Origin of the sequence: Saccharopolyspora sp. NPDC050389 (assembly GCF_040655595.1) — a bacterium.
In the GTDB taxonomy this organism is placed as follows: domain Bacteria; phylum Actinomycetota; class Actinomycetes; order Mycobacteriales; family Pseudonocardiaceae; genus Saccharopolyspora.
Window position 1 is genome coordinate 1 of the sequence record NZ_JBFAKG010000075.1, and the last position, 53,838, is coordinate 53,838.

Genomic DNA, 53,838 nt, shown 5'->3' on the forward strand with positions numbered 1-53,838 from the left:
ACGCAGCAAGTCATGCAACGCCTCGGTCGTGCCATCGGCCTCCCACTTGGCGTAATAGTCATAGACCGTCTTGTAGGGCGGGAAGTCGTGCGGCAAGTACTCCCAAGCGATCCCGGTTCGGCACACATACAGGAGCGCGTTCACGATCTCCCGCAAGTCATGTACCCGCGCCGCGGTCCCCGGCCCACGCCGTGCGGCACGCCATGCCGTCAAGGTCGGCTCGATCAACGCCCACTGGCCATCGGACAGGTCACTGCGATACGCACGCCGGGGACTCACAAGTTGATCAAGATATCACCGCCACCTGAAACGGATAGATCACCACGAACCAAGATCAGATGCCCTCTTAGAGGCGGGGAGTCATTCGGGGGCGAAGGCGTCTCGGCTACCTCAAGGATCACTCAGTGCGGTGTCCCTCCTGCGGCAGGTCGGCACAGGGCGAGCCAGGTGAGGATCGGCGTGGCGAATCAGGTAGATCGTCCGCGCGGACGCGGGGGTTGATCATGCCCGCCCCTTGGCAAGGTGCGCTGCCCAGGTTCGCAGCACGAAGCATTTTCGGAGTGCTACGGGGCGATGTGTTGGAGGACTGGTCTCACGTTGCCTCACCATCTCGACCCCGAGTCTCGTGGCGTACAGGCGGGCAGTTTCGACGCTAGCGATGGGAGGAAAGCGGGAGGATTGTGCTGGCATGGACCGCGTTGTACTGCGCTGAACGGTAGCGATCCGCGCCGGCTTGTCCTGCAGTTTCTGGGTTTTCGCTGGTGAGTGTCTCTTGTGGACATGTCTGGGGGTCAAGGGGTCGCAGGTTCAAATCCTGTCAGCCCGACCGTGAAGAGAGCCCGCTGATCTGGCGAGCGTCTTCCTCCAGCAGCGGGGACCGCGCAGTCGATACATCGGGGGAGGCAGGTCGTGGACGCGGTACGCAGTGTTGTCACACGGGATCACCTGGAAGGCGTCGCGCGTGCGGCTCTGGGCACCGAACACCGCCTCGTCGGCGTCTCGCGGCTCCGAGGTGGAAGCAAGAAGGGCGTATATCGCCTCACCATCGACGATGGCTCCACCGCGATCGTCTACATCTGGGACGACGCCGAGAACTACTGGCCCACCACACAGGCCGACGACGCCGACAACCACACGGACCCGCTCTCGCCTGCCTCCGGCATCGAGCTCTTCGAAGCCGCCCACCGGCATCTGGACACCCTTGGAATCCGCACGCCCCGGATCCATCTGGCCGACCGGAGCGGGAGCCACTACCCGGCAGACGTCGCGGTGGTCGAGGACGTGCCCGGCGACAACTTGGAAGCACTGCTCCACCAGAACCCGCGCAGCGTGGAAGCGACCATGGCGCGACTCGCCGAGGCGCTCGGTGCGATGCAGAGGCACCAGGGTCCCTGCTTCGGGAAAGTCGCCCTGATCGACAGGGGCGGCACCTCCGAGGGCAGCTCCTGCGAGCAGGTCGTCCTGAGCCGCGCCCTCGATGATCTCACCGAAGCCGCCTCTCGCGACACGCGGATCACACGTTCCCACGACCAGCTGGAGACTGTAGTTCGCAAACTGGCTGCGGCTGTGCGCCCACGATCGCAGTACGGGCTCATCCACGGTGAGCTCGGGCCGGACCACGTGCTGGTGGACCGGCATGGGCAGCCGGTCCTCATCGACATCGAGGGATTGATGTTCTTCGATGTCGAGTGGGAGCACGCGTTCTTGCGACTGCGCTTCGGCGAGCACTACCGGTGGCTGGACCACCGTGGCCTCGACGAGCAGCGTCTGACGTTCTACACGCTGGCGATGCGCCTGTCTCTCGTCGCCGGACCACTGCGGCTCCTCGACGGCGACTTCCCCGACCGCGACTCCATGAGGGGAATCGCCGAGCACAACCTCCGAGAGGCGCTCGCCTTCCTGCTCATGGACGACCGCTGAACCCCTTGGAATAGATCATCTAGCCCGATCCGCAGGTGGCGCAGGTGCAGCACGCGCTGTACATCGTGCTCGAGAGGCTGCTTGATGCTGCCGATGGGCGAGCGCATGGAGCCGGTCCTGAGCGACGATCGTGATGATCGCACTCACGCTGATCTCCTATCCTGACAAGGGGTGTGCTTCACGATCCGGCCCTCCTTCGCCACGAGGACAACGTGGGCAGGGTCGGCGAGGACGTCGATGCAGGCCAGGGGGTCGCCGTCGCAGACGACGAGGTCGGCGAGCTTGCCTGCCTCGAGCGTGCCCAGCTCGGCGCCGAGGCCCATCAGGTCGGCAGCATGCCGTGTGCCCGCCTCAACGGCGTGCATCGGGGTCATCCCGAGCGTGACCATGTGCGCGAGCTCCCGCAGGTTGGCGCCGTGCGGCGCGGCGCCGGCGTCGGTGCCGAGCGCGACCTTCACCCCGCGGGAGAACGCGTGCGCAAGCCGTTTCTGGGCCACCTCCGACCAGCGCACCCACTTCTCGTAAAGGTAGTCGGGCACGGTGCCGCGCTCGGGGGAGTGCATGGCGGCCGACAGTGTCGGGACGAGCACAGTACCGCGGGCGAGCATCTCGTCGATGCACTCGTCATCGATGCCGTAACCGTGCTCGATGCTGGTGACGCCGCCGCGGATCGCGTTGAGGACGCCCGCGGTGCCCTGGGCGTGCGCTGCGACCGGCCTGCCCCCGTGGCGGTTGGCCTCGTCCACGACGGCAGTGATCTCCTCCAGTGACAGGCCCTCGTCGTCCGGCTGGTCAGACATGGAGAACAAGACCGTCATCACCGACCTCAGCTGACCACCGAAAGCCGAGGTGGCGTCGCAACACCAGCGACGCCACCTCGCGCCACTCGTTCCTGCGGGAATACCGCAGCACAAACGGTCCCAGCTAGCGCTGGGTCGGGATCGGGGGGATGCGCAGTACGTGGAGGCGGTTGACCAGGCGTACGTAGCGACTGCCGCGCCCGTCGCGGGGCATGACCAGGGTGGGGCGGGGCAGGAGTTCGTTGTTGTAGCGCGTGGCCAGCAGTGCGCCGCAGGAGCCGAACTCCGGATCGAGCTCCGCCCACGACAGCAGCACCTCGTAGCCGTCTTCCCCGTGGGCGAGTACGACGAAGGTGAGCTGGTCCATCTTCGGTGCCTCGTGCAGCGCCAAGCCGATGTCGGTCAGCAGGTTGTGCAGCAGCACGCCATGAACCGCGTCAAGGCGGCGGCACCGGTTGGTGGCGTAGTGGACGTGGACGGGGCCCTGGGCGGAGCTGTTCAACTCCGCGGTCGACAGCACGGTCCCCGGGCTGCGGACGGCACCGGTCACGACGAACTCATCGACCCGAAGTGGGATCTCTGCTGGTGGAAGCACTTCTCTGGTCGGGCCCACGAGCCTCTGATTGACCTCCGGCGGTACTGCCATGCAGACCACCATAAGTTGCACCTTCTTCCGCACAATCCGCCGAAAGAGGCTTGATGAACCGCATCTGCGGTTCGAATGGCGCTTGGCATCCGCAGATCGAGGAGTCAGTAGACGTTGCGGACGTAGCGTTTGTCGGTGCTGAGTTGCTTGACGTAGGCGTCGGTGTCGTCGGAGCTCAGGTGGCCGTGCTGGGTGATGATCTCGCGAAGAGCGCGGTCGACGTCCTTGGCCATGCGGCTGGCGTCACCGCAGACGTAGAGGTGGGCGCCGTCCTGGAGCCAGGACCAGAGTTTGGCGCCGTGCTCACGCATCCGGTCCTGGACGTAGACCTTGGTGCGTTGGTCGCGGGAGAACGCCAGGTCGAGGTCGGTGAGGATGCCGTCATTGCGCAGGCTGGCGAGGTCGTCCTGGTAGTAGAAGTCGGTGGCCTGGTGTTGTTCCCCGAAAGCGCGCAGAACCCTTATGGAGTTGATCTGTGGAAGGACCTACTTCATATCGGGGTTCTGCGTCTTTTCATTGCACCGCAACAGCTCCGGCGCGCCACACGGCACCGCCGCACAACGTCACCGACGGTTGCGCGGAACGCCTCAGTGTCCCAAGGGTTTCCCGACTTTGCCCCACAGACGCCCCATATCGACACTCGCAGACATACCGCAGGAATACCATCCGGGCATGCCCTGAGGAGATGGCATCACCAACCCATCCCCCAGCGCGACTCCGGTTAAGTTGCCCGGAATCGCGTAGTGCGAAAGGGGATGAGGAAACCCGCATGGATGGGATTGGATGGAGTCTTCGCGTGTGCGTGAGTGCAATGCTGGGCGCTACCGCTCCCGGGAGCTCTCGTCCAGCAGGAGCTCCAGCAGTTCGTGAGGCGAGACCGTCTCGGGCCAGGGGGTGAGCGATCCGCCGGCCTGCCAGCGCAGGATGAAGGAGTTCCGTTCCTCGGGCGTGCTCCCGCCGTGCCCTCCCTCGTCCAGATGCCCGTGATCCGCCGCCACCACCAGGAGCCAGTTCTCGGCGTGTTCATCCGCCCGGGCCTGCACGGCCTGGCGGATGCGGCTGATGTGCCGGTCGACCCGGGCCAGTGCCGCCTGGTACTGCTCGCTGCGGGCGCCGTAGACGTGCCCGGCATCGTCCACATCGCAGAAGTACACGAAGGCCACATCGGGAACGCGGTGGGACGCGAGCGCCGCGAGGGTGAAATCGGTGATCTCGGCGTCGATGCTGACGAATCCGTGGGTTTCACCGTCGCGGGAGATGACGGTGTGCAGCCCGGCCTTCTGCTGTTCGAGCCGCTGGTGGATGACCGGCCCCAGCCCTTCCGGGGAGACGAGCGGCGGCCAGCCCGCGGCAGCGAAAGTCCTGGTCGAAAGGTCCTGGTAGAAGGCTCGGGAGAGCAGGTCCGGATGGCTGAAGAGCCGGTGCCCCACGAAGGAATTGTCCTTCACCCCGTGCTCGGCGTGAGTCGTTCCCGTGAGGATGGAGGACCATCCCGGGCCGGACATGGTGGGCACTTCCATCACCATGGGCTGAAGTTCGCCCTCGGCGGCCATGGCGCGCAAAGCCGGGGCGGCCGGGGAATCCGCTGCGAGGTCCCAGCGGAGCCCGTCGATGCCCAGCAGGATGATCCGGGGCCGGCCGGCGGCAGGAGGCGTAGGGCGGGTGGGGGTGTTCACTGTCGTCACCGGTTTCGTGGTCGGGGTATTCATCGCTCGGAGCCTCTTGCCTGTGCCAGGAGCGGGAGCGTGACCTCTTCGAGGGAAGTGATGATCGTGCGGCCTGGGGCGGCGTCGATCGGGACGGTGGAGGGCACGACGACGACGGGGCAGCCGGCTGCCTCCGCTGCGGCGAGGCCAACGGGTGAGTCCTCCACCACCACACACTCGGCAGGCTGGGCTCCCAGCCGTCGCGCGGCCTCCAGGTAGGGATCAGGGGCAGGCTTCGAGACGGTGGTGTCCTCGAAGGCCACGATGAGCGTGAACAGCTCACGGCCGAGCCGTTCCCGGACCAGTTCCACCACGCGGCGGGGCGAGGCCGACACGATGGCCGCTGGGATCCCCTGCCCCGAAAGGAGGTGGAGGAGATGCAGGGCTCCTGGCCTGGGCACGACCTCCTGGGCCACGAGGGCCGTGAAGGTCTCGTCGAGCCGTGCGGCGAGTGCGCTGGCAGACGGCGGGGTGGCCATCGTGGACGCAAGGTATGCGGCCGTGTGCTGGGACGGGCGTCCCACGACATCAGGCCGGTCCTCCGGCCCGAGCGTCCTGCCCAGGTTGCGGGCCACCGTCTCGACGGCGTCCCACCACAGCCGTTCGGTGTCCACGAGGGTGCCGTCCATGTCGAAGAGCACAGCTGCGGGCAGAGCGATTCCGGCGCTTTCCGGTGCTGTGTGAGCCTGCGCGCCGTCGGGCAGGGCGGTGGTGTCCTGGTGCGGCATCATGCGGCGGCCTCCTTCGCCCTGGCCTGGTCGATCAGGACGGGGCGGTTCGGGAGGCTGAGCCGGACACGTGAACCGACCGGAACGGTGGACGCCACGGCGGTGGGGACATCGGCGAGGGCTTCCTGGCCACTGTCCAGGCGCACCGTGAGGCGCGTTGTCGCTCCGAGGAAGGACGCAGCCACGACTTGTGACCGGCTTTCCGGGGCAGCGCTGACAACGAGAGCTTCGGGCCGGACGAGGACGTCGATGTCGCGGGCGTTGTGCGCGGTGGCCGCGCTGCCGCTTTGAGCGGGGAGGTGTGCCTGGACAGGGCGGGTGAGGTCCAGAACGTCCACCTGGGTGCCGTCGCTGTTGAGGCGGCCGGGCAGGCGGCTCATGGTGCCGACGAACTCGGCGACGAAGGGGGTGGCAGGTGCGTTGTACAGCTCGTCCGGTGTGGCGCAATGTTCCAGGCTGCCTGCCCGCATGACGGCCACACGGTCCGATATGGACAGTGCTTCTTCCTGGTCGTGGGTGACGAACAGAGTGGTGATGCCCAGGTCCGACTGGAGGCGGCGGATCTCGTCGCGCAGGGACTGCCGAACCTTCGCGTCGAGGGCGGAGAGTGGCTCATCCAGCAGCAGCACCCGGGGCTCCAGGGCGAGGGCACGGGCGAGGGCCACCCGTTGCTGCTGGCCGCCGGAGAGTTGCTGCGGGTAGCGGCCGGCCTGGGTGGGCAGTCCGACGAGTTCGAGGAGTTCGTGGGTCCGGGCCCGGCGCTTTGCGCTGGGGACGCCTTGCATGCGCATTCCGAAAGCGACGTTGTCGGCGACGGTGAGGTGGGGGAAGAGGCTGTAGGACTGGAACACCATGCCGACGTCACGGCGGTGTGCGGGGAGACCCGTGATGTCGCTGCCGTCCACCAGGACCTCGCCGGAGTCGGGGTGCTCGAAACCGGCGACCATGCGCAGTGCCGTGGTCTTCCCGCAGCCGGAAGGGCCGAGGAGGGCGAGCATCTCGCCGGGGTTGATCGTGAGGCTGAGTCCGTCGAGGGCCGTGGTGGCGCCGAAGGATCGGCGCAGTTCGCGGAATTCCAGGCCCGAGCTGCCGGTGGCAGCTGGGGGCCGGGAGCCGATGGTGGGCGTCATTGAGACTCCTTGGACGCTTTGGAGCGGCCGAGCTTCGCGACCGCAAGGAGGATGAGCCAGGTGCCGATCAGGCCGACCATGGAGACTGCGACGGACAGCTGGGCGTGGGCACCGCTGATCGCAACAGTCCAGACGGCGAAGGGCTGGAAGCCGAGCAGTGCGGAGACGGCGTATTCCCCGAGGACCAGGGCGATGGTCAGGAAGGCGGTGTTCAGCAAGGCCTCCCGGAGGTTCGGGAGGATCACGAGGAACAGGGCCCGGGGCCAGGACGCCCGGCAGGACCGCGCGGCCTCGACCAGGACCTTCAGGTCGATCGCGCTCAGTCCGGATTCCATGGTGACGTAGGCCAGGGGCAGGGCCATGAGCGTATAGGCAAGCACCAGGATCAACGGGAAACCGGGCTGCTGGAGGGCAGCAAGCACGGGGAACCCCGGAGTGTCGTAGAGCCAGTCGGTTCCCCAGCGCAGGACCGTGGTGATTCCGGCGCCGAGAGCCACCGCCGGGACGACGAGCGGGAGCATGCAGACGACGGCGACCACGGCTTTCGCGCGGGGAACGGAAAGGCGTACGGCGAGCAGGGCCGGGAGCAGCAGGCCGAAGACGAGCAGGATCGTGGCGGCTGCCAGGAGCAGTGTCAGGCCGAGGCTTCCAGCGAGCCCTTCGGTGGTGAAGATCGCGGTGTAGGCGTCCAGGCTGGGCGTCTGGCGAGAGTCGCCGAGCCCGAAGGTGAAGGCCAGTGCGCAGAGGATCGGGACCAGGAAGTAGACCCCGGCGGCGATGAGGGCGACGTTGGGGCCGAGTCGGGATCCCTTGGTCGGTACCGAACGTGAGCCGGTCAGGACAGCCATTTCGAACTCCTTCGCTGCAGCAGGAGCTGAATGCCCATGACGATCCCGGCCACGATGATCATGTCCATGCCGAGTGCGAGGGCGACATTGCCCTGGCCCACGAGGACGTCACCCGTCAATGCCGAGGCGATCTTCACGGTCACCAGAGGGATGGAGCTCCCCACCATGGCGGCAGCCGTCGCGTAGGCGCTGAAGGCGCTGCCGAACAGCAGAACGAAGCCGCTGAGCAGCGTCGGGAACAGGATGGGGAAGGCCACATGCCGCCAGTACTGGAAGCCGGTGGCGCGGTTGTTGTGCGCGGCCTCCCGCCATTGGGGTTTGAGGCCGTCCAGTGCCGGCGTCAAGGTGAGCACCATGAGCGGGATGAGGAAGTACAGGTAGACGATCGCCAGTCCCCAGAAGGAATACAGGCTCCAGCCTTTGTCCGAGAGGCCGAAGAATCCGGTGAGGACTCCGGCATTGCCCAGGGTGGCGACGAAGGCGAAGGCGAGGGGTACGCCGCCGAAGTTCGCGATCACACCGGAAGCCGAGAGCGCCGCCTCGCGCAACCCGCGGAAACGCGAGGTGACGATGGCATAGGCGATCGGCAGGCTGACGACGGTCGCGATGAAGGCGGAGAGCGCGGAGAGCTTGACGCTCCCCAGCAGGCTCTCCAGATACGGGCCGTCGAAGGAGGCGGCGAAGTTGGCCCCGGTGAACTCGGTGGCGCCGGTGTCAGTCGTGATGGTGACTGAGCCGACGGCCATGGCCGTCACGGGCAGGCCGAGCACGATCACGGCGAAGGCCATCAGAGGGGCGACGCCGAGCCAGCCGGGGGCAGACCTGCGGCGTCGGCACCGGGGCGCCTGGGGTTCCTGGCGCCGGGACACGCTGGGCGCATCGGCGATGACGGTGGGTGTGGCAGTCGTCATCAGGAGACGGCCTTCGCCCAGCCATTGGATACTGCGGTCTTGGCCGCCTGGCCCTGAGCCTCCGTCGGGAAGGAAACCTTGTCCTCATTGACCTGGGGCAGGCGGTCGAGCGAGCTCTTGTCCACCGTGCCGTCGGCGACCATGGCGGGCAGCAGCACGGGGCGGGCGTAGCCCTTCAGCCAGAGATTCTGCCCCTCGGTGCTGTAGAGGAATTCCTGCCACAGGCGAGCGGCGGCCGGGTGCGGCGCCCACTTGACGATCGCCTGGGAGTAGTACTGGGCGAAAACTCCGTCTTCGGGGATGGTGACCTTCCACTCAATCCCCTTGGCCTTCAGCTCATCGGAATAAGCCGCGTTGCGGTAGTCCCAGACGACGGCGATGGGCGTCTCGCCCTTTTCCATCGTCGCGGGTGTCGCCTCGACGGGGTTGAAGTTGCCGGCCTGCTTCAGCTTCGCGAAGAAGTCGATGCCGGGCTGGATGTTGTCGAAGGACCCGCCGTTCGCGAGAGAGGCGGCGAACACGGCGCCGAAAGCGGAAGCGGACTCCACCGGGTTGCCCGTGAGCGCGACCTTGCCCTTGTACTGCGGGTCCAGGAGCTCCGAGAACTTGGTGGGGCACTTCGCCACGCGACCGGCATCGCAGCCGATGGAGACGTAGCCGCCCATGTCGTTGTACCAGAGACCCGTGGCGTCCTTCTGCGAGTCCGGGATCTTGCCGAAGGACGTCACCTTGTACGGGGCGAGCAGGCCTTGTTTCGCGGCAGCGACGTCGAAATCGTGCCCGACGTCGATGACGTCCGGCGAGCGTTCCTGGCCCTTGCGGGAAGACACTGCGGTGATCTCGTCCTGACTGGAGGCATCCGGGTTCTCGACCTCAACCTTGACGCCGTACTTCTTCTCGAAGGTGGAGATGACCTCGCCGTAGTTGGCCCAGTCCTTCGGAAGCGCGATGGCGTTCAGCTTCCCTTCCTTCTTCGCAGCGGCGATCAGGGCATCCATGCCGCCGCCTTCTTCGACCGAGGTCACGGTGCGCCAGTTAGTGGCGCCATCCATTGAGTCGGAGGCGCCATTCCCGGACGAACACGCGGCCAGCCCGGACAGCAGCAGGGCCGCGGCACCGATGGCGCTGGCGCGACGGAGGGTCGCCTTCATCTAAGTCCCCTAAAGTTGGCTATACAAGTTGCGGCTACCACTGTCGCCGGGCTGGGTGTCATACCGGTGAACGGATGGGTGCGAGAGGAGGAACTGTCGGCGGGCAGTCGATGGAAAAACGTGCAGCCGCACGGCAAAGAGGCGCAACGGGGTAACTTGGGCGGATGGTCAGCGAAACAGCCGAAGGGAACGGCAAGCGGAGCGGGGCAGGTGCCGTTCGGTATCAAAAGTTGGCAGCCGACATGCGTCGCGCGATTGAGGCAGGAAGGTTCGGCAACGACGGGCGCCTGCCCAGCGAGGAGAGTCTCGCGGAACAGTACGGGGTCTCCCGTGGCACCGTTCGCAATGCCCTGGCGCTGCTTCGAGCGAATGGGCTGGTCACCTCCCGCAGGGGAACCCGGCGGGTGATCCTGGGGACCGCGCGTACTCAGAGCTTCCATGAACTGCTGAGTTTCACCAACTGGGCACGCTCCCTGGGCGAGGAGCCCAGCGCCCGGACCATCCATGCTCGCGTTCGCGCAGCGACTGCGGTTGAGGGAGAGCGCCTGCAGCTCAATCCGGGGAACGACATCACCGAAGTGCTCCGTCTCAGGTTCCTCGGACGCGTTCCGGTCATGCTTGAACGCACCGTCTACCCGGTACGGGTCGGCGAGGTCATCGAAGCCCTGGCGCCGGATTCGCTCTCGCACACCGGCGCCCTCGATGCGTCCGGCGTCGTCTTCGCAGACAGTGAGCACACCATCGACATCGTCGCTGCCGATGAGACCGACGCCCACCTGCTGGGCTGTGCCGAGGGCACCGGCCTTCTCCGCGAAGTCCGCCGGGCCACCGACCCCACCGGCGCACCCCTGTTGTGGTCGGAGGACCGTTTCCTCCCCGGAACCGTCTCCTTCACCGTCCACAACTCGGCCACGGTCAGTTCCCTCGCCCGACGCAGAGCACCACGCTGACCGTCAGCCGATAGATACCCCCGCCCTTTCGCCACCGGTCGGACCACGGACGAACTCCGGCATCGATTCCCCGCAGGACACAGGGCTACGGCAACGCAACGCGCTCATGATCGGCAGAATCCGGGCACAGAAGTCCGCCGTCTACGCAGAACGCCGCTACGTCCTGCGTGTTCTCGCTGTCCGGGGACGTACCACTGGTGAGATCCGGACAGTTCCGATCGCGGTCATCCAGCTCAACGGCCGACGGTATGTGTGTTCTCCGCATTGCCGGCGCGATTGGGTCCGCAACCTGCTGTCCGTCGGCCAGGCCGAAATCGAGCGCGATGAACATCCTGCGTATCGCGCGGTTCTCGTCGAGGGCTATGAAGCGGCCCGGGTCATCCACACCTACGTCAACGCGCTCGGGACCAGCTCAATGGCATGGCCATTCTCGCCAAGCGCCACTGTCAGTGAGAATCGCGCCCATACCGGCACGACGGCGGTCTTCCGCCTTGAATCCCACCGAGGATGATTAGTGCGGCCCCGACCTGCAGTCTTGCCCGGCCGAGCGAGCCCACAGCTCCGAAAAGCCGCCAACTACGGGGCTTGTCAACGAAACGAAAATGTTCAAACAGCGCGGAAAGGATGACGACGTGCAGCAGCTGATCAGCGCCAAGCAGGTGCTCATCGGGCCAGCTCAACAGCGAATCCAGGACGGCGCGGTCCTGGTTCAAGACGACATCATTCTGGCGGTTGGGCCTCGATACCACGTCGAGCAGCGAGCTGACACGCAAGCACGGCGCCGGGACTTTCCGAACTCCACCGTGTTGCCCGGATTGATCAACAGTCACGTTCATCTCTGCTTCGACACCAGCCCCCAATTCCTCGACACGGTGCAGCAGACCGAGGACGCGGACCTGCTTCTCGGCATGGCCGGGCGAGCACAACAAGCGCTCGCGAATGGCATCACCACCGTCCGGGACCTCGGTGACCGCGGTGGCCTGTCCATCCGCCTCCGCGATGCCATCACACGCAACGATCTGCCAGGTCCTCGCATCCTCGCAGCAGCAGCGCCGCTGACCATCCCCGATGGGCACTGCCACTTCCTCGGAGGGACGGTCTCCGGCGAAGCCGAGATCCGCCACCTGGTACAACACAACGCCGCACTGGGCGCGGACATCATCAAGGTCATGGCCTCCGGCGGCCAGATCACCCCGAGCTCGCCGCCGATGTGGGCATCGCAATTCACCGCGGAACAGCTGGCGATCATCGTGGAAGAAGCGTCCCAGCTCGGGCTGCCGGTCGCCGCCCACGCGCACGGGACCGAAGCGATCGCCGCGTCGGTCGCCGCCGGAGTCTCCACCATTGAGCACTGCTCCTGGCAGAGCGCCAACGGGCCAGATCGCCGTGACGACGTCGCGAAACAGATGGCCGACAAAGGCATCTACGCCTGCACCGCATTGAGCGGGAACTGGCGCTCGATCATGGAACGGCTAGGCCCAGAAGGAACGGAGGCAATGTACGGGCGACTGGTCTGGCTCGCGGAACTCGGCGTGCCGCTGATCATCGGTACCGACGCAGGTCTGCCAGGGTCCTGGTTCGACGACTTCGTGGGAACCATGGAACTCTTCGAATACCTCGGCTTCCCCAACGAGCGGACCATCGACATGGCAACAACCATCAGCGCCACAGCACTCGGCATCGCCGACCACGTCGGACAGCTGCAGCCCGGATACTCCGCCGACCTGATCGTGGTCGACCGCGACCCCCTCACCTCCCTCGCGCACCTCCGACACCCGCAACTCGTGCTCGCCCGAGGGCACGAGTTCTACTCCCTGAACTGACCAGCGCTGCAGCACAGGTAAGGACTGTGCGGCGAGCGGTGTTTCCGGCTCGACACGGCGGGCGGAAGTCGGGCGGGATGGGCACCGTGAGTGATGACATCGGACGCTGTGAGTCCGCGTAAAAGTGAGAAGCAGGAGGGGCGTCAGTTGTCGCCGGAGCAGGCCGCAGCGGCGGCGATGGTGACCCAGGCCCGGGAGCAGGGTCTGGAGTTGACCGGCCCGGATGGGCTGCTGAAGCTGTTCACCAAGAATGTGCTGGAAACGGCACTGAACGAGGAGATGACCGAGCACCTCGGGCATACCAAGAACCAGGCCGATCCGGAACGGGACTCGTCGAACATCCGCAACGGGACGCGGACGAAAACGGTGGTCTCGGACGCGGTCGGCGAGGTCGAGATCGCGGTACCGCGGGACCGGGAGGGCACCTTCGAGCCGCAGATCGTGAAAAAGCGGCAGCGGCACCTGGGTGATGTGGACGAGATCGTGTTGTCGCGGTACGCGAAAGGGCTGACCACGGGCGAGATTTCCGCTCACTTCGCCGACATTTACGGCGCGTCGGTGTCGAAGGAAACGGTCTCGAGAATCACCGACGCCGTCGTCGTGGAGATGGACGAATGGTCCAACCGTCCGCTGGATCCGGTCTATGCCGCGATCTTCATCGACGCCATCCATTTGAAGATCCGCGACGGGCAGGTGACCAACCGGCCCGTCTACGCCGCGATCGGGGTCACGCTGGATGGCCGCAAGGACGTGCTGGGCCTGACGATGGGCACCGGCGGTGGCGAGGGCGCGAAGTTCTGGATGAGTGTCCTGGTCGGCCTGAAAAACCGTGGCGTCAAAGACGTGTTCTTCCTCGTCTGCGATGGGTTGAAAGGCCTGCCCGAGGTCGTGGAAAACGTCTGGCCGCAAACCATCGTGCAAACCTGCATCATCCACTTGATCCGCAACTCCTTCCGCCTCGTGTCACGAAAGCACTGGGACGGGCTGAAAAAGGACCTGAAACCGATCTACACCGCCCCGAACCCGGACGCCGCGGCCCTCGCCCTGGACGAGGTGGAGGACAAGTGGGGCAAGCAGCACAGCGCGTTGATCCGCTTGTGGCGCAACGCATGGGAAGAGTTCATTCCCTTCCTCGACTACGACGTCGAGATTGCTGGACATGCTCGCGGAGCCGGTCATTCCGCGCCAGCCTCGAGACCTTCGGTCGCCGCGGAACGAACATCGGCTCGAGCCTGCGCGACCGATGCCCGGTATCCGGTCTTGCGGCGGACAGTGCCCCGTGCCAATTCTCTGCTCACTGTGGACGGTGACCGCCCCAATGCCCGGGCGATCGCACGAATCCCGTCACCCGCGGCGCGGCGACAGCTGATCTCCTCACGCTCGGCAAAAGACAGCCGTGAATACTGCGCCTCGGCACGGCCGCCGGAGCGGTTACAGGTATCACGCCGCCAGCTTCGCGGAACCACCTCCAGGCGACCGTCTTCGACACGCCGACAACGGCCTCCGCGTCGTCGAGCACAACTCCGGTCCGCATCATCGACCAAAACTGGCGCTGGAACTGCAACGGCAACGCAGGACGCCCCATCACGAACACCTCGCAGCAGACAAGGTGTTGCGCTAACCCATTGAACCCGCGCAGCGATGAAGTGCCTGTACCTTGTCACCCGCAGCCTGGACCCCACCGGGACAGGCCGCACCCGGTGGACGATGCGCTGGAAACCAGTCCTGAACGCCTTCGCCATCACCTTCAGTGACCGCTGACCGGTTGCTGAAACCTACTAACCGAACACGCCGGAAACACCAACTTGTTCAATATCGACAGGGAGCGTGGTCTGCAGCCATGATCTCCTCAGGCGGTGGCCGGGCCTGGCTCGGGAAACACCTGTCACCCTCATGGGTTGACTCGCGAACGGCTTGCAGCCCGGCCGTCGCCGCCTGGCGTGGAGTGGCTGAAGAGAGGCCTGCGTAGCCGAAAGTTGGTGTGCCCTCCTCGCTTTCATAGCGGTTCACATCGAGGAGGTTTTTCTTGGCACAGCCGGTCATGCAGGCCGAGTCCGTTGTGATCGCGATCGATCCGCACAAGGCGTCGTGGACCGCGGCCGCGGTGAACTCGGGATTACAACCGTTGGCGACAGTGCGGGTCCCAGTCAGCCGCGACGGATACCGACAGCTGCGCCGTTTTGCCCGCCGCTGGCCGGCGGTGACGTGGGCGATCGAGGGAGCGACCGGGTTAGGGGCGCCGCTGACCACCCGGCTGGGTACTGACGGCATCGACGTCGTTGACGTGCCGGCGAAACTGGCCGCCAGAGTACGAATGTTGTCGACGGGTCATGGCCGCAAGAACGACAACGCGGACGCGATCTCGGTCGGGATCGCGGCGCTGACCGCAACCGGCCTGCGGTCGACCAGCATCGACGAGGCGATCACCGCGCTGCGCGCAGTGGTCGAACACCGCGACGACCTGATCAAGCAGCGCACGCAGACGATCAACCGCCTGCATGTGCTGCTCACCAAACTCATCCCCGCGGGCGCACCACCCAACTGACGGCCCAGATCGCAGCTGAGCTGCTGCGCACAGTTCGGCCACGCGACGTCGCGGGGCGCACGCTGCGCCGTCTCGCAACCGACTTGGTAGCCGAGGTCCGTCGTCTCGACCGGCGAATCACGACCGCCGACACCGACATCGCCACCACGGTCGAGCACACCGGCACCACACTCACCCAGCTCTACGGCATCGGGACCGGGCTCGCCGGCACGATCCTGGCCCGGGTCGGCAGCGTGCACCGGTTCCGATCCGCAGCGGCGTTCGCCTCCTACACCGGCACCGCGCCGATCGAGGTGTCCTCCGGCGACGTGAAACGCCACCGGCTCTCCCGCGCTGGGGACCGCCAACTCAACCATGCCCTGCACATGATGGCGTTGAGCCAGATCCGCCACAACACCGAAGGCCGCGCCTACTATCGACGCAAGCGCGCGGGGGGAAAGAGCCATAAAGAAGCCATGCGGTGCTTGAAAAGGCGCCTCTCCGACACCGTCTACCGCCAACTTCTCCACGATGCCGACCTGACATTGGCGGCGGGCCCGGCAGGACACTCGGGGGCGGCTCTATCGTCCAGCGCGGCTGACTGACACCCCGCACATCAGCACTTCGGACAAGTCACTTACCAGGCCCGCCACCACCAACCATACAAGAGCCACTTGACACAGAGAGGCGCCGTTCCCGTTACAGACCCGACAGCAGCGTCTCGATGACCTCGGGGGGTGTCCGGGAACAAAGCGATGTCCAGGTCACCGCGGGCAGTCCACGCGGGGTGGGGACGTCGGCGGTCAACGGGCGGAGTGCGGTGGTCTCCACCCCTCCGACGTCTGACATGCCGACGCCGTGTTCATCCCCGCTGTCCGGAAAGGGCCACCTCGGTCGGTCCGCCGGTGGGTTCGGGATCATGGATCTGGCATCCGTGGCGGTGATGGGGGTTGAGGTGGCTGTGAGGACGTTGGGAAATGCCGGGCCTCGCGAGGTCGGGCCCTACCGGGTGCTCGCCGAGCTGGGGCGGGGCGGCATGGGACGGGTACTGCTTGGCAGCGGGCCGGACGGCAGGCTCGTCGCCGTGAAGCTCGTGCACGAGCAGCTCACCGAGGACGACGGGTTCCGGGCCCGGTTCCGGCGGGAGGTCGAGGCTTCCCGGGCGGTGTCCGGGGCTTACACCGCCGCCGTCGTCGACGCCGATCCGGACGCGCCGACGCCCTGGCTCGCCTCCGTTTTCGTATCCGGGCCGACGCTGCACGACACGCTCTCGTCGGTCGGGGCGTTGCCGGAGGCCGCGGTGCTGCGGCTCGCCGCTGGGCTGGCCACCGCGTTGACGCACATCCACCGGGCCGGGCTGGTGCACCGGGACCTCAAGCCGTCCAACGTGCTGGTCACCGACGACGGGCCGCGTGTCATCGACTTCGGCATCGTCCGGGCGGTCAGCGAGGGCAGGCACGACGAGCTCACCCGGACCGGCTGGCTGGTCGGGTCACCCGCGTTCATGTCGCCCGAGCAAGCAGAAGGGGTCACGGTCACCTCGGCGGCAGACGTCTTCTCGCTGGCGTCCGTCGTCGTTGCCGCCGCCACCGGGGCCAGCCCGTTCGCCGGGGCCGCCACTCTTCAGACACTGAACAACGTTGTCCGGCTCGACCCTGACTTCGCGGACGTGCCGGACGCGGTCCGGCGGTTCGCCGAACCGTGCCTGGCCAAGGATCCCGCCGCCCGGCCGACGGCGGCGGAACTGCTGTCGGCCATCGGGCAGCTCGCGCCGTCGGCCCAGCCGTGGCCGGAGCCGGTGCACCGGCTGATCGTGCGGCGGCAGGCGGAGATCGCTGAGTTCCTCGAGCCGGGGCAGGACGCTACCGTGATCGTCGAAGGGCGGGCACCCACCTCGACGATCGTGGACAGGCCCGCTGCCGTGCCCGCGACGCTGGTCGCCCGGCGAGGGTCGTCCCGTCGCTGGCTTCGGATCGTGGCGCTGGTCGTCGTTGTGGCGGTGGCCGGGGTTGTGAGCTGGGTGTCGTGGCCGTCGGAGTCGGCGACCGAGCCATCGACCGAGTCGGAGTCGTCGACCGAGCCGCCGATGGACGCACCAGCGGAGAGCAGTCCAGCCGTGCCGCCGTTCGAGCAGGTGGGGGAGATCACCGGGACCTCGGAGGTCGAAGGGCTGGCGTTCAACCCGGACGGGACCGTGCTGACCGCCCGCTTCGATGACGAGACCGCGCAGTCGTGGCATGTCGAGAGCCAGGAACAGGTCGGACAGATCATCGGGACCTTCGACGGAATCGGCTCCCCGGTGTTCAGCGCGGACGGGCGCACACTGACCACCACGCGGGTCAAGGACGAGACCGCTGTCGTCGTGGAGCAATGGGATCTCGCCAGCGGCAGACAGCGCGGCAGGCCCTTCGTCGCCGCCATGGGCGACAACGACTTCGGTGATCCGATCTTCAGCCCGGACGGGCGCATCATGGCTGTCACGGTCGGGCAGGTCGCCTCGCGAACAGTGCGGGTGTGGGACGTCGCGGGCGGCAGGCCGATCGACGGACTCGGCACCAATGGGGAAGCCATCGGGTTCAGCGCGGACGGCCGCACGCTCGTCGTCGTAGGCCCGACCGGGAACCGCAACTATCTGTCCATGTGGGACGTGGCGGGGCAGCGGCGGCTCGGCGACCCGATCGCCCTGCCAGAAGGCGAGTACGCCTACGGCTTCACGCTCAGCACGAACGGCGATGTGCTGACGACCGTGGACAGCGGGGGAATCATGCGGTGGTGGGACATCGTCAGCCACAACCAGACCCGCAGACCGGTCACCTTCGATAGCGAGCACATCAGCACGATCGCGTTCAGCCCCGAAGGCGCCCACTTCGCCACCACCAACGCCAACACCCTCATGGTCTGGGAGCTGGACACCGGCAAGCAGATCGGCACCACGATGCACGGCGTCTCCGCCGTGGCGTTCGGCCCGGACGGCATGCTCGCGACCGGGGACCCCCACGGCACGATACGGCTGTGGCAGCTGCCCGGCCGGTGACCGGGTGATGGGGTCGGGCGATCCCGCTGTTGGAGGCGACTCACGCCGACCGGGAACGAGTACTAGGCCCAGTTCTCCTGAAGCCCCGATTAGGCGCAAGGTGGAGCATTACCGCTGGTCACAGGCGTGCAATCGCAGGCTCACAAGAGCGTGAGTGCCTTCCTCGGTGCCGTGGATCAACGCTGTGACCAGGACAAACACAACACTTTGTACTTCGCCGGGGCTTCAGGAGAACTGGATCGGGTCGCGCTGTTCCTCGACGGCCTGGACGAGATGCTCCCCGCTATCCAAGGAGCGGCGCTGAACTCGATCGACCGCGAGGCCGCCGGACTCAAGATTGTGCTGACCAGCCACCCAGCCGAGTACCAGGCCGCTCTGGCCGGCGGGCGACTGTATGGGGCCGCGGTCATCGACGTCCTGCCTGTCGACGTCAAGGACGCCACGGCGTTCATGCTTGCCGAACAACTCGGCGAAGACCGCCGAGCCTGGCAGCAGGTCACCGACCACCTGCGCGACTACCCGGACAGCGTCGCCGCCCGCACGCTCACCACCCCGCTGGCCCTAAGCCTGGCCCGCGACGCCTACACCCAAAAGGACAGCAATCCCGCCGACCTGCTCGACACCGGCACCCACCCCGACCCCGACGCACTTCTGCAGCACCTGCTCGCACGCTCCCTCACCCTGGCCTACCCCGACTCGGCCGAACACGCCCACGCCACCCGATGGCTGTCCTGGATCGCCGAGCACATGGGAAGCAGCCGTGACCTGCGCTGGTGGGACATCCCCACCTGGACACCCCGCTGGCAACTCCTGCTCGGGCTCGGGGCCGGGGTCGCGGTCGGTGTGGCGTTGCACCTCACCGTGGTCCAGATGATCTGGTGGCTGCAGGGCCAACGAGTGCGGTTCGTTCCGCTGCTCCAGACAGCCCTCGACAGACAGATACTCCCGCAGTCGGTGGGCCTCGGAGATCGGTTCCCGCGGCGAGCAGGAGAAGTCCGGCGCGGTCGGCTGACGGGGGACCGCGCCGGACGAGGCACCGACGATCTGCTTGACACAGAACGCCTTACGCTGATGAGCGGACGTGTGGCGTTTCGTTGATCATGTGTCGGATGTGGCGCTGTCGCTGTCTCCGGGTGGGTCGGTAGCCACAGCGCCGTTACCGGCCGCTGTCTTGGTGAATTGTCCAGTGTCAGGCGACTGTTACTCCGCCTTCGGTGGAGTCGGTGGAGCGGCTGAGCTTCTCCCAGGCGTCGAAGTCGTCCTGGACGCGTTGGCGCCCGGCGGTGACCAGGCGTAGCGCGTCCGAGCCGAGCAGGAGATGCACGGGAGGCTTCTCCACGTCTAGGAGGGTGAGGATGGCGTCGCCCGCTCGTAGAACGCCTGCGAAGCGTCCAGGTCACGCGCTTGCAGCGAGATGAAGTCGGGGCCAATGGCGGGCAAGATGATACTCCTTCTCTTCGTGTCAGTTTTCTGACACGGATCAGCCAGGCCACGCCCCGGGCGACCGTACCGGAATCGATCGATTTCGGTACGGTCTGAGGGATCAGCGGGTAAAGGTGTACTTCGTATGCGCTGACCTCACTCGCCCATCGTTCGCCGACGGTTTTGGGCCTCTGTATCTTCACGCGCGACCATGTGCGCGGTGATCGTCGAAAAATCCCGCCGCGGAATGTGAAACAATCCACGGCGAAATGGCACACCCCAATGAGCGGGGTCCGTGACAAAAGACAACTGATCGACAAGTGGCTTCGCATCCACTCGCTCGCAAGCGTGAAATGTAACCGCAAGCCGCCATGGCCGAAAGTCGTCGCTGACATGGACCTGGTAAGGCTTGTCGCCGGTGATTGTGGCCCACGCTGTGAACTGCCTGACCGGTTTACCTCCCCATAAGTTCGGTCATCGTCGGCTCGAATTCCGCTGGTGTAGTAGACGTGTCGGACATTCGCGTTCTTCGCAGCCTCGATGACCGACTCGTGCTGAGCAAGGCGATTCGGGTCGCTGCCCGAGATCAACACAATGTCAGAGTGCCTGGCAACCAGTTCTGCGACGCCGACTGAATCCGACAGATCGACGGCAGCAGCGCCGAACCCGGCGGAAGCAGGTGCCCCGAGGCGCAATTGATTCCGACCGACCGCGGTGATCGTTTCGGGACTGATTCCCCGGGCGACTAGCGCGTCCAGGACGTGGCGACCGAGTGTCCCGGTAGCCCCAAAAGCCAGGGTGCTCGCCTCAGGTGCGGTCGTGGAGAGTGATCTGGTAGCCGTCGGGGTCGGCGAAGGTGAATGTCCGACCGAAGGGGCCGTCGATCGGTGCGGCGACGATGGTGTGACCGTCGGCGACGAGAGCATCGTGAATGGCCTGGACGTCTGTGGCGTGGAGCCAGATCGCGGCACCGATGCCGGGCTGAGCAACGGATGCGAGATCGGTGCCGGGAACGACGTCGCGGAGTGCGAAGGCGATCGGCTTCGTCTCGAAGACGACGGCGTGCGGAGGTCCCGCCTGCGAGCGGACGAGGCCGAGGTACTGCTCGTAGAACGCCTGCGAAGCGTCGAGGTCGCGCGCTTGGAGCGAGATGAAGTCGGGGCCGGTGACGGGCAAGATGATGCTCCTTCTCTTCGTGTCAGCTTTCTGACACGGGTCAATCTATGTCAGAATACTGACATGAGTCAAGACGGTGTCGGCGTCGACCTGAACAAATCACTGGGCTACCTGCTGAAAGAGGCGTCAAGTGCCCTGCGCGCAGCCATGGAAGAGGTGCTGCGGCCGCTCGGGATGAGCGTGACGCACTACTCCTGCCTCGAACTGCTGGCTCAACGACCGGGCTTGTCGAACTCCGAGCTCGCGCGGGGCGCGTTCGTGACACGGCAGTCGATGAACGTGCTGCTCCAGGCCCTGGAACGAGAGGGCCACGTGACCAGGCCTGCGGAGGCACCCGTCGGGAAGGTTCTTCCCACGCGGCTCACGCCTCGCGGCCGACGGAGCCTCGAGAAGGCGACCGTAGCGGTCCGGTCCGTCGAGGTCAGAATGCTGGCCGGCATGACCGAGACCGAGCAGTCAGGCGCGTTCCGGATCCTGCAAAGCATGATCCATTCCCTGCGCGATGGCAACGACGGCGCATAGCTCGGTCGGTCATGACGCTGCGGTGGTCACGAAAGAACCGAAACCCGAGCGTCGATGAGCCCGACGACCCCGCTCAGGGCAACACCGGACGGGACTTTGGCCCCTGCCTCGCACGCCGTGGCATGTCGCAGGATCGGCGGGCCGGGAAACCGGCCCGTGGCTTGCTTGGGGCGGAAGGGCTCAACCGTAGAGGAGGGCTCCTCACAGGGCCCATCAGTCCACTGCCATCGACGAAGACCCGCCCTGGGCAAGCCCTCGATCAAAGCCGGAACTGTCTGAAGGTTGGGGAATGGTCGTGGTCTGGACGGGAGCGATCACCTTCGTTATCTGGAGGTCGATTCTGGCCTCAGCCACATGTGGGATCTTGGTGTCTCGGTGGCGTGGCTGATAAGTATTCAGGAGCTCTCAGGCACTGATGACACGGTAGACCTGCGTCGTGATCTTTCGTGCGTAGCGGGCGGTGGCGGCCGATGGCTCCGTCGACTGGGTTCGGCAGCCCACCGCGGCCGCGGTCTCGAACGTGACATTCGTGATCGTGCTGGCGGGCATGCTGGTCGGCGACTGGTTCTTCCGGCAGGCCAGCCCCCGAGGCCGCGCCGAACTAGCCCTCATATGGACAAGCGTCTGGAACTGCCCTTGACCACCTCTGCAGCCGGCTCCGGCCAGGCTGCCGACGGCTGGTCGCGAGGCGGATGGAGTGGCTGCGTGGGACGATGAGGAGAGGTTGTTCCCGGCCAGTAGGTGGCGGGAGGAGCAGAGATGGAGATCAAGCCGCAGGCGGCCGTCATCCCCAAAGAGACCGACCATCTTGAGCAGGGGAAGTACGGCCCCGTTTTTCCTAAGACACCGGCGTGTTACGGGTTCACCATCGTCGCGAAGGTCAAGCCGGGCCGGGCCGAGGCGATGCGTGAGTACGGCTACACCCTGGCCAAAGCGCTGGAGAAAGATCCGTATTTTTTGGCGCCGCTGAAGCTGCACTACCTGCGCTGGGTGCTCTTCGACGACGACACTCGGTTTATGTATCAGGGGATCTTCGACACCGATTTCGATAAGTACATCGAGGACGCCGTCGCTCTTTTCAGCAAGGCGGGGGTGAGCACGGCTTTCGAGAACCTCGAAGGGTTCCCCGAGGACTGGAAGACCAACCCCGAGGCATTCGCCGGGTTCGTGCATGAACATCACTGCCCGAGCTTCATCGAGTACGGGGAATATCCGTTCGTCACGGCCGACGAGATCAAGAAGGCTCTGCGGATCAAGAGCGCCCTGTCGGAGATGCTCGACCAACTGCAGTGAGAGCGGGCTGTCGCAGGCTTGTCCCGTTGTGGATCGGAGCCGAGATGAGCGAGGTCCAGACCGCACGCACCTACAACCAGAACCACGTCCCGCGCGAGCACACCCCTGGCCGGCGACGGGTGAGCATCTACGTCTCGTGGAGCTATCCGGCGGAGGCGGGCAGGAACTCGGCCGAGCTGGACAACCGGTTCTCCACCATGACCGAGGTCCGGCGGGTGGCCTGGCCTGCTTACGAGGACCCGAAGTGGTCCGACCCTTTGCAGTTCCAGCAGGGCATCGCTGGATCACTGGAGTTGTTCTTCTTGGCCTGGGTGCCGTTCCAGCGGTTCGTCGAGGAGGCCACCGGACATCCGGTCCCGGTATACCAACGCATCGATCAGGCGGGTTTCCATACACCGCTCGACGAGCGGGTCCTGGCGGACACCGACACCTTGTTCGTGTTCGGGCTGGATCACATGATCACGGGACAAGAGCCCGGGCCTGGGGAGGTCGAGGCGCTGCGGGCTTTCCTCGGGCGGGAGGACGCCCGTCTGGTCCTGGGGCCTCACCACGACGTCGGGGCATCGGACGATCTGGCGGTGCGGGAGGTGGAGTACCGCCATCACGGCGATCCTTTGGTTCCCCGCCAGCAGCGGTTCGCCGGCTATGTCCGGGGCTTGATGCAGGGCCTCGGGGTGCCTGTCGAGAACCGCTACGGACTGCGTCCCGCCGTGCAAGCGCCGAACCAGATCGCCCCGTTCTCCGCGGTCAGGGACGTGGATGCGAAAGGGTGGCTGGACGGGGTGACGAACTTCAACTTCCACCAGCATCTTCCGCATTACGCCGTGACGAGCGACGAGCCGGACGTCATCCGCCTGCTTGCCCAGCAGCCGATCGACACCTCCAGACCGCATCCGTTCATCGAGGCCGGCAACACCGCGTTCAACGTGTTCCTGTGGATGCCCCCGAGCGGTGAGCGGGCCGCCGATGTGCTGCTGGCGGACTCCACGATCTTCAGTTCGCTGTTCGGCGGCGACGAGAGTCTGCGGAATTTCTGGCGGAACCTTGTCACGAAATAATGCCGAGAGGAGGCGAGACCGTGAGCGCGCCCACACGAACCGGACTGGAGCTCGACGACATTCAGCGCGGAGTGCTCAGCCCTCGCCCGACCCCCTACGCGGCGACCTACCTGGTGTTCCGCATCGATGACCGGGCGCATGGGCGGGAGCTGATGCGGCGCGCGAGCGCGGTGGTGACTTCTGCCGCCGACTCGGTCAGTCCCCTGGGAGAGACGTGGGTAAGTGTCGCGGTCGCCTTTCACGGACTGGAGGCTCTTGGCGTGCCGCGCGCATCGCTGGACACGTTCGTCTGGGAGTTCCGGCAGGGAATGGCCGCCCGGGCCAAGGCACTGGGTGATGTCGGCGAGAGCGGCCCCGAGCACTGGGAAGCGCCACTGGGCACCTCGGATGTCCACGTGGTGCTCACGGCGGTCGCGCCGGACACCACGCGGTTGGAGGCAGCCCTCGACCGGGCCCGCCCCGTCTATGACCAGCTCCCCGGAGTGACCGCGATCTGGCGGCAGGACTGCTACGCGCTGCCCACCGAGACCGAGCATTTCGGCTACCGCGACGGCGTCAGCCATCCGGCCGTCGAGGGCAGCGGCATCGCCGGGTCGAACCAGCTGGAGGCGCTGTTAAAGGCGGGCGAGTTCGTGCTCGGCTACCGGGACGAGATCGGCGGCATCCAGACACCGCAGCCGGAGGTCTTGGGACGCAACGGCAGCTATGCGGTCTTCCGCAAACTTCACCAGCGGGTCGCCGAGTTCCGGCGCTACCTGCGGGACAACGCCACCGGCCCCGAGGACGAGGAACTGCTGGCAGCCAAGATCATGGGACGCTGGCGCAGCGGTGCACCGCTGGCGCTCTCTCCGCAGCACGACGACCCCGCTCTGGGCGCCGACCCGCACCGCCGCAACACCTTTCTGTACGGGCGGGACGATCCGGCGGGATTCACCACGCCCAGCGGCTGCCACATCCGGCGGGCCAATCCCCGCGACGCGTCCGTGGCGGGCGAAGTGCGACTGCACCGCATGATCAGACGCGGCACCGTCTACGGTCCGCCGCTGCCCGAAGGAGTCCTGGAGGACGACGGGGCCGACCGCGGCCTGATGTTCGCGTTCATCGGAGCCCACCTCGGGCGGCAGTTCGAATTCGTTCAGTCCGAGTGGATGAACGACAGCGTCTTCTTCGGCGGGGGCAGCGCCAGAGATCCCGTCACCGGATCCCACGACGGCGTCACCGGCTTCACCATTCCGCAGCGGCCGCTGCGACGGCGCCTGCCTCCACTGCCGCGGTTCGTCGTCACTCGCGGCGGCGAGTACTGCTTCCTGCCGGGCCTGAGCGCCTTGCGCTGGCTCGGCGATCTCCAGGACTGAGAGGACGGTAACGCGCGCCGTGGCACTGCCCGAGGCGCTCCGCCGCTTGAGGGAAATGCCTCATGGAAACCGTTCGCTTGCTGTTCACCGCCGTCACCGTGATCTTCATTGCGGCCACCATGTTCTCTGCCGGCCTGCGGGCTACAATCACGGCACTGCGGGGAATCTTCACCAACGTCCCGCTACTTGTGCTGGCTCTGCTCGCCAACATGGTGGTCATCCCGCTGGTTGGCTGGGGCATCGGTGCACTGTTCGGTTTGCCCGCCGCGGCGTTCATCGCGCTCGTCCTGGTCGCCTCCTTCCCAGGCATGTGGCTATTCGGGTCATTTTGAGCTGGTGCTGCGTCACAAGCGCTGCGTGCCGACGTTCCAGCACTGCCTTATCGGGCGGTGTTGGATACGGGGTGCGCAGTGACCGAGACAGAAGACCCATTCGGAGCGGCCGGTCGCGGCCGTCGCCGGCCGTGGCATCGGGGGAGTGGTCGTGGTGAGGCGTTGGTGCGGTTCGCCTTTTACGGCCGGATGTCGACGAAGGAGTTTCAGCATCGTGAGACGTCGCGTCGGTGGCAGCTTGAGGTGGCTGAGGAGACGATCGTCGGCCGCGGGGTGATCGTGGCCGAGTATTTCGATGAGGGCTGTTCGCGCCGGTCGCCCTGGACCAAGCGGCCATCCGCGGCAGCCCTGCTGGCAGCGGTTCAGAGCGCGGACTGCGACTTCGATGCTGTGATCGTCGGGGAGTACGAGCGAGCCTTCTGTGGTAACCAGTTCCGGAACGTCATGGCCGCCCTGGCCGGGCAGGGCGTGCAGCTGTGGTTACCGGAGGCAGCCGGGCCGGTTGATCTCGGTGATCCGGCGCATCAGGCGTTGATGTTGTTGTTGGGTTCGCAGTCACGGCGGGAGGTGCTGCGGGCGCGGCACCGGGTGATGGCCGCCATGCGCACGCAAGCCTGCGCACAAGGCCGGTTTCTGGGTGGGCGGCCGCCGTATGGGTATCGGCTTGTCGATGCGGGGCCGCATCCGAATCAGGCGCACGCGCGGTGGGGTCGCCGAGTGCACCAGCTGGAACCGGACCCGGTTACGGCGCCGTGGGTGCGGTGGATCTTCCAGCAGCGCGCCGCGGGGCGCAGTATTGCCGGGCTCGCGCGGGAGCTCAACGATCGTGGGGTGCCGTGCCCGTCCGGTGCCGACCCTGCTCGCAACCCGCACCGCTCGGGGAGAGCATGGATCACGCCAACCGTGGCGGGGATCCTGGACAACCCCCCGCTACACCGGTCGGCAGGTGTGGAACCGGCACAGCACGGCCCGCAGTCACCGCGACGCCCGCCGTGCGGGCGGCGCGGGAGGCCGCACGAACGCTGAGGAATGGGCGGTGTCGAACACACCCGCACACGCCGCGTTGGTCGACGAAGCGACGTTTCGTTCGGTCCAGGGTATTCGGGCCGCGAGGAAGTCCCAGGACGGAGACACCCGGGCCTACCTGCTGGCGGGGCTGATCATGTGCGGGGCGTGCGACCGGCGGTTCGATTCGCACTGGGTACACAACCGGCCGGGCTACCGCTACCGCTGCCGCCATGGCCATACCAGCGCCCGCAACCAGGCACCGGCCATGAGGAACACCTACGTCAGGGAAGACCACCTACTCGCCGCCCTCCGGGCCCGCCTGGCTGACGTCGCCGGCGACGATGCGGCCCTGGCCGACTACCTCCGTACGAGCGGACTGGTGATCATCTACGTTGGCCCGGACTGGACCATCGAAGAAACCCCGCAAGCAACAGCCTCAACGACACCTCGGGCCAACAGTCCGCAATTGTCCCTATCGAGATGGCCACTGCGGACGACGTCGCGGCCCTGTTCTGCTTCGTCGCCTCACCGAAGGCCCGCAACATCAACGGTGCCGTGCTCTCCACCGACAGCGGCGTCACCGCCGCCTGAACATTCGCCGCCAGGGCGAGCCGACTGCTCCGGGGCGGACGGTTCGGTCGGTGGCATGTACCGGCGCAGCAACCGCCGCGAGGAGCTCGATCCGCAGATCTAGGTAGACCGAGGCGTTCGCCGGCGGGAGCGTCTTATCGTGCGGGCTCACACGGACGCATTGGGCATGCGGTGCCTGCTCGCTGCACAGGCGGATCGCGTCGTCGTCCACGTCGGTGCAGGTGACCGTCCAAACCTCGTTCCCAAGCATGCGGGACCAGCGACCTCCGCCGTATCCGATATCCAGAGCGCGCCCTGGGACCCCGACCTGGTCGTCCCACAATATCGTCCGTTTCTCCTCGGCAGTGGTGTAGCGGCCTCCAGCGGGATTCGGCAACCCATTCCCGGCAGGTCAATGTCATCGGTCGTCTCCGCCTCTGTGTTGGATGTGGGGGCTCGTTCGTGCCGCGGAGTTGGTCAAAACCGTTCCACCTGCGGAGAGCGCAGGCGGTTGCGGGTGTCCAGCACGCGGTCGGCGTAGCGCTCCAGCAGCGCCCAGTCGAGCATGTCGTGGTCGGTTAGCACGATGATCAGGTCAGACTGGGAGATCTGGTCGGCATCGAACCCCACCAGCCGCACGTGGGGCGGAACTTCGTCCGGGTCGATAAGGGGGTCGACCGCGCGGAGGTCGGCGCCGAGCCGGTCGAGGCGCTCGGCCACGGCCATCGACGGGGAGTTGCGTGCGTCACCGGAGTTCGCCTTGTAGGTCAGCCCGATCAGCAGGACGGCGCTGCTGTTCACGGATTTGCGGCGCCGGTTCAGGTGTTCCGTGGCGCGTGCGACGACGTAGTCCGGCATGTGTTCGTTGACGTCGTTGGCGACGTCGACCAATCGGAACTCCTGTCCCAGGGAACGCCGCACCTGCCAAGACAGGTAGGAGGCGTCGATCGGCAGGCAGTGCCCGCCGACCCCGGGTCCGGGTGAGAAGCGCATGAACCCGAACGGTTTGCTGGCCGCCGCTTCGAGGACTGACCACACGTCCACCCCGAGTCCGTGCGAGAACACCGCGAGTTCGTTGACCAACGCGATGTTGATGTGCCGGAAGGTGTTCTCCAGAAGTTTTGCCAGTTCCGCCTCCCGAGTGCCTGGCACCGGAACGGTCACTTCCACCAGCTGGTCGTAGAAGTCGCGGACGACGCACAGCGATTCCGGATCCACACCGGACACGATCTTGGGCGTGTTGTGGAACTTCCAGGTCGGGTTGCTCGGGTCGATGCGTTCCGGGCTGTAACCGACGTAGAAGTCGGCTCCTGCGCGCAGTCCTGAACCGGTCTCCAGGATCGGTACGAAGATCTCCTCCGTGGTCCCGGGATAGGTGGTGGACTCAAGCACTACGCAGCAGCCGGGCGAGATGTGCGTGGACAACGCACGGGCGGCCTCTTCTATGTAACGCAGGTCCGGTGCGCCGTCGTGCAGTGGGGTAGGAACGCAGACCGAAGCGAAGTCGAAACCGCGCAGTTCCGCGTGCTCGGTGGTCGGTAGGTACCGGCCCGTCGCCAGAGCGGCCGCGAGTCGCTCGTCGTCCACGTCGTCGATGAACGACTTGCCGCTCTGGAGCAGATCGATGCGGTCCTCGTCGACGTCAAGACCGACGACGTCGAATCCGGCCTCGCAGGCGCGCATGGCGACAGGAAGGCCCACGTAGCCCTGGCCCACGATGACAACTCGTGCACCGGACATTCCGATCACCTCTTCCGGGCTTTTCCTGGCTGCGTTCGTCCGTGGAGGTGCAACGGCGCGCTTCGTGTTCAGGGCTGATCGGTCATCGCGCTGCATGAAGCCTCCTAGCAGAAATATCGGTAGAGCAGGGAGCCGGCTTTTCCGGTGATGTCGTCGGAGACGGATTCGTCGGTGAGCAAACCGGTGATTTCGCCGAGCAGGTCGTCCACTTCGGAACGTGCAGTCGATGATCCGCGTTGTGAGCGCAAGGTCACGACCTGCTTCTCGTCGTCGGCGTACTTCCGCTTGAAGCGCAGCAGCCCCGGCTGGTCGAGGTCGCTAACACCCCAGTCGACCAGCCGCAGCCCGCGATCCGCAGCCCAGCGGATCGCGGCCCAGTAGATCGCGTCGTTGGGGCGCAGTTGCAGCCGGTCCTGCAATGACGAACCGAACTTGAAGTGCAGCACACCGTTCCACTGCAGGAACACCGCAGCGGCGATGAGTTCGTCGCCCACGCGCGCTGTCATGGTCACGACCGAGTCGTCGGAGTGGAACTGCTCCCAGATGTTCTCGAAGAACTCCACCGGCTGGGCCAGCATTCGGTACTTGTGCTTGCGCAGCCGGACCTGCATCCGGTGAAAGTTCCGCAGCGCTTCCACACCGGTGTCGGCGCTGATCCGGACGCCGTTCCGCTCGGCTGCGGCTATGTTGCGGCGGGCGTTGGAGGAGATCCGTTGGTGGAGTTCGGGTAGGGGAGCGTCCAGCCGCGTCGCATGCCAGGCGAGCCGACCGGTTTCGTGCAGTCGCGGATCCCGCACGGGGACTCCGGAATGCAAACACCGCAACGCAATTGGGACGCCCTGGTCGACGACCCCGTTGGTGAGCTGGCGCCAGACGGTCTCGTTGGGCGCGAATGGGTCCGCCCAGTCGGAGAACGGTAGGCTGCACAGCCGTTCTCCGCGGATGTCCCGGACGCGGACCCAGGCAAAGCCGCCGACTACCGCTCCCGATGCGTCCACCGCGATGCGAGCTTCAATGGTGAAACCGTACGTCCGGCACAATGCCTCCAGCCACGGCTGGGAGGTGAACACGCTGCCCTGCGGACCAGCGGCGAGTTCGGCCCATCGCGAGTCTTTCCGTGGGTCGACGGTGACGATCTCGGGTGTGGTGCTGCGCATCAGGGCCTTCGCAGACGTTCGGGAGAGCTGGAACGGCGGTGGCTCCCGCAGCGTTCCCACCGCCGTGGACCGAGCTGCTAGCAGGTCATCGACGGTGATGTCGCCGAGTTCCCGGTGCAGTACCAGGCCGCGGCGACCGAGTTCGGTCGCGAGCTGGCGCTGGTGGTCGTCGATCGCCTCGCCGAACCGGCGCTCCCTGGTGACCACCACCGGGGCCTTCCCCGCATCGAACGCCAGCAGCACGGACCCGGTACCGGAGTGGCTGATCACCACGTCGGCCGACGAAAGCGCCTCCGCGAGCTGGGTGATCGGCAGGTACGGCTTGGTTTGGATAGGCAGGTCGTCCACCGGCGCCGGACCGGTCTGCCAGAGAACTTCGACCGGCAGACAGGTCGCCTGGTGCAGCGCACCGTCCGGCTCGAGCAGCGGCACCAGAGATTCGATCATCCGGCGGAACGGATACGTCGATGCACCGACCGTGACCACCACGCGCAACCGGTCTCCCCGCGGGCGGTCTGCGGTGGTTGACCGGTAGACGTCGAACTGGCTGCCGCCGTAGCGCCAGCCGCGGTCGGCAGCGTGCGGGTACTGGGTGTAGACCCGGACCCGGGGAACCCAGCGGAGCAGTTTTCCGGTCAGTGACGGGCTGTTCACCCGTGCGGCGCTTTCGATGTAGTGGCACTCCACGCCGCGCGCGGCCAGGTAGGGCAGGAAACCGAGTGCGATGCCGGAACCGGTGGAGATGGCCCGGGTGATGCCCCGGGCACGCCACAGCCGGTGCGCGATCGGCAGGCACCGCAGAACTCCCGACACGCTGCGGCATCCGACCGGCCGGACGTATACGACGTCCCGATCCGCCAGCATCGACGTGCTCTGCTCGTTGCGGCTGGTCACCCACACCGCCGGACCGTCCGCGGGAATCCGCTCGGACAGGCTGTGCAGCTGGGCCAGGTGACCGCCCGTGGTGGCCACGAAGAGTGTCGTCATCGGGCACCGTCCCCGCGCAGCATCGACGGCAGGGTTCGGGCCAGGATGCCGAGGTCGGTCTGCAGGCTGCAGGACCGCACGTAGACCAGGTCCAGCCGGAGCATGTCCAAGGTGCCCATCGTGCTGCGGCCGCTGACCTGCCACAGCCCGGTCAGCCCGGGTTTCACCGTGCTGCGTTCGGCGAACTCCGGCGGGAACATCGCGACCTCCCATTCGAGGCACGGACGTGGGCCCACCAGCGCCATGTCACCGCGCAGCACGTTGAGCAGCTGCGGCAACTCGTCGAGGCTGGTGCGCCGCAGCCAAGAACCAACCGAGGTGATGCGCGGATCGCGGTCCAGTTTGAAACTGCCGTCGGCGGAGGTGTTCTCGCCGCGCAACTCGCGTGCGATCATTTCGCGCAGCGGTTCGTCGCTGCACCCCAGGCGCATGGTGCGGAACTTGTAGAGCGTGAACGGCTTTTCGCCCTGCCCGACCCGGCGTTGCCGGAACAGCGCCGGGCCTCGGCTGGTGAGGCGGATGATGCCGGCGACGATGAGCATCGGCAGCGCAAGCACGGCCAACCCGACGGATGCACCGATCACGTCGACCCCGCGCACCATTGCCCGCTCCCACCGAGGTCGCCGACCGGAGGGCGTCAACGGTTCCGGCGTGCGCTTCGCCCGCACCGTCGGCGTTGGTCTCCTACGCTGCGCGAGACCGATCGAGAGCAGGATCTTGAGTGCTGCGCCGGTCATCATTGAGCCTCCCAGACATGATCGCCAGCAGAACGAACAGCAGATCGCCGAACCCGCGGACCACTAGATGGATGTCGATCAGCGACAGGGCTAGGACCATCCACCAAGCGATCTCCAGCGTTGCCGCGCACGCCCCTACCGAGCCCGGACGCTGGGCCAGCCGGCGGGCCTCGCGCAGCACCGCAACCGACAGCCAGACGAACGCGACCAGCAGCGGAATCCCGCCGACCCAAAGGAACTGCAAGTAACCGGATTCGAGGTAGATCACGTCCCGCCAGGTCTCCGGGGCAGTGAGCACTGAGTCCGGCGAGATCCCGAGGACGAAGCGTCCGTCTGCCAGCTGCGGCAGGTAGAAGGTGGTGAGGTTGTCCCACCGGCCGAGCCAGCTGCGGGGCACGGCGAAGCCCTGCGCGAAGTCCGCCATGCGGCCGAGGAACGCGGGCGCGCCGACGAGTGCGGCGATCCCCACGATCGGCAGGAACCTGGCCACGTGGTGCCGGGCCTGGGGATAACGGCGCAGGATCAGCACCCCGCCCACGAGTGCGGAGATCCAGGTCGAGAACTGCCCGCTTGCGAGGACACCGGCACCGAGCAGGACGCCGAGCCCGATCCGTTCCCACTTGCCGAGGATTCCGCGAGTGCCGCAGTACAGCAGGAGTGCCAACCCGACGATGATGTAATCGCCGGTCGCGATCGAGGACGCCAGAGTCGCCGTGCCGCGGTCGCTGGCATCGTTCGCGCTCGCATTCCAGAACGCGCTCAGCAACGTCAGCACAGGTCCGACACCCAGCGTCTGCAAGATCGCCACTATCGACAATCCAGCGGTCGGCCAGACCACGAGGCGGATGCAGCGAAGCCGCTGTTGTTCGGTGTGCACGGTCAACCGGACGAGCAGGAACAGCGCCGCGAGTTTGCACACCGGCAGCAGCGCCACTAGATCGGAGCCGTGTGGTTCGTTGCCGCGCAGCATCATCGACGCGATCGGCCAGATGGTGCTGAACACCACGAAACCGGCCAGCGGAACGTCCAGCGGCCGGAGGCGCAGCGGGATCGGGTCACCACGTAGCAGCCGCAGCCAGCCACCGAAGCATGCCCCGGCCACCAGCACGACGAACAATGCCTCGTTCGGTCGCGCTCCCGGCACCAGCGTGCCCCGGTCGATACCCGCGAGAAACGGCAAGGTCAGCAGGTAGGCGTAGGTCGCGAACACGGGGCGGTACGCGGCTGCGGGAAAAAGCGCCGCAGCCACCAGTGCCCCGGTTACCAGCGGCCCGGCCACTGCGATGGACAGTCCCGCCAGCGATGCGCACAACGCCGCCAGGGTTATGAGCAGGGTGTCCGCGCGGCTCGTGATCCTGCTGGAAATCTCGTCGCGTCGGGGCAGCAAAACGCTCACGGGCATCGTCCGATCCAGCTGATCCGCACCGCCCCGGCGTAGACGGCGATCGCCGCCAGTCCGCACGCTCCGAGGACGATCACGTATCCAGCCCGGCTGATCGCGCCGATGCTCAGAAACCAGCGGCCGAAAGCGACGATTGGCACCATCGAGATGCAGGCGAGAAAAGCCCGCGCGATCTGCGCGTGGTCGATCCATCGTTCGGGTCGCAACGCGGCTCGCAGCCCGAAGAGCACGGTCACCGCTCCGGCCAGCTCACCCGCCAGCAGGCCCGCGCACAGCACCACCAAGCGGGATTGGTCGTCCGGCACGAACAGCGAGGTGGTTGTGACAGTGAGCGACGCGGCCAGCAGTGCGTAGCTGGCCAGCCGCGGGCAGCGGGTGTTCAGCTGCGCGAACAGCGCATCGAGGCCGACCATGTGCACGCTCGCCGCGAACTGGGCGACTGCGATCACCGCGAGGCAGGCCGCGAGCTGGTCGATCAGCTTGTCCGAGTGCAACTGCCCGTTCGCCAGCATGCTCGCCACCGGGTGGGCGAGCACGGTGAGCAGGAGCAACGGAGGCAGGCTGGTGATCGACGCGAGCGTCAGGGCTTGTCGCCACGACGCGGCGAAACCGCTGTGGTCGTCACGTGCAACTGCGGCTGACATCCCGGGCAGGACCACGGTTGACACTGCCCGCGCCCCCAACGCGGTCGGGACCTGCATGACCGTGTAGGCGCTCTGCACCACGATGACTCCGCCAGGCACAGTCGACGCGACGGCCAAGAGCACGTACAGCGCGACCGACCGTGTGAGGGGCAGGCTGATCGAACTGCGCAGCCGTCGCAGGACGGACGCCACCTCCGGGTCCGATCGCCATCGCAACGACGGGCGCACCGGCAGCCCCACCCGGGACGCCCCGAACAACTGGAGGCAAGCGTGCACCGCCACGGCAAGGGTGCTGCCCAGCCCGAGGACGACCAACGGACCAGCCGAAATCTCCGCGACATCCAGCCCCGCGCCCCAGCGCACACCTACCACGACTACGGCGGCGATGAGCACCACGTTCTCCGCTGCGGGAGCCACGGCCGCCAGCGCGAAGCGTTCGCGAGCCTGCTGAGCAGCGGCTCCCAGCGCTGCCGCTGTGTAGAGCATGACCTGGGGCGCGACCAGCAGGACGAGCATTGTCGTCGTCTGCTCGGCCTGCTCCCGGAGCGAGGGCTGCGGGATGCCGAGGCTCAGGCACCACCCGAGCACCGGTGCGGCGAGCGCCACGAGTCCGGCTAGCACAGCTGAAGCGATCAGCAGGAATCCGCTGACCCGGCCGAGCAGCCTGATTGCCACGTCTGGTCCGCCGCGCGCGAGCACCTGCACCACGGCTGGGACGATCACCAGAGCGAGCGCCGGCCCCGCGATTACGCTGTAGGTCAGGTTGGGGACCATGTTCGTGGCGACGAACGCGTTCGCGAAGTAGGTCGGGCCGAGCACCGCGCCAACCACGACGACCCGGACCAGCCCGGTCAGTCGGCTGATGAGGATCCCGCCAGAGACGACGGCAGAACGCCGAACCGTTCTCCTGGCAGTTGGCCGGGACAGGTCGCCGCGCAGCACGGAGTGGGCACTCACCGTGTGCTCCACCGGCGGACCAGGAGCACAGCGGTGACGGCTGCGACCAGGAGTCCGGTGAGCGCTCCGGCCGCCGTAGCGAACATGGGGCGGGGGCTGACTGGGTCGGTCACCCAGTAGGCCGGTACCACGACCTTGGGTTCGGAGCGCGCGAGTTCGGCCATGCTGAGCTGGTCGAGCTGCGACTGCAACTGCTGATCGCGTTGCTGCAGGCCTTGCACCAGCGCCTCGGCGGCGGCCAGCGAGGGCGAGCCGGGTACTGCGCGCTCCCGCGAGACCTGTGCGCTTGCCTCGACGAGCTGCGCCCGGACATCGGCGAGCTGCCCGCGCACATAACCGTCCACTCCGGACTCGCTGTTGGTTCGCGCGACGTCCCGGTAGCGGTCGACGATCTCCCGGGTCCGGCGCAGGGCGACGTCGGGGGCACCAGCCCTGGCCTCCACCTGCAGGACCTCGCTGCTGTCGAGCAGCGACATCGTAACCGTCTTCTCCAATTCCTCCACCGGAATCCGCTCCTGGGCGGCCACTGGCCCGAGCACCTGCCTGCTGCGCAGCAGCACCAGTTGGGTCGTCAGACTCCGGTCCTCGCGCAGGAAACCGGTCGACTTCTCCTCGCTGATCTCGAAGAGGATCTGCGCGCGCGCCGCGTACACCGGCGGCCACACCAGCGCTCCGATGAATGCGGTGCTAGCGCCGATCAGCACGATCAGCAGCGACACGCCCAGCAGTCGCCGCTTGTTGGCCAGCAGTGCGGACCACGCTGGGCTTCCCTGCTCGGGTGGCGGTGTCCGCCGGTCTTCCTGAGCGCCGAGGAGCGGACTGATGGACGCGGCACCGTTCGTCACCGGTGCGGCGTCCGAGCGCTGAGCGTTGTCCGGCTCGCCGTTGGAGTGTTGGGTTTCGGTCAAGGCCAGACACCTCGCAATGCGTCGCATACCCGTACGACGTCGTCGTCGTTGAGCGTCGGGGAGATGGGCAGGGACAAGATCTGCGTGGCCGCTTCCTCAGCGACGGGAAGCCGTTCGTCGCATCCGGCGAAAGCCGGTTGCTGATGGCAGGGAACCGGGTAGTGCACGCCCCACCCCACACCGGCCGCGGATAGCGCCGCCCCCGCCTGTTCCCGCTGCGATGTTCGCACCACCGCGAGGTGGTGCACGTGCTCGGCTGCGGGGGCCACGGCGACTGGCTCGAAGGACGTCGGCAGCGATTCCCAGTACCGGCGCATGAGTTCGCGCCGACGCGCATTGTCCGAGTCCAGGCGCGGGAGTTTCAAGGACAGCGCTGCGGCCTGGATGCTGTCGAGCCTGCTGTTCCGGCCCGAGAGCTCATGGCGGTGCCGGTCGTGCGCGGCTCGACCGTGGTTCGCGAGGCACCGAACCCGGTCGGCCAACTCGGCGTCGTTGGTGACGACGGCGCCGCCGTCGCCCAGCGCCCCAAGGTTCTTCCCGGGATAGAAGCTGAAAGCGGCGGCGCGTCCGACACTTCCGGCGGGGTGTCCGCTGTAGCGCGCTCCGTGCGCTTGTGCCGCGTCCTCGATGAACGCGAGACCGCAACGGTCAGCGAGCGAGCTCAGCGCGAGCACATCGACCATTTGGCCGAACAGGTGGACCCCGATGATCGCGGCAGTACGTCGGTTCACCGCTGCGGCGGCCGCTGCGGGATCGATCAGCAGCGTGTCGGGGCGGACATCGACGAACAGCGGCCGCGCCCCGGCCGCACGCACCGCTTCCGCGGTGGCGACGAAGGTGTTCGCCGGAACGATGACGTCGTCGCCGGCTCCGATGCCCAGCGCGGTCAAGATCAGTTCGATGGCATCGGTGCCGTTGGCCACACCGACGCAACTGCGCGACTCGCAGTACTCGGCGAACTGCTTCTCGAACCGTTCGACTTCCGGCCCGCCGACGAACCGGCCGTGCAGGAGGACCGCCTTCCACGCCACTTCCAGATCCGCCTGCAGGTCGGCGTTGATGTCCACGAGGTCCAGAAAGGGGACCGCGCCGGTGCTCCTGTTCATTGCCCGGCCTTCCCGTAAGCCGCCGGCCCTGCGAGCAGCTTCAGGGCTTCCACGTCATCGCCGGAGCGCTGGGCTGGAACGTCCGAAACCCGCACCGACCGACCGGTGACCTGTGCCAGGTCCGACGCGCTGAGCACCCGGACGACCTCCAGACCGCTCCGACCGGAGGTGTTGGGGGTTCGCCCGGTGCGTACGCAGTCGATGAAGTGGGTGTCCTGCACGAGCAGCGGCTCGCGGAGCACCACGTGCGGTGAGACGATGTCGCCGGAGCGGTAGGTGACCGGCATCGCGTGCGCGTCCGCCAGATCGTCGAGGCCGTGCGAGTCGACGCCGATGTCGTAGACGCGGATCCGGTCCTCATCGGAAGTGTCGTCGTAGACCGCCATCTTGTGGTCGCCGACGACCGTCACGCGGCGGACCTTCTGCGGATTGAGCCAGCTGACGTGGACGAAGGCGTAGGTCCCGGACTTCTCCAGCTCCAGGCGCACGTGCGCCACGTCCGCGTGTCGTCCGTCGACGTGATGATGGGCCCACGTGGTGACCGACGCCGGAGTTTCGCCCATCAGGAACGAGATGATCGAAAGATCGTGCGGTGCGAGGTCCCAGATGACGTTCACATCCCGTTGGTAGAGACCGAGGTTCAGCCGCGCGGTGTCGATGTAGAGCACCCGTCCCAGATCACCGGAATCGATGATCTCCTTGAGCTTCCACACGGCGGCGTTGTATTCGAAGGTGTGGCCGGTCATGAGCACCACGCCACGTTCATCAGCGGTGTCGACGAGTCTTCGGGCGTCCTCGATCGAGGTCGCCAGCGGCTTTTCGACGAGGGTGTGCTTTCCGGCGAGCACGGAGCGCAGCGCGATCTGTGCGTGCGAGCACGGCGGAGTTGCCACCACCACCGCCTGCACGCTGGGGAGAACCTCGTCCAGGGAGCATGCTGTGCCCGCCGTCGGGAAGTTTCGGCGGGCCTCGGCCAGCCGCCCGAGATCCCGGTCGACGACCACCACCTTCACTCCGGGCAACGTGCTGAGAACGCGCATGTGCTTGGAACCCCAGTAGCCGTAACCCACTACTGCAACGCACATGGTGTCCGTTCGAGCCATGAAAGCCTCCAGAAACCGGTTGGAGCTCAACAGGGATCCGGTAAGTCATCGTTGAACTTCACGCGGGAATCTGCTTGTTTGGCAATACCAAAGTGGATGCTCCGTCGATTCGTCGCGCAGCGTCAGCGCGGTTCTGTCTCCCCGCGAGGAGGCGAACCTCTGATTGGGGTGCAGTGCCGTCACCTGCGCGCCTGACTGCGGGTGCGCAAAGTGACCACGACGGCGAAAAGCGAGCAATATTCGGGGAATATGTTCATCTATCCTGTGTGGACGAACAAGATCCTTTTCCGGAAACTTAAAATCGCAGCCTGATCGAGTGACGTCGAGCTGTCGCTGACACAATGCGGAGCGGATGAATGGCAGCGAGGGTGCCAGGGAAATCCGTAGATCTTCGGTGGGAGATCGACTTTTCCCCGGATCTCAGGCTGGCCCCGGTCGTGCAGTCGATCGCGATCCGGGGTGGCTGCACGCTGGTGCTCGAAAGCCGCGAGCCACGATCGTCGACGTCGGCGATATGAAGGTCCCCGCCAAGGGCCTTGACCGGCCACGCCAGAGCTTCACATGTGGACCCGGGTCGTGCAGAAGGTCCGGTTGGTGATGGCGCCCATGGCCAACTGCTGGTGGCAGATTCTGCCGTACGTCACCGCGCGCGGGCTGAGCATCTCGCTGATCTCGCACGGCGCGCGTTCGTTCGACATCGAGTTCGACTTCTGCGAACACTGCGCTGCACATCTGCTGGCTGGCCTGTTGGTGGAACCACCGAACGAGTACACACGATTACCGGACCGTCCATATGGTGACGCGGCAGGCGGCTCTCGTGGCGGCAGGGGAGAATTGCATCATGCCGAAGATGCGTGCGCTTTTCATGACCCTCGTGATCGGTTGGGCGTGCATCTCGTGCGCAACGTACGGCAACAGCGTTTCCCGGAGCGCAGTCAACGTGACTTCATCGCCATATCTTTTCTTCGGGTGGGGCAACCCCCCTGACCCGGTTGCGGTGATGAAGGAAACTGGCGTCAAGGCGTTCACTCTTGCTTTCATCCTCTCCGGTAATGGCTGCGATCCCGCATGGGACGGCGAACGGCCGCTGGACGGCGACGATGCCGTTCAGATCAAGAGAATCCGCGACGCGGGCGGTGATGTCGTCGTCTCCATGGGGGGCAGCGCCCAGGAGGGGCAGAAGCTGGGCGAGGTCTGCCCGAACGAGCAGTCCCTGGCGGGCGCGTACCAGAAGGTCATCGACACCTACCAGCTCAAAGCGATCGACGTCGACATCGAGAAGGGCGAATTCAAATCCCCTGAAGCGCAAGATCGCGAACTCGGCGCACTGAAGATCCTCAAGCAGCGGAACCCCGAACTGAAGACGACCGTGGTGTTCCCCACGGAACGTACCGGCCCGAGCGACCTCGGCAAGCGGCTCATCCGACGAGCGCACGAGCTCGGCGCCAACATCGACGTCTTCACGATCATGCCGTTCAATTTCGAGGGCACCGACATGACCCGCGATACGATCTCGGCCACCGAAGGGCTCGCGTCGGAGATCGCCGGCACCTTCGCAATACCGATCGAAGAGGCGTACCAAAAGGCCGGCATATCGTCTAAGAACGGTGGGCTCGAGGAAACCGTTCGGTTGGAGGACTTCCACAATTTCCTGGACTACGCCAACGACCGACGCCTCGGCCGGTTCACCTTCTGGGCGGTCAACCGCGACCGTCCCGGCGACCCGAGTCATGACGCGGGGAGCGGGATCCCCCAGCGCGACTGGGACTTCACCAGGGTCATAGCGCGCTACCACTCCACGGAGCCCTGATCGGTCCGGTCCGAGAACCACAGAACTGAATCTGCCCGTGTCGCAAAGACTTGCTGATTTTCGGTCCGGGAGGTCGGATGATGTCTCTGCTCCGTCTGCGCACCGCCTTGCGCCCGCGCGTGGTCTCTGCCGTTACGCGCAGTGTTGTGGAGCCCGTTCTTCGGGCACCCTATCTGAGCACCGCCCGATGGTTGCCGGAATTTTTCACGTGGCCTGAGCAAAAGCGGCGGGCTTGGCAACGGGACCGGTTGCGCGCTGTCTTGCGGCACGCGCAGGAAGAGGTGCCGTACTACCGTGACGTGCTGGCCGGGCGGAACGTGGATGGGGTGGACCTCGCCGAGCTCCCCGTGATCGACAAGGCGATGATGCGGCCATGCATGGACAATTTCTTGAGCCGGGACTGGCGAGACATTCCGCACATCGTCAAGAAGACCGGTGGTAGTACCGGCGACCCGTTCCAGTACCCGCTCGACAAGCGCGCCTGGGTGCACATCTACGCGGCGAACCTGTACTTCTGGGAACGCACCGGCTACCGCTACGGAGACCGCCTGGTAATGGTAGGTTCTCCGCCCTCATTGCAGTCCGCGAGCGAGGGTTTGAAGTCTCGATTGCGCGCTCTCCTGGAGGGGCGCGTGGTCTCCGCAGCGGGATGCCACATCGACCCGGAGACGAGCCTGGAACGCGCGCTCACGGCCGGGCGCGCGCGGGGAGTGCTCTGGTACGGATACGCGAGCCATGTCGCAGCGATGGCCGACGCCGTACTGGAAGCCGGGGTGCGCGTGCCGTCACCGAAGGTGATCGTCACGACGGCTGAGCTGTTGTTCCCGACCTGGCGCGAGCGCATCGAGCAAGCCTTCGAGGCGCCACTGCGCGACCAGTACGGGTGCAACGACGGCGGCATCATGTCGCAAGGATGCTCGCACAGTCGGCTTCACCTCGCCGAGAGCGTATCGATCGTCGAGATCCTCGACCACGCTGGACGCCGGTGTCCACCGGGCGAGGAGGGTGACGTGGTCGTGACGAACCTGCACGCCCGGACGCTGCCCTTCCTGCGGTACCGGATCGGGGACCGGGCCGTACTCGGCGCGGGGACATGTCCATGTGGCACGGAAGGCACGTTTCTGGAGCGGGTGGTCGGTCGGCAGGGCGACAGTTTGCAATTGCCGAACGGCAAGCACGTTTCCATGCACCCGCTCGGGAAATGCTTCTTCGATGCCCGTCACGTGCGTCGCTACCAGTTCGTCCAGCCGGAGCCCGGTCGCGTCCAAGTGCGTCTCGAGGTCGAACCAGGTTTCGACGCGGATGAGCGCTCGATGATACTCGGCGAAGTTCGACGCCTGGTGGGCAGCGCAGTCGAGGTCGACCTGACGACCGACGAGCCGATGGAACGCACTCGGGGCGGCAAACACCGCGTAGTCGTGCGGACCTTCGACGCGGCGTGACCTCGTTGCGAACTGCGCCCACTTCTCATCTGCAGCGTCAGACTTCCCAGAGCAGTCCAACGTGCACCTCGGAAATGCAGCCCAAGATGAAAAGGCGGCGGGCAGAGGCTCGGGACCGGCGGGGCGGGTCAGTACCGCCCGGCGCGGAACTTGTCGATCATCCGACGGTCCTGCGTCGTCGGCCGGCACCCTGCTCACGGCGGGCGACCTGCATCGACGATCAGCGAGTCCTGGGCTGGCCGACGCCTTGGTGGCAGGCCAGCTGTGCTTACGATGCGATGGTTCTTCTGCGATGACCGTGACTGTCTGGTCAGGACGTTCACAGGGCTGGGCGATGGCTTGACCGACAAGCATGCCCGCCGGACTAACGTTGTGCCACAGGCCGTTCGAGGAGAGGTGCCGGCTGGCGGGTGGGGCTATGGCCGGTTGGAGATCGCCTATGTCGGAGACCGCTTCGAGGTCGACCAGAACTGGTCATTGCGGACTCCCTCAGGTTCACAGTCGCTCCAGATCCGGCTCCGCAGGATGTTGCGGTACCGCTCGTCGAAGAGGTGATCGCAGGCCGCCTGACCAACTAGATCGTTCGAGATCGTCCACACCACCAGCCCGTGGGCTTTTAAGGGTCCTTGCATAATGATCTTTGTCTGGCATGGTGGTGGCTGGAGTTGATCACGTTTCGATCGTTGGGAGCGTGGGATGGCTCGCCCGAAGCCGTGGGAGGTCAGTGACGAGCTGTGGGCGTTGATCGAGCCGTTGCTGCCCCGGCACGAGCGTCGGTTTCGGTATCCGGGGCGGCGTCGGATCGATGACCGCAAGACGTTGCAGGGCATCTTGTTCGTGCTCTACACCGGCATCCAGTGGGAGTTCCTTCCCCAGGAGTTGGGATTCGGTTCGGGGTCGACGTGCTGGCGGCGGTTGGCCGAGTGGCAGCACGCCGGGGTGTGGGAGGAGCTGCAGGAGGTGTTGCTGGCAAAGTTGCGTGGCGCGGGTCAGCTCGACTTCTCCCGTGCGACGGTTGATTCCTCGCAGATCCAGGCGAAACGGGGTCGATCGTCCCCAAAAGTCGGTCCGAGTCCGGTTGACCTTATGGAGCGTGCCGCAGCAGTGGGTGATCTCGATGCGGGTCACGCACCCGGCGTTGGTCAGCGAAGCCGACTTCGTCGCGGTTCAAGCCCTCCGGGCCGCGCGGCCGACCGGTGACGGCACCACCCGTACCTACCGGTTCGCCGGCCGTGTGCGGTGCGGGATCTGCAATCGCCGTATGGACGCGCACTGGGCGAACCAGCGTCCTGGCTACCGGTGTCGTCACGGACATACCAGCTCTCAGCGGCGCACACCGGATCAGCCCAAGAGTGTCTATGTCCGCGAGGACCACTTGGTGGCGGAAACCGCATCCGCTATCACCGGGTTGGCCCTTGCCTGCGGTAGTCAGCCCGAAGCGGTCGCCCGGTTCTTGCGGGACCACAACCTGATCATCGTCTACAACAAGTCAGGCTCGGTCGTGACATCCGACCGAGCCTGACCAGCGACAAGACCCCGTTCCATGGGGTAATTCTGTGTCCGAGGGACTCGAACCCCAAAGTTGGTGAAATTTCCCGTGTTTGGGGAAATCACACCGGAACGGTAGCAGGTGCGCCTTTCGCAGGCTACAACCCTGTGGCACGGCAAGGGTGTTGCCGATCGGCGGGGTTCGTCGGTGTCTCCTGCTCTTGGCGGTCGGCATGCGGCTATTCGGGTCATGTTGAGCTGGTGCTGCGCCGCTAAGCGCTGTGTGAGTCGCGCACCGGCGCGACCACCCAACGCCAGCGCGACCGCGCACAGCACTCGGTCCAGCACCGAGGTGCGCCGGGCATACCGAGCCGCCAACCCCGGAACCTGCTCGGCGAAGGTCTTCCTAACGCATTCGGCGTTATCACAGAACAACCGTCGCACCCGCAACCGAATCAGCAACTCCCGGCCAGTGACCGCGGTGTCCAGCAACCGCCGCTCATAGCGGCTGTGCACCCGGCCCGACAGGATCGCGCATCCAGGGCACGCCACCTGCTCGCCCGTGGTGCTGGCCTGGATCTGCACCATCGAGCCCGCAGCGTGCACACCGTCGATCCGTAACTCGGCCAGATGCGGGAACAAGCCCCTCAGAAATTCAAGATCAGCACACCAGGATCGTGATCAACTACCTAGATCATGACCACCGCCCGGTTCCATCACGGAAACCGTGCCAGAGACAGGATTCACCCGCCCGCGACACCAACTCGCGTTTCCAAGCCGGGGTGCGGGCCGCCGAGGTCGGATTGCTGCCCGCATCGCCGTGATCGGGCGGCTCCCCATGGCGTTTCCGGTGGCCTGCGAATGGTCGCTGTCCAGGCGAATGGCAGTTGTTTGCCAGCGAGGTTGTCCGGCGACATGAGAGTGACCGCGCATGGCAGCTTGTGGCCGCAGGTCTTGTTGTTCGAATGGGTCGGCAATAGCGTCTAAAGCCTGTCCCATAATGATCAAATATTGTTGGCGTGCATGGGAAATCGTGGCTTGCGGCGTGGCGGTCGGCGTTCAGTGGGTCATGGTGAGGTTGCGCATGAGGGCTACGCCGCGTGCGGCGTGCCAGACGCCGTCGCGTTTGCGTCGGCAGTTGCGGAGGATGTTCCAGGACTTCATGTGTGCCAGGGCATGCTCAACGCGGGCTCGGACGCGCTTGTGAACGGTGTTGAGTTCTTCCTTCCACGGAGGAAGTTCGCTGCCGTCGCCGGGTTTGCGGTACGGCATGACCACTCCGGTAATGCCTTGGTAGCCGCTGTCGGCCATGACGTGTGCACCCGTGCAGTGCTGGTCGACACTGGATTCGGTGTAGGCCCGGCAGTCGTTGCGGTTGCCGGGCAGCGGTTTTCCGACTGCGACCGTCAGGCGGGTGCTGGCGTCGATGACCACCTGCAGGTTGGTCGAGTACCGGTAGTTCTTCGACGACGCACTCACGCTTCGGTCATGGGTGGGTACCAGGGTGCCGTCCACGATCAGCACCGTGTCCGGGTTGTGCTTGCGCTTGGTCGGCGACAACGCGAGATAGGGGCCGAGGTGGTCGACGACCCGCCCGGCTGCGGACTTGGAGACATCGAAGAGTAACGCGACCTGTCGCAAGGTCAGGTTGGTGCGGTAGTACACCGCGACCAGCAGTACCCGGTCGTCCAGCGACAGCCCCCATCGGCGACCGGCGCCGGTCTGCTCGGCGCCACGACCTCGCACGATGCCCACCAGCTTGCTGAACTGCCGCACCGACAGCCCCGTGAACGCTGTCGAGCGGTGCCGGTCGCCTCGGGGTGCGGTGTTGCGGGACGTCGGCAGGGCAGTCGATTCCACCGCGCGAAAAGCTTCTCCCATCCAGCGACTCGATCATGGAGGTGCGCCGATGTCCGGTCAGCAGTCTCAGGCTGATCAGCATCTGTTCGCCGAGCTCGGCCTTCGCACGCGCTTGTTCGCCCAAGGGGCGGTTGCCTGGCTGTTCGCCAGGGGAGGCGATCCGTTCGCCCGCTTGCTGCACTCCCCGTGGCGGGACAACCCGTACCCGCTCTACGCGGGCATGCGCGCGCATCGTCGCACAAGTCGTGGGTCGTGCAAATCAGCAACCCGAGCTTGCTGCGGACCAGCGGCCCCTGCGCCGCGCCGGACCGGCGGTGCGACGCCCGACGTCGGTCGTCCGCGGCATGCGTCGTTGCCTGTCACCGCTGGCAGAACCGTCCTGCGCACCTGAACCGCTTCCGGGCCTTCCCGGAGCATTCCACCGAGCATCCCGAAGCCGTGAGGACGAGACGATGAGCACGAATCCCTTCGAAGACCCAGACGGCAAGTACCTCGTGCTGGTCAACGACGAGGGACAGCATTCCCTGTGGCCCGCTTTCGGCGACGCGCCGGGGGACCGTCGCACTGCCGGAGACCGACCGGCAGTCCACACACGACTACGTGGAGCGGAACTGGACGGACCTGCGCCCGAAGAGCCTGATCGCGCAGCTGGGCGAGTCCTGATCACGTTCCGCCCAACCAAGAAGTCGCGCCGTCACCAGGAGCACCCCAGAGCGGCGAACCCGCGGTAGCGCCGCGGCGGCGCGTGGTGCGGTTCGGTGAGTCGGCTCGCGCCAGCGCGACGAAAACTCGGGAAGGAGCCTGAATTGTCCGACACCATCGGTGTTCCCGTCGGTATTCCGACCGAACGCGACCGGATCTTCGAACTGCCCGTGGAACTGGAGTCGCTGCGGGATCGGAAGCCCATCGGACGGATGATCTACGAGGACGGCCACCTGGGTTGGTTGGTGACGAGCTACTCGTTGGCCCGCGCGGTACTCGCCGACAGCCGCTTCAGCAGCCGCGCCGATCTCGCCCGCATCCCCGTCGAGCTGCCCGCCGAAGCAGAGCAGGCGCGCAAGGACATCCCGCCGGGCGTGTTCCACCGCATGGACCCGCCGGAGCACACCAGGTACCGCCGGCTGCTAGCCGGTCATTTCGCGGTGCGCCGGATGGATTCGCTGACCGAGACGATCCAGCGGATCGTCGACGAACGCCTGCACGCGATGGACCGCGGGGGCCCACCCGCCGACCTGGTGCGGGACTTCGCGAAACTCGTGCCGCTGAACGTGGTCTCCGAGGTCCTGGGCGTCCCCGAGGACGAGCGCGACCGCTTCGTGCGGCGCGTCTCAGTCCTGTTCGACCAGCACGCCGAGGCCGCCGACGTCGGGGCAGCGACCCAGGCGATCCACACCCAGTTCCAGGAGTTCGTCGACGCGAAGAAGCGGGCCGGGACCAGCGGTGACGTCCTCGGGCACCTGGCGGCTTCGGGCGAGTTGCCCGACGAGGAGATCGCCACCGTCGGAATGGTGCTGCTGACCGCGGGGTACGAATCAACGGCGAACATGCTGGCCCTCGGAACGCTCGCGTTGCTGGAACACCCGGACCAGCGGGCTCGGGCGCTTTCCAACTCGGCCCAGCTCGACAAGGCCGTCGACGAACTGCTGCGCTACCTCAGCGTCACCCACATCGGACCTATCCGCACCGCGCTGCGGGACGTCGAGCTCGGCGGCGAAACCATCAAGGCCGGTGACTCGGTGTCCATAGCCCTGCCGGCGGCCAACCGCGACCCCGAGCACGTCGAGTGCCCGGCCGCACTGGACATCGACAACTCGTCGGCCGGGCACCTCGCGTTCGGCTACGGCGTGCATCAATGCCTTGGCCAACACCTCGCTCGGAACATCCTGCGCACGAGCTATGCCGGGATCTTCCGGGAGTTCCCCGCCCTGCGGCTCGCCGTTCCGGCGGACGAACTCGAAATCTGCACCGAGATGCCCGTGTACGGGGTGTCTCGGCTCCCGGTCGAGTGGTGATGCGGGGACCGCGGTCGCCGTGTCCTGAGCCGCAAGCGGCGTGTCGATGGGTGGGATCATGGATCAACTGGCTGCCGACTCCGCTTTCCCGTTGTCGGACGCCCAACGGGAGATCTGGCTGGCGCAGCGGTTCAACCCGGAAAGCCTGCACTTCCGCGTGGGCCAGTACGTCGAGATCGACGGGGCGATCGACGGTGCCGAGTTCGAAGCCGCGGTCCGCAAGACCGTCGCCGAGGTGGATGTGCTGCACTGCCGCGTCCACGAGGTGGACGGCGTTGCGCACCAGACCGTGAACCCCGTCCCCGACTGGGACTTCCCCGTGCTCGACTTCAGCACCGAACCCGATCCGGGTGCGGCGGCGGAGCGCTGGATGTACGAAGACCTCGCCGTCCCGATGGACCTGACCCGCGACCGGCTGTTCTCGTACGCCCTGCTCAAGCTGGCGTCGGACCGCTTCTACTGGTACCAGGGCTACCACCACCTGGTCACCGACGGTGCGGGCAGCATCCTGATCTCGCAACGCGCAGCGCATCTTTACACGACGAGCGTGCAAGGTCTGCCCGCGGAGCCCGCGCCGTTCTCGTCACTGCGGGAACTGGTGGCGGAAGACGCCGAGTACCGGAACTCCGGGGATTTCGAACGGGATCGGAAGTACTGGCTGGAGAGGTTCGCCGACCGGCCCAACGTGGCACGGATTTCCGCCATGACGGAGGATCTGCCGCGGAGCTTCCTTCGGCACACCAGCCATGTTCCGGCCGCAGCCGCGGACCGGATCAAGGCGGCCGCCCGAACCGCCCGCACGCACTGGTCGGTCATGCTGCTCGCGGCGACCGCGGTGTACCTCCACCGGCTCACCGGGGAGGAGGACATCGCGGTCGGTTTCGCAGTGGCTGCCCGCAAGAACGCAACGCTGCGCCGCAACCCGGGCACGCTGGCGAACGTGGTTCCGCTGCGGGTGAAGGTCGATGGTGGGACCACGGTGCACGAGCTCCTCCGGCAGGCCTCGCGGGAGGTTCGCGGGGCCTTGGCGCACCAGCGTTATCGCGCGGAGCAGCTGGCTCGCGATCTCAACCTGACGACCGGCATGCGCCACCTCATGGGCCCCGAGGTGAACGTGATGCCGTTCGACTTCGACCTGAGCTTCGGGCAGTGCGCCGCGCGGCTGCACAACTTGTCCAACGGGCTGGTCGACGATCTGTCCATCATGGCCTACGACCGCCCCGACGGTGGTGCTGTCCGGGTCGACTTCAACGGGAACGCGGACCGCTACAGCAGCGATGCCCTGGGCACCCATCAGGATCGATTCCTCGCCCTGCTGGACGTGCTGGCCGGCGACTTGGACGCCGAAGTCGGTGAATTGGACGTGCTGACCGCCGCGGAGCGGAACAAGCTGCTGGGGGAGTGGAACGGCGCAGCAGCCGAGCTGACTTCCTCGGTGGTGCCAGAGCTGCTGGACGACCAAGTGGCGCGCAGTCCGGACGAGGTCGCGTTGGTGTGCGGTGGGAAGAGCCTCACCTACGCGGAGCTGCACGCGCGGGCGAATCAGCTCGCTCGCCACCTGGTCGAGCTGGGCGTTGGGCCCGAGCGAGTGGTCGGATTGTTGCTGCCGCGCACGGCGGACATGGTCATCGCGATGCTTGCGGTGCTGAAGGCCGGCGGTGCTTACCTGCCGGTCGACCCCACCTATCCCGCCCATCGCGTCGAATTCATGCTCGCCGACGCGAACCCGGTCCTGCTGCTGGCCACGACGGACACCGCCGGGCGCGTCGCGCAACCGCCCGTCGACATCGTGGTGCTGGACGACCGGCACGTGCGCCGCGCGCTCGCCGAGCAGCCGAGCTCCGAGCTCGGCGACGACGACCGCCGGTCGTCGCTGCGCGGTTCGCATCCCGCCTACGTCATCTACACCTCGGGTTCGACCGGCGTCCCGAAGAGCGTGGTGGTGTCCCAGACCAGTGCGGTGAACCTGGTGTCCTGGGCGGTTCGCGCCCTGGGGGAGCGGCTCGGCCGGGTGCTCGCGTCCACGTCGTTGAGCTTCGACGTATCGGCGTTCGAGCTGTTTGCCCCCTTGGCCTGCGGGGGCTGCGTCGAAGTGGTGCGGGACGGCTCGGCGCTGGCGGAGCGGTTGTCCGCGGGGCCGGCTCCGAGCGCGATCAGCGGCGTTCCGTCGGTGCTGGGCCAGGTGGCCGCAGCGGTGCGGGATTCCGGGTTCTCGGGTGTCGTCGTGTGCGCGGGGGAAGCGCTGCCGACGGGGGTGGTGGCCGCGCTGGAGGCGGCGTTCCCGGGATGCCGGGTGATGAACGCCTACGGGCCGACCGAGGCGACCGTGTACGCAACGGCGGGCTGGTGCGGGTCGGACGCGGACGGCGGTGGAATCGGTGGTCCGGTCGCCAACACCCAGGTCTACGTGCTGGACGACAGGCTGGCATTGGTTCCCCCCGGCGTGGTCGGGGAGTTGTACGTCGGCGGACTCGGGGTGGCGCGCGGCTATTGGCGCCGGGCGGGGCTGACGGCGGAACGCTTCGTGGCCAATCCCTTCGGCCCGGCCGAGAACCCGGTGGCGGGGAGCGTGTCGGCGGGTGCCGGCGGTCGGTTGTACCGCACCGGAGACCTGGTGCGGTGGAACGACCGTGGCTGGCTGGAGTACGTCGGCCGGGTCGACGACCAGGTCAAGGTGCGAGGTTTCCGGATCGAGCCTGGCGAAATCGAGAACGTCCTGACCGAGCATCCGGGCATCGCCCGCGCCGCGGTCGCCGCCCGCGAGGATCGGCCGGGGGACAAGCGCCTCGTCGGGTACGTGGTTCCCGCGCCGTCCGCGGAGGTGGACGTTCGCGAGGTGCGCGAGTTCCTGGGCGGCCGCGTGCCGGATCACCTGGTGCCGGCGGCGATCGTGCCCATGGACGCACTACCGCTGACGGCGAACGGCAAACTGGACCGCCGGGCCTTGCCTGCGCCGGAGTTCACGCGTGCCGCGTCGTCTCGCCCGCCGCGAACCCAGGTCCAGGAAGCGTTGTGCGAGTTCTTCGACCAGCTGCTCGGCGTCCCGGACGTGGGGATCGACGACAGCTTCTTCGACCTCGGCGGGGACAGCATCTCCGCCATCCAGCTGGTCAGCCGGGCACAGGCCGCCGGCATCACCTTCACCCCGCAAGACGTGCTGGTGCACCGGACCGTGGCCGGCATCGCGTCCGCAGCCGGCGTGCACGCGGATGCCGAGCCGGTCGAGGACGACGGCGTGGGCGCCCTCGGCTCGACGCCGATAGTGGATTGGTTCCGGGGTTTGGGTGGGCAGTTCGACGGGCTGTGCCAGGCGATGGTGGTGGCCTTGCCGACGGGGATTGACCGCCCGAACTTGGTGGCCGCCTTGGAAGCGCTGGTGGAGCGGCACGGCGCGTTGCGCTTGTGCGTAGACGACGGTGCCGAGCAGGGCTTGCGAGTAGCGCCCGTCGGGTCGTCGCCCGTGGCGGACCGCGTGACGCAGGTGGACGTGCGCGGTCTTTCCGACGACCAGTTGAACGCGGCCGCGGACGAGTACTTCGCCGCTGCACAGGCTCGTCTGGACCCGAGGTCCGAAACGGTGTGGCAAGCCGTGTTCTTCGATGCCGGAGCCGGAGGGGCGGGCCGATTGCTGCTGGTGATCCACCACCTGGCCGTCGACGGGGTGTCCTGGCGGATCTTGCTGGCGGATCTGGCCACCGCGTGGCAGGCGATAGCGGCTGGGCGAACCCCGTCGCTGCCGCCGCGTGGCGCGTCGCTGCGCCGCTGGACGCGAATTCTTGCCGCAGAAGCGCGAAGTCCGGAGCGAATCGCCGAGCTAGACCACTGGAAGCGGACGCTGGCAGACGCCGTGCCCAAGCGCGGGGGAGCAGCCGGGCATCAGGAGTCCGGCGAGCTGACGCTGCGGTTGCCGGTGGCGGACACTGAGCCGCTGTTGAGGCGGGTGCCCGCCGTCTACCACGCGGACACCCACGAGGTGCTGCTCGCCGCGCTGGGAACCGCCGTTGCGCAATGGCGACGGCGGCTGGGGTCGTCGGGCCGGGCAGTGGTGGTCGATGTCGAAGGCCACGGGCGGCACCAAGAACTCGCCGATGGCGTGGACCTGTCGGGCACGGTCGGCTGGTTCACCACGCTGCACCCGGTGCGCCTCACCCCTGACCCCCTGGAACGCGAGGACGTTCGGCGTGGCGGGCCGGAACTTCGGCGCACCATCCAACATCTGAAGGAAGAGATCCGTGCGGTGCCCGACCACGGCCTGGGCTACGGGCTGCTGCGCTACCTCAACTCGGAGACGGCCGAGGAACTCGCAGGTCTGCCCAGTCCCGAGATCGGGTTCAACTACCTGGGCCGGTTCTCCGCCGCAGATGACGCCGACGGGGACACCGCGTGGGCACCGCTCGCGGACGCTACGGGCCAACCCCTGAGGGTCGCTACTGCCGCCGGGCCGGGAATGCCCCCGGTCCACCTGCTGGACCTCAACGCGGCGGTGCTGTCCACCGCCGGGCGGCCGCAGCTGGTCGCGACCTGGTCCTGGCAGCCGCCACTCGACCGGGACCAGCTCACGGCGCTCGCGGAGATCTGGTTCGAGGTGCTTCGCGGCGTCACGACAGCAACCGACCAACCCGGCGCGGGTGGCCACACGCCGTCCGATTTCGGGCTGGTCAACCTCACCCAGCAGCAGATCGACCAGCTCGAGTCAGCGTGGAGGAGATCACGATGGAGCAGCCCGGATTCGTAGACGTGTTGCCGCTGTCCCCGCTCCAGGAAGGTCTGCTATTCCACGCCCTGCACCAGGGGAGCGGCCCGGACGAGTACGTCGTCCAGGTCGTCCTGGAGCTCGATGGACCGCTGCGCGCCGCCGAGCTGCGCGGCGCCGCGGAGGCGATCTTGCGACGCCACCCGAACCTGAGTGCCGCCTTCTGGTTCGAGGGGGTGGACAGCCCGGTCCAGGTCATCCCCCGCTCGGTGACCTTGCCGTGGGCGGAGTTCGACCTCCGCGGCCGCACCGTGGACGAGCAGCGCGCCGAGCGCGAGCGCCTGCTGCTCGAGCAGCGGGAGGCCGGCTTCGACCTGTTCGACCCCCCGCTGCTCCGGTTCGCGCTGATCCGGCTCGAACCGCAGCGGCACCTGCTGGTGCTGACCAACCACCACATCCTGCTGGACGGCTGGTCGTATCCGGTCTTGTTTCGCGAGCTGTTCCAGCTCTACCAGCGCGGTGGTGACGACAGCGAGCTGCCGCGGGTCACGCCGTACCGGGAGTACCTGGCCTGGCTCGCCGGGCAGGACCGGCAGGCCGCGGAGGACGCGTGGCGGCGCGCCCTGGCCGGGCTGTCCGAGCCGACCTTGCTCGCGCCGACAGCGGGCCCGGCCGGACCGGACCGGCGCGCACAGGCGACCCTCGAACTGCCCGCGGAACTGACCGCGGACCTGCGCGTTCTCGGCCGCCGCCGGGAGCTGACCACCGGCACCCTGGTCCAGGGCGCCTGGGCGATCCTGCTCCGGTCGTTGACCGGCCGCTCCGACGTCGTGTTCGGCACCACCGTGGCCGGGCGGCCGCCTCAACTGCCCGGCGTGGAATCGATGGTGGGGTTGTTCATCAACACGGTGCCCGTCCGGGTCCGGCTCGATCCGCACGAACCCCTGGCTGACGCGCTTCGCCGCTTCCGCGACGAGCAGGCCGCCTTGGTCAACCACCAGCACCTCAGCCTCACGGACGCGGGCCGGTTGAGCGGGCACGGAAAGCTCTTCGACTCCCTGGTCGTCTTCGAGAACTACCCGCTGGACACGGCGGGCATCACCCCGGCCGGAAGCGAGCTGCGGGCCGCCGACATCGCCGGTCACGATGGTTCGCACTACCCCCTCAGCCTGATCGTCTTCCCCGGCGAGAAGATCGTCCTCCGGCTGGATTACCGTTCGGACGTATTCGGACCGTCCACTGTGGAGCATTTGCTCGGGAGATTGGGCCGCCTTCTGGAGGCGTTGTGCGCGAATCCGGACTGCCCCGTGGGCAACGTCGACCTGGTCGGCGACGTCGAGCGGGAACGCCTCCTGGGCTTGAACGACCCGGCACTGGTGACCCCGTCGGCGGTCGTGCCGGAGTTGTTCGGCCGGCAGGTGGCTCTCCGGCCCGAGGCGATCGCGGTCGTGTCCGGCGAGGCGGAACTGACCTACGCGGAACTCGACGCCCGGTCGAACCAGCTCGCACGCCACCTGGTGGCGTCGGGGGTCGGCCCGGAACGGGTGGTGGGCCTGGCGCTACCCCGCTCGGTCGAAGCGGTGGTCGCCGTCCTGGCCGTGCTGAAGGCCGGTGGGGCGTACCTGCCGATCGATCCGGGCAATCCCGCCGAACGGGTCCGGTCGATACTGCGCGATGCCACGCCTGTGCTGATGCTGACGACCGCGGCCACCCGGCCTGGCGTCGAGGAGGGCGGCACGCCGACCGTCGTGCTCGACTCGCCGGAGGTGCAGCAGCGGCTCGCCGCGCAGCCGACGGCCGAGCTCACCGATGCGGAGCGCGGAGGCGCACTGCACCCCGGGCAAGCGGCTTACGTCATCTACACCTCCGGTTCCTCGGGAATCCCCAAAGGCGTTGCGGCGACGCACGAGGACGTGGTCGAGCTGACCGGGGACCGCGCGTTCGACAGCTATGCGGACGCGCGGGTGCTGGTGCACTCGCCGCTGGCCTTCGACGCGTCGACCTACGAGATCTGGGTTCCGCTGCTCCGTGGCGCGCGGCTCGTGTTGGCCCCCGGGGAAGCGGTCGATCTCGACGCGTGGCATTCGACCATCACGCGGAACCAGGTGACGCACGCCTTCTTGACCACGGCTCTCTTCAACCACCTCGTCGGCGAGCGCATCGAACTGGTTTCGGCACTGCGGGAGGTGTGGACGGGCGGGGAAGTGGTGTCGACGCAGGCATTCCGGCGCGCCGTCGAAACCTGCCCCAACACCAGGTTCGTGCACGTCTACGGGCCCACGGAAACAACCACGTTCTGCGCCTACCACGAGGTAAGGACTGCCGATTCGATCGGGAACACGGTTCCGATCGGCCGGGCCATGCGCAATATGCGGGTGTATGTGTTGGATGGTTCGTTGGGTTTGGTTCCTGTGGGTGTGGTGGGGGAGTTGTATGTGGGGGGTGTGGGTTTGGCGCGGGGGTATTGGGGTCGTGGGGGGTTGTCGGGGGAGCGGTTTGTGGCGGATCCGTTTGGTGGTGTGGGTTCGCGGATGTATCGGACTGGGGATTTGGTGCGGTGGAATCGTGATGGTGTGTTGGAGTTTGTGGGGCGTGTTGATGATCAGGTGAAGGTTCGGGGTTTTCGGGTTGAGTTGGGTGAGGTGGAGGGTGTGTTGGCCGGGTGTCCTGGGGTGGGGCAGGCGGCGGTGGTGGTGCGTGAGGATGTGCCGGGGGATAGGCGTTTGGTTGGGTATGTGGTGGGTTCGGGTGTGGAGGGGTCGCGGGTTCGGGAGTTTGTGCGTGGTTGGTTGCCGGAGTTCATGGTTCCGGCTGTGGTGGTGGTGTTGGATGAGTTGCCGGTGACGGTGAATGGGAAGTTGGATCGTAGGGCTCTTCCGGTTCCT

The 53,838-nt window shown here is 66.7% G+C and carries 46 protein-coding genes and 7 pseudogenes; 25 read left to right on the forward strand and 28 right to left on the reverse strand.

What is annotated here, in order from left to right:
- The coding region (locus AB0I53_RS35900; RefSeq protein ID WP_358613123.1) for a transposase at positions 1-279 on the reverse strand (279 nt) is incomplete at its 3' end.
- 630 nt (positions 280-909) lie between these two features.
- Between AB0I53_RS35900 and AB0I53_RS35905 the strand changes: the two genes are divergently transcribed.
- Positions 910-1,920, forward strand: a complete 1,011-nt coding sequence (locus tag AB0I53_RS35905) for an aminoglycoside phosphotransferase family protein (RefSeq protein WP_358613125.1) — start codon at positions 910-912, stop codon at positions 1,918-1,920.
- A gap of 143 nt (positions 1,921-2,063) precedes the next feature.
- Here the strand turns inward: AB0I53_RS35905 and AB0I53_RS35910 are convergent, their stop codons facing one another.
- The 9 genes from AB0I53_RS35910 to AB0I53_RS35950 form a co-directional block, all read right to left on the reverse strand.
- Positions 2,064-2,720: an amidohydrolase family protein gene (locus AB0I53_RS35910; protein ID WP_358613127.1), complete on the reverse strand. Its 657-nt coding sequence runs from the start codon at positions 2,718-2,720 to the stop codon at positions 2,064-2,066.
- A gap of 124 nt (positions 2,721-2,844) precedes the next feature.
- Positions 2,845-3,270, reverse strand: a complete 426-nt coding sequence (locus tag AB0I53_RS35915; protein ID WP_358613129.1) for a molybdopterin-binding protein — start codon at positions 3,268-3,270, stop codon at positions 2,845-2,847.
- A gap of 200 nt (positions 3,271-3,470) precedes the next feature.
- Positions 3,471-3,839, reverse strand: coding sequence for a hypothetical protein (locus AB0I53_RS35920; RefSeq protein WP_358613199.1), 369 nt, complete (start codon positions 3,837-3,839; stop codon positions 3,471-3,473).
- Between the two features lie 348 nt (positions 3,840-4,187).
- Positions 4,188-5,075 (reverse strand): alkaline phosphatase family protein, encoded by an 888-nt coding sequence (locus AB0I53_RS35925; protein WP_358613131.1) that lies wholly within the window; start codon positions 5,073-5,075, stop codon positions 4,188-4,190.
- On the reverse strand, positions 5,072-5,803 hold the full coding sequence (locus AB0I53_RS35930; protein WP_358613133.1) for an HAD family phosphatase: 732 nt from the start codon (positions 5,801-5,803) through the stop codon (positions 5,072-5,074). The genes AB0I53_RS35925 and AB0I53_RS35930 overlap by 4 nt, the downstream gene beginning before the upstream one ends.
- Complete coding sequence (locus AB0I53_RS35935; RefSeq protein ID WP_358613135.1) at positions 5,800-6,930, reverse strand: ABC transporter ATP-binding protein; 1,131 nt, start codon at positions 6,928-6,930, stop codon at positions 5,800-5,802. Before AB0I53_RS35935 ends, AB0I53_RS35930 begins: the two co-directional genes overlap by 4 nt.
- Positions 6,927-7,778, reverse strand: coding sequence for an ABC transporter permease subunit (locus tag AB0I53_RS35940; RefSeq protein WP_358613137.1), 852 nt, complete (start codon positions 7,776-7,778; stop codon positions 6,927-6,929). Before AB0I53_RS35940 ends, AB0I53_RS35935 begins: the two co-directional genes overlap by 4 nt.
- Positions 7,766-8,689 carry an ABC transporter permease subunit gene (locus AB0I53_RS35945; protein WP_358613139.1) on the reverse strand — a complete coding sequence of 308 codons (924 nt, stop codon included), beginning with the start codon at positions 8,687-8,689 and terminating at the stop codon, positions 7,766-7,768. The genes AB0I53_RS35940 and AB0I53_RS35945 overlap by 13 nt, the downstream gene beginning before the upstream one ends.
- Positions 8,689-9,840, reverse strand: coding sequence for an extracellular solute-binding protein (locus AB0I53_RS35950; protein ID WP_358613141.1), 1,152 nt, complete (start codon positions 9,838-9,840; stop codon positions 8,689-8,691). Before AB0I53_RS35950 ends, AB0I53_RS35945 begins: the two co-directional genes overlap by 1 nt.
- Positions 9,841-10,004: 164 nt before the next feature.
- Between AB0I53_RS35950 and AB0I53_RS35955 the strand changes: the two genes are divergently transcribed.
- The 4 genes and pseudogenes from AB0I53_RS35955 to AB0I53_RS35970 form a co-directional block, all read left to right on the forward strand.
- The gene (locus AB0I53_RS35955) at positions 10,005-10,790 is read left to right on the forward strand and encodes a GntR family transcriptional regulator (protein ID WP_358613143.1); all 786 of its coding nucleotides are present in this window, start codon (positions 10,005-10,007) and stop codon (positions 10,788-10,790) included.
- Positions 10,791-10,896: 106 nt separating this feature from the next.
- On the forward strand, positions 10,897-11,301 hold the full coding sequence (locus AB0I53_RS35960; protein WP_358613145.1) for a hypothetical protein: 405 nt from the start codon (positions 10,897-10,899) through the stop codon (positions 11,299-11,301).
- A 121-nt stretch (positions 11,302-11,422) separates the two neighbouring features.
- Positions 11,423-12,613, forward strand: a complete 1,191-nt coding sequence (locus tag AB0I53_RS35965; RefSeq protein ID WP_358613147.1) for an amidohydrolase family protein — start codon at positions 11,423-11,425, stop codon at positions 12,611-12,613.
- Between the two features lie 93 nt (positions 12,614-12,706).
- Positions 12,707-13,765 (forward strand): annotated as a pseudogene (locus AB0I53_RS35970) (IS256 family transposase); the annotation flags it as partial.
- 23 nt (positions 13,766-13,788) lie between these two features.
- Here AB0I53_RS35970 and AB0I53_RS35975 read toward each other — a convergent pair.
- Positions 13,789-14,295 (reverse strand): helix-turn-helix domain-containing protein, encoded by a 507-nt coding sequence (locus tag AB0I53_RS35975; protein ID WP_358613200.1) that lies wholly within the window; start codon positions 14,293-14,295, stop codon positions 13,789-13,791.
- A 377-nt stretch (positions 14,296-14,672) separates the two neighbouring features.
- Between AB0I53_RS35975 and AB0I53_RS35980 the strand changes: the two genes are divergently transcribed.
- Together AB0I53_RS35980 and AB0I53_RS35985 are read left to right on the forward strand one after the other, a co-directional pair.
- Positions 14,673-15,158 (forward strand): transposase, encoded by a 486-nt coding sequence (locus AB0I53_RS35980; RefSeq protein WP_358613149.1) that lies wholly within the window; start codon positions 14,673-14,675, stop codon positions 15,156-15,158.
- A gap of 83 nt (positions 15,159-15,241) precedes the next feature.
- Complete coding sequence (locus tag AB0I53_RS35985; RefSeq protein WP_358613151.1) at positions 15,242-15,742, forward strand: IS110 family transposase; 501 nt, start codon at positions 15,242-15,244, stop codon at positions 15,740-15,742.
- Between the two features lie 94 nt (positions 15,743-15,836).
- On the opposite strand, the gene AB0I53_RS35990 is transcribed toward AB0I53_RS35985, so the two are convergent.
- A complete protein-coding gene (locus tag AB0I53_RS35990) occupies positions 15,837-15,986 on the reverse strand; it encodes a hypothetical protein (protein ID WP_358613153.1) in 150 nt (49 codons plus the stop codon).
- 94 nt (positions 15,987-16,080) lie between these two features.
- Between AB0I53_RS35990 and AB0I53_RS35995 the strand changes: the two genes are divergently transcribed.
- Together AB0I53_RS35995 and AB0I53_RS36000 are read left to right on the forward strand one after the other, a co-directional pair.
- Positions 16,081-18,171: a WD40 repeat domain-containing serine/threonine protein kinase gene (locus tag AB0I53_RS35995; protein WP_358613202.1), complete on the forward strand. Its 2,091-nt coding sequence runs from the start codon at positions 16,081-16,083 to the stop codon at positions 18,169-18,171.
- Positions 18,172-18,342: 171 nt separating this feature from the next.
- Positions 18,343-19,269 (forward strand): hypothetical protein, encoded by a 927-nt coding sequence (locus AB0I53_RS36000; protein ID WP_358613154.1) that lies wholly within the window; start codon positions 18,343-18,345, stop codon positions 19,267-19,269.
- Positions 19,270-19,360: 91 nt separating this feature from the next.
- Here the strand turns inward: AB0I53_RS36000 and AB0I53_RS36005 are convergent, their stop codons facing one another.
- From AB0I53_RS36005 to AB0I53_RS36020, 4 genes and pseudogenes are all read right to left on the reverse strand, one after another.
- Positions 19,361-19,510, reverse strand: coding sequence for a hypothetical protein (locus AB0I53_RS36005; protein WP_358613156.1), 150 nt, complete (start codon positions 19,508-19,510; stop codon positions 19,361-19,363).
- 26 nt (positions 19,511-19,536) lie between these two features.
- A pseudogene (locus AB0I53_RS36010) lies at positions 19,537-19,611 on the reverse strand (VOC family protein); the annotation flags it as partial.
- A gap of 461 nt (positions 19,612-20,072) precedes the next feature.
- Positions 20,073-20,519: pseudogene (locus AB0I53_RS36015) on the reverse strand (NAD(P)H-binding protein); the annotation flags it as partial.
- Positions 20,401-20,769: a VOC family protein gene (locus AB0I53_RS36020; RefSeq protein ID WP_358613158.1), complete on the reverse strand. Its 369-nt coding sequence runs from the start codon at positions 20,767-20,769 to the stop codon at positions 20,401-20,403. The pseudogene AB0I53_RS36015 and the gene AB0I53_RS36020, both read right to left, overlap by 119 nt.
- A 63-nt stretch (positions 20,770-20,832) precedes the next feature.
- Between AB0I53_RS36020 and AB0I53_RS36025 the strand changes: the two genes are divergently transcribed.
- The 7 genes and pseudogenes from AB0I53_RS36025 to AB0I53_RS36055 all read left to right on the forward strand — a co-directional run.
- Complete coding sequence (locus AB0I53_RS36025) at positions 20,833-21,291, forward strand: MarR family transcriptional regulator (RefSeq protein WP_358613159.1); 459 nt, start codon at positions 20,833-20,835, stop codon at positions 21,289-21,291.
- Between the two features lie 759 nt (positions 21,292-22,050).
- Positions 22,051-22,584, forward strand: coding sequence for a hypothetical protein (locus tag AB0I53_RS36030; RefSeq protein WP_358613161.1), 534 nt, complete (start codon positions 22,051-22,053; stop codon positions 22,582-22,584).
- A 44-nt stretch (positions 22,585-22,628) separates the two neighbouring features.
- Positions 22,629-23,642, forward strand: coding sequence for a hypothetical protein (locus AB0I53_RS36035; protein WP_358613163.1), 1,014 nt, complete (start codon positions 22,629-22,631; stop codon positions 23,640-23,642).
- A 20-nt stretch (positions 23,643-23,662) separates the two neighbouring features.
- Positions 23,663-24,997, forward strand: coding sequence for a Dyp-type peroxidase (locus AB0I53_RS36040; protein WP_358613165.1), 1,335 nt, complete (start codon positions 23,663-23,665; stop codon positions 24,995-24,997).
- A 62-nt stretch (positions 24,998-25,059) separates the two neighbouring features.
- Positions 25,060-25,329, forward strand: a complete 270-nt coding sequence (locus tag AB0I53_RS36045; protein WP_358613167.1) for a hypothetical protein — start codon at positions 25,060-25,062, stop codon at positions 25,327-25,329.
- 165 nt (positions 25,330-25,494) lie between these two features.
- On the forward strand, positions 25,495-26,355 hold the full coding sequence (locus tag AB0I53_RS36050; RefSeq protein WP_358613204.1) for a recombinase family protein: 861 nt from the start codon (positions 25,495-25,497) through the stop codon (positions 26,353-26,355).
- Positions 26,356-26,491: 136 nt separating this feature from the next.
- A pseudogene (locus AB0I53_RS36055) lies at positions 26,492-26,587 on the forward strand (recombinase); the annotation flags it as partial.
- 327 nt (positions 26,588-26,914) lie between these two features.
- Here the strand turns inward: AB0I53_RS36055 and AB0I53_RS36060 are convergent.
- The 9 genes from AB0I53_RS36060 to AB0I53_RS36100 all read right to left on the reverse strand — a co-directional run bounded on the left by AB0I53_RS36060 (position 26,915) and on the right by AB0I53_RS36100 (position 37,648).
- Positions 26,915-27,304 carry a class I SAM-dependent methyltransferase gene (locus AB0I53_RS36060; RefSeq protein WP_358613169.1) on the reverse strand — a complete coding sequence of 130 codons (390 nt, stop codon included), beginning with the start codon at positions 27,302-27,304 and terminating at the stop codon, positions 26,915-26,917.
- Positions 27,305-27,384: 80 nt separating this feature from the next.
- Positions 27,385-28,647 carry a nucleotide sugar dehydrogenase gene (locus AB0I53_RS36065; RefSeq protein ID WP_358613171.1) on the reverse strand — a complete coding sequence of 421 codons (1,263 nt, stop codon included), beginning with the start codon at positions 28,645-28,647 and terminating at the stop codon, positions 27,385-27,387.
- A gap of 104 nt (positions 28,648-28,751) precedes the next feature.
- Positions 28,752-30,791, reverse strand: coding sequence for a GNAT family N-acetyltransferase (locus AB0I53_RS36070; RefSeq protein ID WP_358613173.1), 2,040 nt, complete (start codon positions 30,789-30,791; stop codon positions 28,752-28,754).
- Positions 30,788-31,393 carry a sugar transferase gene (locus tag AB0I53_RS36075; RefSeq protein WP_358613175.1) on the reverse strand — a complete coding sequence of 202 codons (606 nt, stop codon included), beginning with the start codon at positions 31,391-31,393 and terminating at the stop codon, positions 30,788-30,790. The genes AB0I53_RS36070 and AB0I53_RS36075 overlap by 4 nt, the downstream gene beginning before the upstream one ends.
- An 82-nt stretch (positions 31,394-31,475) precedes the next feature.
- Positions 31,476-32,930, reverse strand: a complete 1,455-nt coding sequence (locus AB0I53_RS36080) for a hypothetical protein (RefSeq protein ID WP_358613177.1) — start codon at positions 32,928-32,930, stop codon at positions 31,476-31,478.
- Positions 32,921-34,531: a lipid II flippase MurJ gene (locus AB0I53_RS36085; RefSeq protein WP_358613179.1), complete on the reverse strand. Its 1,611-nt coding sequence runs from the start codon at positions 34,529-34,531 to the stop codon at positions 32,921-32,923. The genes AB0I53_RS36080 and AB0I53_RS36085 overlap by 10 nt, the downstream gene beginning before the upstream one ends.
- Complete coding sequence (locus AB0I53_RS36090) at positions 34,528-35,439, reverse strand: hypothetical protein (RefSeq protein ID WP_358613181.1); 912 nt, start codon at positions 35,437-35,439, stop codon at positions 34,528-34,530. The genes AB0I53_RS36085 and AB0I53_RS36090 overlap by 4 nt, the downstream gene beginning before the upstream one ends.
- The gene (locus AB0I53_RS36095) at positions 35,436-36,545 is read right to left on the reverse strand and encodes a DegT/DnrJ/EryC1/StrS family aminotransferase (protein WP_358613183.1); all 1,110 of its coding nucleotides are present in this window, start codon (positions 36,543-36,545) and stop codon (positions 35,436-35,438) included. The genes AB0I53_RS36090 and AB0I53_RS36095 overlap by 4 nt, the downstream gene beginning before the upstream one ends.
- Positions 36,542-37,648 carry a Gfo/Idh/MocA family oxidoreductase gene (locus tag AB0I53_RS36100; RefSeq protein WP_358613185.1) on the reverse strand — a complete coding sequence of 369 codons (1,107 nt, stop codon included), beginning with the start codon at positions 37,646-37,648 and terminating at the stop codon, positions 36,542-36,544. The genes AB0I53_RS36095 and AB0I53_RS36100 overlap by 4 nt, the downstream gene beginning before the upstream one ends.
- Before the next feature lie 606 nt (positions 37,649-38,254).
- On the opposite strand from AB0I53_RS36100, the gene AB0I53_RS36105 reads away from it, so the two are divergent.
- The 3 genes from AB0I53_RS36105 (at position 38,255) to AB0I53_RS36115 (ending at position 40,900) form a co-directional block, all read left to right on the forward strand.
- Positions 38,255-38,635, forward strand: coding sequence for a DUF5996 family protein (locus AB0I53_RS36105; RefSeq protein ID WP_358613206.1), 381 nt, complete (start codon positions 38,255-38,257; stop codon positions 38,633-38,635).
- On the forward strand, positions 38,523-39,458 hold the full coding sequence (locus AB0I53_RS36110) for a chitinase (RefSeq protein WP_358613208.1): 936 nt from the start codon (positions 38,523-38,525) through the stop codon (positions 39,456-39,458). Before AB0I53_RS36105 ends, AB0I53_RS36110 begins: the two co-directional genes overlap by 113 nt.
- A 77-nt stretch (positions 39,459-39,535) precedes the next feature.
- Positions 39,536-40,900, forward strand: coding sequence for a hypothetical protein (locus AB0I53_RS36115; protein WP_358613187.1), 1,365 nt, complete (start codon positions 39,536-39,538; stop codon positions 40,898-40,900).
- 479 nt (positions 40,901-41,379) lie between these two features.
- Here AB0I53_RS36115 and AB0I53_RS36120 read toward each other — a convergent pair.
- Positions 41,380-41,520 (reverse strand): annotated as a pseudogene (locus AB0I53_RS36120) (sugar phosphate isomerase/epimerase); the annotation flags it as partial.
- A gap of 76 nt (positions 41,521-41,596) precedes the next feature.
- Here AB0I53_RS36120 and AB0I53_RS36125 point away from each other — a divergent pair.
- Both AB0I53_RS36125 and AB0I53_RS36130 read left to right on the forward strand, forming a co-directional pair.
- A pseudogene (locus AB0I53_RS36125) lies at positions 41,597-41,938 on the forward strand (transposase); the annotation flags it as partial.
- Between the two features lie 55 nt (positions 41,939-41,993).
- The gene (locus AB0I53_RS36130; RefSeq protein ID WP_358613189.1) at positions 41,994-42,422 is read left to right on the forward strand and encodes a zinc ribbon domain-containing protein; all 429 of its coding nucleotides are present in this window, start codon (positions 41,994-41,996) and stop codon (positions 42,420-42,422) included.
- Here AB0I53_RS36130 and AB0I53_RS36135 read toward each other — a convergent pair.
- Together AB0I53_RS36135 and AB0I53_RS36140 are read right to left on the reverse strand one after the other, a co-directional pair.
- Positions 42,380-42,976 carry a transposase family protein gene (locus AB0I53_RS36135; RefSeq protein ID WP_358613191.1) on the reverse strand — a complete coding sequence of 199 codons (597 nt, stop codon included), beginning with the start codon at positions 42,974-42,976 and terminating at the stop codon, positions 42,380-42,382. The genes AB0I53_RS36130 and AB0I53_RS36135 overlap by 43 nt on opposite strands.
- A gap of 471 nt (positions 42,977-43,447) precedes the next feature.
- A complete protein-coding gene (locus AB0I53_RS36140; protein ID WP_358613210.1) occupies positions 43,448-44,233 on the reverse strand; it encodes a transposase in 786 nt (261 codons plus the stop codon).
- Between the two features lie 467 nt (positions 44,234-44,700).
- Between AB0I53_RS36140 and AB0I53_RS36145 the strand changes: the two are divergent.
- The 4 genes and pseudogenes from AB0I53_RS36145 to AB0I53_RS36160 form a co-directional block, all read left to right on the forward strand.
- Positions 44,701-44,911, forward strand: a pseudogene (locus tag AB0I53_RS36145) (MbtH family protein).
- A gap of 143 nt (positions 44,912-45,054) precedes the next feature.
- Complete coding sequence (locus tag AB0I53_RS36150) at positions 45,055-46,260, forward strand: cytochrome P450 (protein ID WP_358613193.1); 1,206 nt, start codon at positions 45,055-45,057, stop codon at positions 46,258-46,260.
- A 58-nt stretch (positions 46,261-46,318) separates the two neighbouring features.
- Complete coding sequence (locus AB0I53_RS36155; protein WP_358613195.1) at positions 46,319-50,995, forward strand: amino acid adenylation domain-containing protein; 4,677 nt, start codon at positions 46,319-46,321, stop codon at positions 50,993-50,995.
- Positions 50,974-53,838 (forward strand): amino acid adenylation domain-containing protein (locus AB0I53_RS36160; protein WP_358613197.1); only part of this gene is annotated, 2,865 nt, incomplete at its 3' end. The genes AB0I53_RS36155 and AB0I53_RS36160, both read left to right, overlap by 22 nt.

What these genes read in the sequence shown, in the direction of transcription:
- AB0I53_RS36095 (WP_358613183.1), bottom strand. Translation starts at nt 36,545, where the DNA reads ATGAACAGGAGCACCGGCGCGGTCCCCTTTCTGGACCTCGTGGACATC.
- AB0I53_RS36155 (WP_358613195.1), top strand. Translation starts at nt 46,319, where the DNA reads ATGGATCAACTGGCTGCCGACTCCGCTTTCCCGTTGTCGGACGCCCAA.
- AB0I53_RS36045 (WP_358613167.1), top strand. Translation starts at nt 25,060, where the DNA reads ATGGAAACCGTTCGCTTGCTGTTCACCGCCGTCACCGTGATCTTCATT.
- AB0I53_RS35995 (WP_358613202.1), top strand. Translation starts at nt 16,081, where the DNA reads ATGGGGGTTGAGGTGGCTGTGAGGACGTTGGGAAATGCCGGGCCTCGC.
- AB0I53_RS36035 (WP_358613163.1), top strand. Translation starts at nt 22,629, where the DNA reads ATGAGCGAGGTCCAGACCGCACGCACCTACAACCAGAACCACGTCCCG.
- AB0I53_RS35925 (WP_358613131.1), bottom strand. Translation starts at nt 5,075, where the DNA reads ATGAATACCCCGACCACGAAACCGGTGACGACAGTGAACACCCCCACC.
- AB0I53_RS36065 (WP_358613171.1), bottom strand. Translation starts at nt 28,647, where the DNA reads ATGTCCGGTGCACGAGTTGTCATCGTGGGCCAGGGCTACGTGGGCCTT.
- AB0I53_RS36030 (WP_358613161.1), top strand. Translation starts at nt 22,051, where the DNA reads ATGGAGATCAAGCCGCAGGCGGCCGTCATCCCCAAAGAGACCGACCAT.
- AB0I53_RS36135 (WP_358613191.1), bottom strand. Translation starts at nt 42,976, where the DNA reads ATGGTGCAGATCCAGGCCAGCACCACGGGCGAGCAGGTGGCGTGCCCT.
- AB0I53_RS35935 (WP_358613135.1), bottom strand. Translation starts at nt 6,930, where the DNA reads ATGACGCCCACCATCGGCTCCCGGCCCCCAGCTGCCACCGGCAGCTCG.
- AB0I53_RS35960 (WP_358613145.1), top strand. Translation starts at nt 10,897, where the DNA reads ATGATCGGCAGAATCCGGGCACAGAAGTCCGCCGTCTACGCAGAACGC.
- AB0I53_RS36070 (WP_358613173.1), bottom strand. Translation starts at nt 30,791, where the DNA reads ATGACGACACTCTTCGTGGCCACCACGGGCGGTCACCTGGCCCAGCTG.
- AB0I53_RS35955 (WP_358613143.1), top strand. Translation starts at nt 10,005, where the DNA reads ATGGTCAGCGAAACAGCCGAAGGGAACGGCAAGCGGAGCGGGGCAGGT.
- AB0I53_RS35940 (WP_358613137.1), bottom strand. Translation starts at nt 7,778, where the DNA reads ATGGCTGTCCTGACCGGCTCACGTTCGGTACCGACCAAGGGATCCCGA.
- AB0I53_RS36075 (WP_358613175.1), bottom strand. Translation starts at nt 31,393, where the DNA reads ATGGTGCGCGGGGTCGACGTGATCGGTGCATCCGTCGGGTTGGCCGTG.
- AB0I53_RS35930 (WP_358613133.1), bottom strand. Translation starts at nt 5,803, where the DNA reads ATGATGCCGCACCAGGACACCACCGCCCTGCCCGACGGCGCGCAGGCT.
- AB0I53_RS35945 (WP_358613139.1), bottom strand. Translation starts at nt 8,689, where the DNA reads ATGACGACTGCCACACCCACCGTCATCGCCGATGCGCCCAGCGTGTCC.
- AB0I53_RS36115 (WP_358613187.1), top strand. Translation starts at nt 39,536, where the DNA reads ATGATGTCTCTGCTCCGTCTGCGCACCGCCTTGCGCCCGCGCGTGGTC.
- AB0I53_RS36105 (WP_358613206.1), top strand. Translation starts at nt 38,255, where the DNA reads ATGGCCAACTGCTGGTGGCAGATTCTGCCGTACGTCACCGCGCGCGGG.
- AB0I53_RS36100 (WP_358613185.1), bottom strand. Translation starts at nt 37,648, where the DNA reads ATGGCTCGAACGGACACCATGTGCGTTGCAGTAGTGGGTTACGGCTAC.
- AB0I53_RS36025 (WP_358613159.1), top strand. Translation starts at nt 20,833, where the DNA reads ATGAGTCAAGACGGTGTCGGCGTCGACCTGAACAAATCACTGGGCTAC.
- AB0I53_RS35990 (WP_358613153.1), bottom strand. Translation starts at nt 15,986, where the DNA reads ATGTCAGACGTCGGAGGGGTGGAGACCACCGCACTCCGCCCGTTGACC.
- AB0I53_RS36080 (WP_358613177.1), bottom strand. Translation starts at nt 32,930, where the DNA reads ATGCCCGTGAGCGTTTTGCTGCCCCGACGCGACGAGATTTCCAGCAGG.
- AB0I53_RS35950 (WP_358613141.1), bottom strand. Translation starts at nt 9,840, where the DNA reads ATGAAGGCGACCCTCCGTCGCGCCAGCGCCATCGGTGCCGCGGCCCTG.
- AB0I53_RS35910 (WP_358613127.1), bottom strand. Translation starts at nt 2,720, where the DNA reads ATGTCTGACCAGCCGGACGACGAGGGCCTGTCACTGGAGGAGATCACT.